The organism is Mesorhizobium sp. WSM4816 (assembly GCF_055811535.1).
The window spans coordinates 57,672-99,705 of the sequence record NZ_JBVVQR010000022.1 but is presented as its reverse complement, the minus strand read 5'-3'; the positions used below and the strand labels follow the sequence as shown (position 1 = coordinate 99,705).

The 42,034-nt window shown below is 61.6% G+C and carries 34 protein-coding genes and 2 pseudogenes (1 of these 36 running past the window's edge); 21 read left to right on the top strand and 15 right to left on the bottom strand.

Going from position 1 to position 42,034, the window contains the following annotated elements; genetic code table 11:
- Window positions 1–205 precede the first annotated feature (205 nt).
- Together AC0L3H_RS21795 and AC0L3H_RS21790 are read right to left on the bottom strand one after the other, a co-directional pair.
- On the bottom strand, window positions 206–406 hold the full coding sequence (locus AC0L3H_RS21795; RefSeq protein WP_473494502.1) for a CsbD family protein: 201 nt from the start codon (window positions 404–406) through the stop codon (window positions 206–208).
- Between the two features lie 197 nt (window positions 407–603).
- Window positions 604–888: a hypothetical protein gene (locus AC0L3H_RS21790; protein WP_236473004.1), complete on the bottom strand. Its 285-nt coding sequence runs from the start codon at window positions 886–888 to the stop codon at window positions 604–606.
- Between the two features lie 216 nt (window positions 889–1,104).
- On the opposite strand from AC0L3H_RS21790, the gene AC0L3H_RS21785 reads away from it, so the two are divergent.
- Window positions 1,105–1,383, top strand: a complete 279-nt coding sequence (locus AC0L3H_RS21785) for a DUF3606 domain-containing protein (RefSeq protein ID WP_091595140.1) — start codon at window positions 1,105–1,107, stop codon at window positions 1,381–1,383.
- Window positions 1,384–1,415: 32 nt separating this feature from the next.
- Here the strand turns inward: AC0L3H_RS21785 and AC0L3H_RS21780 are convergent, their stop codons facing one another.
- The 3 genes from AC0L3H_RS21780 to AC0L3H_RS21770 all read right to left on the bottom strand — a co-directional run bounded on the left by AC0L3H_RS21780 (window position 1,416) and on the right by AC0L3H_RS21770 (window position 4,221).
- The gene (locus AC0L3H_RS21780) at window positions 1,416–2,336 is read right to left on the bottom strand and encodes a YihY/virulence factor BrkB family protein (protein WP_473586851.1); all 921 of its coding nucleotides are present in this window, start codon (window positions 2,334–2,336) and stop codon (window positions 1,416–1,418) included.
- A 148-nt stretch (window positions 2,337–2,484) separates the two neighbouring features.
- The gene (locus AC0L3H_RS21775; protein WP_473586850.1) at window positions 2,485–3,231 is read right to left on the bottom strand and encodes a hypothetical protein; all 747 of its coding nucleotides are present in this window, start codon (window positions 3,229–3,231) and stop codon (window positions 2,485–2,487) included.
- 216 nt (window positions 3,232–3,447) lie between these two features.
- Window positions 3,448–4,221, bottom strand: coding sequence for an SDR family NAD(P)-dependent oxidoreductase (locus tag AC0L3H_RS21770; RefSeq protein WP_473586849.1), 774 nt, complete (start codon window positions 4,219–4,221; stop codon window positions 3,448–3,450).
- 195 nt (window positions 4,222–4,416) lie between these two features.
- On the opposite strand from AC0L3H_RS21770, the gene AC0L3H_RS21765 reads away from it, so the two are divergent.
- On the top strand, window positions 4,417–5,733 hold the full coding sequence (locus AC0L3H_RS21765; RefSeq protein ID WP_473586848.1) for an NAD(P)H-dependent oxidoreductase: 1,317 nt from the start codon (window positions 4,417–4,419) through the stop codon (window positions 5,731–5,733).
- A 234-nt stretch (window positions 5,734–5,967) separates the two neighbouring features.
- Here the strand turns inward: AC0L3H_RS21765 and proC are convergent, their stop codons facing one another.
- From proC to AC0L3H_RS21750, 3 genes are all read right to left on the bottom strand, one after another.
- Window positions 5,968–6,783, bottom strand: coding sequence for a pyrroline-5-carboxylate reductase (gene proC, locus AC0L3H_RS21760; protein WP_473586847.1), 816 nt, complete (start codon window positions 6,781–6,783; stop codon window positions 5,968–5,970).
- 127 nt (window positions 6,784–6,910) lie between these two features.
- Window positions 6,911–8,230 (bottom strand): O-antigen ligase family protein, encoded by a 1,320-nt coding sequence (locus AC0L3H_RS21755; RefSeq protein ID WP_473586846.1) that lies wholly within the window; start codon window positions 8,228–8,230, stop codon window positions 6,911–6,913.
- The gene (locus AC0L3H_RS21750; protein WP_473586845.1) at window positions 8,199–9,197 is read right to left on the bottom strand and encodes a glycosyltransferase family 2 protein; all 999 of its coding nucleotides are present in this window, start codon (window positions 9,195–9,197) and stop codon (window positions 8,199–8,201) included. Before AC0L3H_RS21750 ends, AC0L3H_RS21755 begins: the two co-directional genes overlap by 32 nt.
- A 175-nt stretch (window positions 9,198–9,372) precedes the next feature.
- Here AC0L3H_RS21750 and AC0L3H_RS21745 point away from each other — a divergent pair, with 175 nt between their 5' ends.
- The 7 genes from AC0L3H_RS21745 (at window position 9,373) to AC0L3H_RS21715 (ending at window position 18,381) form a co-directional block, all read left to right on the top strand.
- Entirely contained in the window at window positions 9,373–10,545 is a 1,173-nt protein-coding gene (locus AC0L3H_RS21745) for a glycosyltransferase (RefSeq protein WP_473586844.1), read from the top strand.
- Entirely contained in the window at window positions 10,542–11,360 is an 819-nt protein-coding gene (locus AC0L3H_RS21740) for a WecB/TagA/CpsF family glycosyltransferase (protein WP_473586843.1), read from the top strand. Before AC0L3H_RS21745 ends, AC0L3H_RS21740 begins: the two co-directional genes overlap by 4 nt.
- Window positions 11,357–12,280, top strand: a complete 924-nt coding sequence (locus tag AC0L3H_RS21735) for a DUF6492 family protein (protein WP_473586842.1) — start codon at window positions 11,357–11,359, stop codon at window positions 12,278–12,280. The genes AC0L3H_RS21740 and AC0L3H_RS21735 overlap by 4 nt, the downstream gene beginning before the upstream one ends.
- A gap of 364 nt (window positions 12,281–12,644) precedes the next feature.
- Window positions 12,645–14,195, top strand: a complete 1,551-nt coding sequence (locus AC0L3H_RS21730; RefSeq protein ID WP_473586841.1) for an AbgT family transporter — start codon at window positions 12,645–12,647, stop codon at window positions 14,193–14,195.
- 51 nt (window positions 14,196–14,246) lie between these two features.
- Window positions 14,247–15,449, top strand: coding sequence for a M20/M25/M40 family metallo-hydrolase (locus tag AC0L3H_RS21725; protein WP_473586840.1), 1,203 nt, complete (start codon window positions 14,247–14,249; stop codon window positions 15,447–15,449).
- 46 nt (window positions 15,450–15,495) lie between these two features.
- Complete coding sequence (locus tag AC0L3H_RS21720; RefSeq protein ID WP_473586839.1) at window positions 15,496–17,331, top strand: SLC13 family permease; 1,836 nt, start codon at window positions 15,496–15,498, stop codon at window positions 17,329–17,331.
- A 6-nt stretch (window positions 17,332–17,337) separates the two neighbouring features.
- On the top strand, window positions 17,338–18,381 hold the full coding sequence (locus AC0L3H_RS21715; protein ID WP_473586838.1) for an AI-2E family transporter: 1,044 nt from the start codon (window positions 17,338–17,340) through the stop codon (window positions 18,379–18,381).
- 387 nt (window positions 18,382–18,768) lie between these two features.
- Here AC0L3H_RS21715 and AC0L3H_RS21710 read toward each other — a convergent pair whose 3' ends face one another.
- Window positions 18,769–19,284, bottom strand: coding sequence for a DUF1269 domain-containing protein (locus AC0L3H_RS21710; RefSeq protein ID WP_091595172.1), 516 nt, complete (start codon window positions 19,282–19,284; stop codon window positions 18,769–18,771).
- A 464-nt stretch (window positions 19,285–19,748) separates the two neighbouring features.
- On the opposite strand from AC0L3H_RS21710, the gene AC0L3H_RS21705 reads away from it, so the two are divergent.
- The 4 genes from AC0L3H_RS21705 (at window position 19,749) to AC0L3H_RS21690 (ending at window position 24,097) form a co-directional block, all read left to right on the top strand.
- Window positions 19,749–20,954 carry a M14 family metallopeptidase gene (locus AC0L3H_RS21705; protein ID WP_473586837.1) on the top strand — a complete coding sequence of 402 codons (1,206 nt, stop codon included), beginning with the start codon at window positions 19,749–19,751 and terminating at the stop codon, window positions 20,952–20,954.
- 281 nt (window positions 20,955–21,235) lie between these two features.
- Window positions 21,236–21,541, top strand: a complete 306-nt coding sequence (locus AC0L3H_RS21700) for a hypothetical protein (RefSeq protein WP_473586836.1) — start codon at window positions 21,236–21,238, stop codon at window positions 21,539–21,541.
- A gap of 110 nt (window positions 21,542–21,651) precedes the next feature.
- The gene (locus tag AC0L3H_RS21695) at window positions 21,652–23,316 is read left to right on the top strand and encodes an alpha/beta hydrolase (RefSeq protein ID WP_473586835.1); all 1,665 of its coding nucleotides are present in this window, start codon (window positions 21,652–21,654) and stop codon (window positions 23,314–23,316) included.
- Window positions 23,317–23,353: 37 nt separating this feature from the next.
- Complete coding sequence (locus AC0L3H_RS21690) at window positions 23,354–24,097, top strand: META domain-containing protein (RefSeq protein WP_473586834.1); 744 nt, start codon at window positions 23,354–23,356, stop codon at window positions 24,095–24,097.
- A gap of 50 nt (window positions 24,098–24,147) precedes the next feature.
- Here the strand turns inward: AC0L3H_RS21690 and AC0L3H_RS21685 are convergent, their stop codons facing one another.
- On the bottom strand, window positions 24,148–25,215 hold the full coding sequence (locus tag AC0L3H_RS21685; protein WP_473586833.1) for a helix-turn-helix domain-containing protein: 1,068 nt from the start codon (window positions 25,213–25,215) through the stop codon (window positions 24,148–24,150).
- A 261-nt stretch (window positions 25,216–25,476) separates the two neighbouring features.
- On the opposite strand from AC0L3H_RS21685, the pseudogene AC0L3H_RS21680 reads away from it, so the two are divergent.
- A pseudogene (locus AC0L3H_RS21680) lies at window positions 25,477–25,875 on the top strand (DUF6492 family protein); the annotation flags it as partial.
- A 91-nt stretch (window positions 25,876–25,966) separates the two neighbouring features.
- Here AC0L3H_RS21680 and AC0L3H_RS21675 read toward each other — a convergent pair.
- On the bottom strand, window positions 25,967–27,115 hold the full coding sequence (locus AC0L3H_RS21675; protein ID WP_473519408.1) for an alpha-hydroxy acid oxidase: 1,149 nt from the start codon (window positions 27,113–27,115) through the stop codon (window positions 25,967–25,969).
- 465 nt (window positions 27,116–27,580) lie between these two features.
- A complete protein-coding gene (locus AC0L3H_RS21670) occupies window positions 27,581–28,876 on the bottom strand; it encodes a lipopolysaccharide biosynthesis protein (RefSeq protein ID WP_473586832.1) in 1,296 nt (431 codons plus the stop codon).
- 196 nt (window positions 28,877–29,072) lie between these two features.
- Here AC0L3H_RS21670 and AC0L3H_RS21665 point away from each other — a divergent pair, with 196 nt between their 5' ends.
- The 7 genes and pseudogenes from AC0L3H_RS21665 (at window position 29,073) to AC0L3H_RS21635 (ending at window position 36,691) form a co-directional block, all read left to right on the top strand.
- Window positions 29,073–31,265 carry a GumC family protein gene (locus AC0L3H_RS21665; RefSeq protein WP_473511466.1) on the top strand — a complete coding sequence of 731 codons (2,193 nt, stop codon included), beginning with the start codon at window positions 29,073–29,075 and terminating at the stop codon, window positions 31,263–31,265.
- 123 nt (window positions 31,266–31,388) lie between these two features.
- Window positions 31,389–32,288, top strand: coding sequence for a bifunctional methylenetetrahydrofolate dehydrogenase/methenyltetrahydrofolate cyclohydrolase (locus AC0L3H_RS21660; RefSeq protein WP_473511387.1), 900 nt, complete (start codon window positions 31,389–31,391; stop codon window positions 32,286–32,288).
- A 19-nt stretch (window positions 32,289–32,307) separates the two neighbouring features.
- A complete protein-coding gene (locus AC0L3H_RS21655) occupies window positions 32,308–33,306 on the top strand; it encodes a GlxA family transcriptional regulator (protein ID WP_287055993.1) in 999 nt (332 codons plus the stop codon).
- A gap of 165 nt (window positions 33,307–33,471) precedes the next feature.
- Window positions 33,472–35,133: a vWA domain-containing protein gene (locus AC0L3H_RS21650; protein ID WP_473511389.1), complete on the top strand. Its 1,662-nt coding sequence runs from the start codon at window positions 33,472–33,474 to the stop codon at window positions 35,131–35,133.
- 190 nt (window positions 35,134–35,323) lie between these two features.
- Window positions 35,324–35,647 (top strand): type II toxin-antitoxin system RelE/ParE family toxin, encoded by a 324-nt coding sequence (locus AC0L3H_RS21645; RefSeq protein WP_473511391.1) that lies wholly within the window; start codon window positions 35,324–35,326, stop codon window positions 35,645–35,647.
- Window positions 35,648–35,660: 13 nt separating this feature from the next.
- A complete protein-coding gene (locus tag AC0L3H_RS21640; protein WP_473511393.1) occupies window positions 35,661–35,972 on the top strand; it encodes a helix-turn-helix domain-containing transcriptional regulator in 312 nt (103 codons plus the stop codon).
- Window positions 35,973–36,162: 190 nt separating this feature from the next.
- Window positions 36,163–36,691 (top strand): annotated as a pseudogene (locus AC0L3H_RS21635) (dihydrofolate reductase family protein).
- 370 nt (window positions 36,692–37,061) lie between these two features.
- Here AC0L3H_RS21635 and AC0L3H_RS21630 read toward each other — a convergent pair.
- From AC0L3H_RS21630 to AC0L3H_RS21620, 3 genes are all read right to left on the bottom strand, one after another.
- On the bottom strand, window positions 37,062–38,951 hold the full coding sequence (locus AC0L3H_RS21630) for a CHASE2 domain-containing protein (protein WP_473586831.1): 1,890 nt from the start codon (window positions 38,949–38,951) through the stop codon (window positions 37,062–37,064).
- 5 nt (window positions 38,952–38,956) lie between these two features.
- Window positions 38,957–39,493 carry a FecR domain-containing protein gene (locus AC0L3H_RS21625; protein ID WP_473494474.1) on the bottom strand — a complete coding sequence of 179 codons (537 nt, stop codon included), beginning with the start codon at window positions 39,491–39,493 and terminating at the stop codon, window positions 38,957–38,959.
- A 446-nt stretch (window positions 39,494–39,939) separates the two neighbouring features.
- Window positions 39,940–42,034, bottom strand: partial view of an AAA family ATPase gene (locus AC0L3H_RS21620; RefSeq protein WP_473586830.1) — the 3' portion only. The gene runs 1,304 nt beyond the window's last position; only the last 2,095 of its 3,399 coding nucleotides appear in the window; its start codon lies off the right edge, out of view; its stop codon occupies window positions 39,940–39,942.

The window sequence follows — 42,034 nt, the reverse complement described above, 5'->3', positions numbered from 1 at the left end:
CCCAGCCAGCATGTTGAATCAAATCCCCGCTGATTTGGGAATCCCCCTTCGATTCAGCCTCTCTTCATCCCGCTCTAGCTCCGAAAACGGGAGCGACGGCTGGCGCAGATCAACTCACCACCGTAGCATGCACCACATTTGCGAGCGTGAATTTGGATGATGTCGAGGCTGCGCCGATCGACGGCGCAGCCTGGATATTGAAGACTCAGGTGAGGCTTCTGGACCAATCATCCACCTGGCGCTCTGCCTCTTCCTTGGCGATTCCATAGCGCTCCTGGATACGGCCTGCGAGTTGGTCACGATTGCCCTCGATGCGATCAAGGTCATCGTCGGTGAGGTCACCCCATTGCTCCTTGGCCCTACCCTTGAACTGCATCCATTTTCCGTTGATTTGATCCCAGTTCATGAATTCCTCCTTTGCTGCTCAAAGGGAAATGCAAACGGACACCACACGTTCCCGACGGCGGACCGCCAGGACGATTATTTATTGGAACGATTATTATTGGCGACGCAGCAAAAGCCGCCGGCCGAAGCCAGCGGGGCGAATTCGAGCAGACGATCCGCGTCTTGAAATCACACTCGACGGGAAGCTTCCCCTGCCGATCAGGTGGCGCGCGCCAAGGCTATCGAGATGACGTTGTCCGTATCCGCGCCCGGTAGATCGAACAGCATCGGGAGTTGGCGGGTCATGGCCATTTCAACGATCAACTCTTCGATGGACGCTGTCGGCAAGTCGGTCTCGACACTATTCGAGATCATTGAGGCAAGCTTGTGGACTGGCACTGGTGCCGACTTCGCACGGTCGTCGAGCAACCTGCTGATTTCGATGACAACGTCTGCGTCAATGCTCTTTGGCAATTCCCGCATGGCTTTTTCCTCCCTGCCCATATTTTCTCCCCGCCCATATCATGCGCGCGCCAGAGGACTGAGTCTCGAAAAATCGACGTCTGGATTAAACCAAAGGCGTGCTTCGGTCTGATTGCTTTGGCGATGCGTCCGGGCTGCGGCGAAAAGGCGCTTTGGTGTCACATGCGGCAACGAAATCGCCCCTTTCGCGTTGGCCAATCATACATTGTCAGCAAACGCGACAAAGGAGAGTAAAACATGGCAGCCGACGCGGCGAAGCTCTATCCTCGCCACCGGGATCGGATTTCTGGCAGCGAGGATTACGTGGTAAGGCATTTTGCCCGGCAAAACGGCATCACCCCGGCGCAAGTCCATCAGTTGATCAGGAGATATGGAAGCGACCGCGCCAAGCTGGTAGCTGCGGCGAAGGAACTTCGCGCGTCGCTGCGACCGGCCAAAGCCATGCTCGCCTCAGGGCGCCGCGGCGGGCGTTTTAGCGCCGGCGTTGATGGAGGAAGTGGCTTGGGGAGGCAGTGAGCAACCGGCTGAAAAAATTCCAGACTTCGTTTTCAGACTTTTCGATCATGGCCGCCGTGGCCGGCTTCTGCTCGCGATTTGCTTGCTTCAATGGTCGCCTCCAGATCGGATCGGCTGCCGTGTCGAACCGAGTAAGCTCGTGTAAATTCGGCGCCCAACAGAAAGATCTCGGATGAATAAAAGACCCACAGCAGCACGACGAGCAGTGCGCCGGCTGCCCCGTATGACGATGCGAGGGCGCTGGTGCCGATATACCAGCCGATCAGCGACTTGCCGATCGTGAAGAGAAACGCCGTTGCTACGGCGCCGACGCCGACGTCGCGCCATTGCAGCGCGCGGTCGGGCAGGACCTTGTAGATTGCCGCAAACAACAGCGCGATAAGCGCAAACGAAACGATGCCGTTGATCGCGCTGAGGATGAGGGTGCCAAAGGGCAGATATGCGTTGATGATATTTGCAAGCGCCGATATTGCCGCGCTTACGACCAGGGACACCAGCAGCAGAAAGCCAAGCGCCGCGACCAGACCCAGGCTGGCAGCTCGTGCCCGCACGAGACGTGAAATCGATGTGCCGCCCGGTTGGACTTTCCAGATCTCGTTCAGGGCAACCTGCATTTCGCCGAACACGCCGGATGCGGTAACCAGCAGCGTGACGAGCCCCAAAATGCTCGCCAGAGTTCCCGCCTCCTTGTGTGCTGCGTTCTCGATTGTCGCTTGCAGGAGCTCGGCGCTCTGCGGACCCATCAGGCCCGCCATCTGGGCCGAAAGCGCCAGCTGTGCCGCATCGTTTCCGAAGGCCATGCCTGCGATGGCGACGACGATGAGCAGGATCGGCGGAAGCGAGGTCGTGGCATAGAACGCCATCGCCGCCCCGTGGCTCAAGGCATTGTCATTGATGAAGCCGACGATGCTCTCCCTAAGGAGTGTCCAAGCCTCTTTCGCCACATCCCACATGTTTGCCTCGCCTGCTTCTCAAGCAAATAGAGGCAGCACCGCGGCGGACCAGAGCGTGGCAGGTCGCAAACCTAGGAGATTGGCTGAAACACCCCTCCACTTCGTCATCCTGGGGCGGAGTAAGGAGCGAAGCGACGCGGCGCAGACCCTAGGATGACGAAGGCGTGGCAGAGCAATCAGGTGACGAATCCTGGCTTGTTTGCGCGACCTGTCCGGCGGCTCTTTTTGTGAGACCGTCCTGCGTCGGGAAGGCCGCGAATGCCGCGATGGCCAGATAGATCGGAATCCCCAATTCGAGGATTTCCTCGAAAACTGCCGAGGTATCGTTCCGGGCAAGATGGATGCCGAGAAATGTGAGATTTGACGGCGCCCCGTCGATGACCTTCGAAAGGACGGCGCAACCGATAGCGGCGGCAATGGCAACGGCAGTCGCCTCGCCGTGGCGAAGCCCTTGCACAAAGCTGCGGAGGCCGTCTTTGAGGAGAAAATAGAAGGCAATGGCGAGGGCGATAACGACCGTCGCGCCGATCAGCTTTTCCAACAGCGAAACGTCAGGCGAAATGTAGAGGGTGGTCTTGGTGATGTTGTGGGTGGTGAAATGCGCATGGAAGTCCAACTCGCGCAGGCACATCGCGATCGCTATGGCGACGAGATACCAGCGCTTGAGCAACTCCCGATAGGGCATTTCCCGCACAAGCGTCGCCACGACGATCAGGTAACCGGCGGCCGAGAAGACTTCGATGGGACCGCCCTCGCTGAGGTAGAACTTCCTGATATCTTCGGGAAGAAAGGCGAGCGGCAGGGCGATGAGAAAGACGAGCACCAGCAGCGCAAGGCCCATTTGAATGAAATAGTGGCCCTTGCCGTAACCGATCTTTCTTTCGTCCCATGCCATATGTGTCTCGCCCATCTGTCTTGTGCCAGTTCTCTATTAATCGTGATTTCACTCAATTTGAAAGGCTGGACCGTTGTCAAGTTGCCGCTTCGTAATGCCCGTCCACCTGCCGGTGCCCTGACGGCGTAAGCGCGGCCAACCTGACGGGGCAAAGTGCGGCGTTGGCTGTACTGTCCAGACGTGTCTTTGCAGCCATCAGCGAGACGACCCATTCGCTCACGCCACTGACCAGCCGCCATCGACCAGTACATTCGCGCCAGTGATCATTGACGCGGCGGGCGAGGCCAGGAACACCACCGTGCCGGCGACATCGATCGGATCACCGATGCGGCCGAGCGGGATGTGCCCAAGCACATGTGCATGAACGTCCGGATCGGCGAGCGAGGGCCGTGTTCCGTCGGTCCAGATGAAGGTCGGCGCGACGCTGTTGACGGTGATCTTGTGCTGCGCCCATTCGGCCGCGAGGCAGCGGGTGAGGTGGTTTATCGCCGCCTTGGTCATGCAGTAGATCGCTTCGCCCTTCAGCGTCACTGTGCCGGCCTGCGAACTGATGTTGATGATGCGTCCGGATTTCTGCTTGATCATCAGCCGTCCGACCGCCTGGGTGGTGAAGAACGTGCCCTTGAGGTTGACGTTCACGGTGAGGTCGAAATCCGCTTCGGTCACGTTCTCCGCGAGGTTTTCAGGCCCGAGCCCGACATTGTTGACCAGAACGTCTATGCGGCCGAAGGCGGCGTGGGCGTCGGCGACCGCTTTTCGCACCGTCGCCAGATCGGTGAGGTCCATCTGTACCGCCAGCGCGCGCCGGCCGATGCGCTCGATCTCGGCGGTGATATCCGCGCCGTCGGCAGCGCTGCGAACGCCAACGGTCATGTCGGCGCCAGAGCCGGCGCAGGCGAGCGCGCAAGCGCGCCCGATGCCGCGCGAGGCGCCGGTGACCAGCGCCACCTTGTCAGCCAGATCGAATTTCGGCGTGAACTCGTTTGTCATCTCAACCTCCCTGAGAGCCCTGTCGGGGCGCCGCCCGACAGGGCGGTCTCCTCATCTCTGAACAGTAACTGGGAAGACTATCCGCTCGCGGCGCGAAAGCCAGCCGCAAGAAATTGACGACGGCGGCCGGTTTCGTTGGCAAAAGGCTGCCGTTCCCTGCTATTCCCCTTCAGATCAAAAGCAGTGGACTTGCGCATGACCAATGTCGCCTTGACCGGGCTTGCCCGCGATCTCGCCAAGCGTGCCGCGGAAGGCCGACCGGTGCGCATCGGCGTCATCGGCTCAGGCGAGATGGGCACCGACCTGGTGACGCAAGGCATGCTGATGCCGGGCATTTCGGTGTGCGCCGTCTCGACCCGCCGCCCGCACACGGCGCTGGATGCCATCCGCATCGCCTATGGCGATGAGGCGATGGCGCGCGAGGCCGATACGCCGTCGAAGCTCAGCGAGGCGATAGAGAGCGGAAAAATAGCCATCACCTCGAACGAGATGCTGGTCACCAATCCGCTGATCGAAATCGTCATCGACGCTACCGGCAAGCCCGGCGTCGCCGCCGATTTCGACCTGATGGCGATGCAGCACGGCAAGCATCTGGTGATGATGAATGTCGAGGCCGACGTAACCATCGGCTGTTATCTGAAGCAGCAGGCCGACCGCCTCGGCGTCGTCTATTCGGTCGGCGCCGGTGACGAGCCGTCGAGTTGCATGGAACTGATCGAGTTCGCCTCCGCGCTCGGCTACACCATCGTCTCAGCCGGCAAGGGCAAGAACAACCCGCTCAACCACGACGCCGTCCCTGACGACTATCGCGCGGAAGCGCTGCGCCGCAACATGAACCCGCGCATGCTGGTCGAGTTCGTCGACGGCTCGAAGACCATGGTCGAGATGTGCGCCATCGCCAACGCCACCGGGCTGGTGCCCGACATTGCCGGCATGCACGGTCCCAAGGCCGACCGCGATGAATTGGCCAAGGTGCTCATCCCGCGCGCCGACGGCGGCATCCTGTCGAGGAAGGGCGTCGTCGACTACACCATCGGCAAAGGCGTGGCGCCCGGCGTGTTCGTCATCGTCGAGGCCACGCATCCGCGCATCATCGAGCGCATGGACGATCTGCATATCGGCCATGGACCCTATTACAGCTTCTTCCGGCCCTATCATCTGACCTCGCTGGAAGTGCCGCTCACCGCCGCGCGCATCGCGCTCTATGGCAAACCGGACATGGTGCCGCTGCCGAGGCCAGTTGCCGAGGTCTGCGCCGTGGCCAAGCGCGATCTGGCGGCGGGAGAGAAATTCGACGCGATCGGCGAGACCTGCTACCGCTCCTGGACGATGACTGTCGAGGAGGCCCGCGCCAACCGCGCCGTGCCGGTCGGCCTGCTCGAAGGCGGCAAGGTGCTGAGGCCGGTCAGCAAGGGCGAGCTGCTGACATCAGCCAATGCCGCGCCCGACCCGACCACCAGGCTGTTCGCCTTGCGCCGGCTGCAGGACGAGATGCTGTACGGGGCGGGGTAGTGCGCAGAATTTTGATGCCGGCGGGACAGCGCCCCCCTCTGTCCTGCCGGACATCTCCCCACTTGGGGGGAGATCGGGCGTCACGCCGGCTTTCGCCTATCTCCAACATCGCAGTGGTGAGTGGACCGCCGAAGCTGCCAATCTCCCCCCTTGTGGGGGAGATGTCCGGCAGGACAGAGGGGGGCGCCGTAGAGCGCTGTATCCCGCACCTTGGGTGCGACGTCGGACAAGCCACTACTTTCCCAGCTCGATCGACCGCAGCCGTGCCGCCTCCACCGCTTCGGTGAGCAGGTGGATCAGCCGGTCCTCGCCCATCAGCACGGCAAGTGCGGCGGCCGTGGTGCCGTTGGGGCTGGTCACCTGCTGGCGCAGCACGCCCGCATCTTCGCCGCTTTCGGCGGCGAGCGAGGCGGCGCCATAGACCGTCTGCACGGCCAGCAGCCTGGCGGTTTTGGCTGGCAATCCGGCCGTCTCGGCAGCCACCGCCAGTGCTTCGATGAAATGGAAGACATAGGCCGGGCCAGACCCTGACACCGCCGTCACCGCGTCCATCAGGCCTTCGTCCTCGATATCAGTCACTTCGCCGCTCGCCGAGAGCAGATCTGAAACGAAACGTTTCGTATCGATGGTCACCAGCCGGTTGGAAAACACCACCATCATGCCCTTGCCGATCGCCGCCGGCGTGTTGGGCATGCAGCGCACGATCGGCGCGCGATCGCCCAGAATGGACTCGAAAGTGGCGACCGGCGTTCCGGCGGCGATGCTGAGGAAGGTGGTGCGGCCATCGTTGAAGCGCTTGTAGGCGGCGGTCACCTCGCGGATCACTTGCGGCTTCACCGCAATGACCGCGAGGGCCGGCACCGCGTCTGCCGGAATGCCGCCGGCATCCGAGGCAGCATTGCAACCCAGCGCTTCAGCGCGCTTGCGCAGATCGGCATTGGGCTCGACCACGAAGACCGCCGCCGGGGGGAGCTTGCCCGATTTCAGCCAGCCGGAGAGCATGGCGTAGCCCATATTGCCGCAGCCGGCGAGAACAAGCCTGATCGTCATGGAAAACCTCCGCAGAGCATTGGGCCCAAAGTGGGTACCGGTTTTGGCAAAATCCGATGCTCAAACCAAAAGATGTTCTCCCATAGACCCTCGCGACTGGGCGGGGAAGCCCTGTTGGGACGGAGGATCAGGACGGACCACGAACCGCCATCGGCCGCAGCGACACTTGCCTCAGGCCGAACATGCCGAACACGAAGAACAGCCAGACCGGGTCGGCGCGATGGAAGAAGAAGCTTTCGAGGAAGGCGTTCAGCGCGGTGAACAGCACCACCATCATGAAGAAGTCGCCGAGATAGACGTTCTCCTTGCGCAAGGGAATGCGCATGTAATCGCGCAACGGCGCAATCAGGAAGGTGTAGACCGCCACGCACAGCGCCGGGATGCCCATCAGCACCGCGATGTCGAGATAGCCGTTATGGCCGTGCACGATGGTCCGGATGTCCCAGGCGCGGTCGAAAGGCTGGTCCTGGTTCAACAGCAGCGGCGTGCCCCAGAAGCTCTCGAAGCCATAGCCGGTCCACGGCCGCTTCGCCAGCATCTCGCCGGCGAACTCCCACAGCGTCGTTCGCCCGGTATAGGTCAGGTCGGGAAAATGGAGTGCAGCCAGATGCTTCACCGGCGGCAGGAAGACGATGCCCAGCGTGCCGATCGCTGCGGCGATGATGGCCAGCGCGAACAGGATCGGCGTGCCAAGCCGCATGCCGATCAGGCTTGGCAGCACGACGATCAGGATCGAAAACGGCACCAGTCCAGCCGTCGTCTTGGAACCGGTGTGCAGCATGAAGATCATCGCTGCGCAAAAGATCGATGCGCCCCAGAGCTGCTGTCCGCGCCGGTAGAGGTACAGCCCGGCGAAGCTGAAGCAGGCCATGACGGGCCCGGCGATGTTCTTGTGGGTGAACACGCCGCGCCACAGGCCGGCATGTTCCGGCTCCAGCGACGCGGCGGTGTGCAGCGCCTCGTTTGGAAAGACGATGAGCCCGATATAGGACAGGCCCATGACAACGACGATGGTGAAGATGATGACTTTCGAGAAAGCTTCGGCGTCGCGTGGCAGCGCCAGGATCGTCGCCATCGTCAAAATGCCGATCAGCGTGAAGAAGGCGGCGCGCATGGCAGACGGCGGATCGGTTGCCATCACCACCGAGAACATCAGGAAAGCCAGCATCAGCAGCCAGGACGGGCTGAGCAGCGAACGCACCACGCGCGGCCCGGCGAAAGCCATGAGCGAGAAGGCCGAGATCGCGCCAAGCGAGCCGAAGCCGAGCTGGTTGACGATGTCGCCGCCATCACCGGTCGTTGCGGCGCCGGCCGGCTGGAACGGACGGAACGACACCAGGATGACGGTGAACAGCAGCGCGGCGATCGCGGTCGCGACACCGTCGCGTGTGAAGGCCGCGCAGAGCGGCGCGCGTTCAGTTCTTCTCAGGCTGCCGGTATTGCTCATTGGCATATCCGAATTCGGCAAGCACGCGGCCGACAGCGACATGGATTGGGTATAAGGCCGTCGCCAACGACCCCGTCCGCGCCAGCCTGGCCGCGCCGCGAAACGGCGAGACGGCAAGCAGCGCCAGGCTCTTCAAGAAAACCCTGGTGCCGGCGAACGGCGTGCCGGCCCGCTTCTTCTTCTCGACCAGTGTCGAGATGACGCCGTTGCGCAGGCTGCGGGCACGGATCCAGTCGGCCTCGATGCGCCGGGCCGGAACTGTTTCATGCACTTGCGCCTCGGCGCACCAGCCAAGCACAAAACCTGTTTGTGCCGCCCGGCTCAGGAAATCGGAATCGCCGCCGCCCATGAAGTTGAATTTCAAGTCGAGGAAGGGCGGCCCCATGGCGGTGAGCACGTTGCGGCCGACCAGCAAATTGCCGGAGGAATACAGCGCGGGTACCCGCCCGGTCTGCCGATAAGATGGCGCAAAGACCGGGTGCTCGGCCCAACTGGCATGGGCCGCGTCGGCAAACACAGGCATTTGCGGGCCACCGACAATGTCGGCACCGATCGTCTCGGCCGCCTGGCACATGCGCTCGAGCCACTGCGGATCGGCGATCTCGTCGTCGTCGATGACCAGCAGGTGGCTGAAGTCAGGAAAGTGCAGGATAGCCGTCTGCCAGCCGGCATTGTAGGCGCTGCAATTGCCGCGCTCATGCGCGACGATCACCATGCCCGGAATGTCGCCGCCCTCGAACAGCGGCAGCGCCGCCTTGGCGCCGGCGCGCGCCTCGGCTTCGTTCTCGATGACGATGATTGCGAAACGTCTGCCGGTTTCCTGGGCCTTGAGCGATGCCAGCGTCGCCAGCAGTTGCTCGGGCCGTTTGAAGGTCGGCAGCGTAACGACCGCCTCGACGGCAGCGGCGACAAGTCCCGGCGACCGCCCTGCGATCGATACCGAACCGTCCAATGGCAAAGGGATCATCCGTGTCCAGCCCGGGATTGGTGAGTTTGGCTCTCGATAGCATCCGTGATGATAACGTTTCGTTTATCACCTTCGTGGACAAGCCCGCAAATCGGCAACGCCGGGCCACCAAATATCTTCACTTAATCAAGGCTTCACCGCGCTTTGTTAGCTGTATCCGCTTAGGAAAGGTGAGATGCATCTGCTGTTCGCCACATCGATCGTGCCCGACGGGGCTCTTGCCTCGGGCTACGAGATCGCCAATGCCGCGATCATCGCCGCGTTGCGGCGCGCCGGCGCGCGGGTCACGGTGATCGGCTTCACCTGGCCGGGCAAGCCTGCGAGCGATCCGCAGAACACCATCGTGCTCGGCGCCGTCGATGTGCGCACCGAAACCGCCTCATCGCTGCAAAAGCTCGCCTGGGTTGCAAGGGCGATGCTCTCCGGCCTCACTTTCGCGTCGGTCAAGCTGCGCGTGGTCAACGACAGCGAGGTCCGCGCCGCCGTCGAACGCGCCGGCCCTTTCGACGGCTACGTCTTGAATTCCGTGCAGTTCGCCGGCGCCTTCGAAAGGCTTTTCGGCGACCGGCCGTCGATCTTCGTCGCCCACAATGTCGAGCATCGTTCGGCGCGTGAGAACGCCGCTGCCGCCGGCGGCCTTTTCCAGCGCCTGCTGTTTCGCCGTGAGGCAAGGCTGCTCAAGACTGTGGAAGAACGGCTCTGCCGTCGGGCACGCTTCGTCTTCGCGCTGGCCGAGGAAGATCGCTCAGCGCTCGGCGTCGCCTCCGACGGCCGCTCGGCGGTGCTGCCGCTGGTGACTTGCGCCGAGCCGCCGGTGCAAAAAACCCCGCGCCGCATCGACTGCGACGCGGCGCTGATCGGCACCTGGACCTGGCAGCCGAACCGCATCGGTCTCGACTGGTTCCTGGAAAAGGTGGTGCCGCATCTCAGGCCCGATTTCCGGGTCAGGATTGCCGGCGGCATGCCGTCGGGCCTCGCGTCCGCGTATCCCGGCGTCGAATTCGTCGGCCGCGTGCCGGACGCGCAGGCTTTCGTGCGCAGCGCCGCCGTCATCCCGCTGATCAGCACCTCCGGCAGCGGCGTGCAGCTCAAGACCATCGAAACCTTCGAGCTTGGCCTGCCTTCCGTCGCCACCAGCCATTCGCTGCGCGGCATCGACCATCGCCCGGTCAATTGCTTGGTGACCGATGATCCCGTCGCCTTCGCCGGCGCCCTTGAAGCAGCAGTGGCCGATGTCGGGGACGTCGACGGCAGCGCTTTCCACCGCCGGCAGCTGAAGGCGCTCGATGCCGCAATCAGGCTCGGCCTGGAAAAGCTCGGGCCTGTCGGCCAGGAGATGTTTGCATGAATGTGCACAACGCCCGTGCCGTTTTCGGGGCCGACAGCTTGAAATCGATCCTGGGCATCTCGGTCCTTGCCATCCGCTGGGACGATGCGGTCGCGCACCTGACCCGGTTGATTGCAGAGCGGCGCTTCACCAAGGTCACCTTTCTCAACGCTCACAACGCCAATGTCGCCTATACGGACCCGGTCGTTGCCGAGGCGCTCGACGATTTTCTCATCCTGCCGGACGGTGTCGGCGTCGATCTGGCGGCGAAACTGCTTTACGGAGCATCGTTTCCGGACAATCTCAACGGCACAGATTTCATCCCTGCCTTCCTGCAGGCGTCCGCCAGGCCGCTGACCGTGGGGCTGCTCGGCGCGACCCGGGTCAACGCCGAGGCGGCGTCGGAGAAGCTGGCAGCGCTCGCGTTGCAGCACCGGTTCGTGGTCATCCATGACGGTTATTTCTCTCCCGCCGAGGAGCCGGCAATCGTCGATCGCATCGCCAGATTGCGGCCGGACGTGCTGCTTGTCGCCATGGGCGTGCCACGCCAGGAATTATGGATCGCGCGCCACATTGACGCGCGCCACTGCACGCTGCCGATCGCCGTCGGCGCGCTTCTCGATTTCCTGAGCGGCACGGTGCCGCGGGCGCCGCTGTGGATGCGTCGGCTCAGGCTCGAATGGCTGTTTCGGTTGCGGATCGAACCGGGCCGTCTCTGGCGCCGCTATGTGGTCGGCAATCCTCTGTTCCTGTGGCGCGTCATCGGCCAGAAATTCTTGCGCAGGCCCGCTCCTACCAAAACTCGCCCCAGAGCAGACCCCGGAGCAGATCATTGAACAACCGGTTCGTGCCGAGCCCTGATCCCGAGGCTGATTTCCTTCCCCGGGCGCCGACGGCGGCGGTCGTGACGGCAAGCTATGCGCCGGATTTGGAGCGCTGCCGCCTGCTGTGCGACACAATCGACCGCTACGTTTCCGGCGTGGCGCACCACTATATTCTTGTCGAGCATCGTGACGTGGCGCTGTTTCGTCAGTTGGAGAACAATCGCCGCACCATCGTCGACGAGCGGGACCTGTTGCCGCGCTGGCTGCATGCCTTCGACGATCCGCTCAGCCTGTTCCGCAGGCGCATCTGGCTCAGCCTGAAGACCAAGCCGCTGCGCGGCTGGCATGTGCAGCAGCTTCGCCGCATCGCGATATCAGCCCATGCCGGCGAAGACGTGCTGGTCTTCTGCGATTCCGACGTGGCGTTCCTAAAACCTTTCGACTGCAGCGCATTCTGGCGCGACGGCAAGGTGCGGCTGTTCCGCCGCGACGGCGTGCTGTCTGGTGACGGTCATGAGGAGCATCGCATCTGGTCGCGCAATGCCGGTTCGGCGCTTGGCATCGAGCCATCGGAGGTTTCGACCCGCGACTACATTTCGACGCTGATTGCCTGGCGCCGCCAAACCGTGACGGCGCTGTGCGCGCGGATCGAGACGATCCATGGCCGCAACTGGGTCGAAATCGTCGGTGCGGCGCGCAAATTCTCCGAATGCATGATCTACGGCCGCTATGTCGACGACGTGCTCGATGGCGCCGGCCATTTCCATGACTCGGAGGCGTTCTGCCGCGTCCACTGGACGGGCGAGGCGCTGTCGGATGACGAGTTCCGCCGTTTCGTCGCCGCCATGGCGCCGCAACAGGTGGCCATCGGCATGCAGTCCTTCATCGGCACCGATGTCGGCCGCATCCGCCGCCTGATCGGGCTCGATTAGTGCTGGGGTAAAAGCGCGATTACCTCGACCCGGTTCTGCATGACAATGCCGGGACCGAACCCCAAAGTATTTAAGCATCACGGCTGCTCATGGCTCTTCGAGAACCTTGACCGAGACTAGCAATTGCCGCCGCCCTTACACATCCGCTTAAAGTCCAGAGTCTACGCTGATCGTTCCATTCCTTGTGTTTCATTGTCAGGGCGATCGGGCGTGAAAGACTTACGGGCGATTTCGGGACAGGCGGCCAAGGCTTTGGATTCTGCGCTCATGACTCCTCACAGTAGAGGACTAAGCTCAAAGCCCGTTTGATCTGAGTATTGCCGGGGGGACGCGCTGCGCGGGTCCTGCAGAGAGGAAGACCGAGATGCCCAACGCGAATGCGGTTCCAAAAACCGCAATGCAAAGATTTCTCGACGCAGTCGAAAGAGTGGGGAACATGGTTCCTCATCCGGTCGTCATTTTCCTGATCCTGATTGCAATCGTCATCGTCTTGTCGGCGCTCCTGAGCGCCTTCGGCGCCGCGGTGACGTTCGAACGCATCAATGCGGATACGCATGAGATTGAAACGGCGACCACCGAGATCCGTAGCCTGCTGAGCATTGAAGGCATACGCTTTCTGTATGCCTCGCTCATTCCCAACTTCATGAGCTTCACTGCGGTCGGGCTGATGATCGCAGCAATGGTCGGCGCCGGCGTGGCGGAGGAATCCGGCCTGGTCACCGCGCTGATCCGAAAGCTCGTAGTCGTGTCACCGGCCTGGGCCCTGACCTATATCCTCGCCTTCGTCGGCATCATCGCCAGCGTTGCCGCCGACGCGGGTTATCTGGTCCTGATTCCGCTGGCCGGTATCGCTTATCTCGCAGTCGGGCGTCACCCGCTTGCCGGTCTCGCCCTGGGTTTCGCCGCTGTGGCAGGTGCCTTTACAGTCAATATGCTCATCAAGCCGCTTGATGCAGTGCTGGTCGAATTCACGAACGATGCGGCGCATCTCGTCGACCCCAACAGATCGATCGGCTTGGCCTCGAATGTCTGGTTCTCCATAGCATCCGTGCTGTTTCTGACAGTGATCATCGCGTTCATCTCCGACCGCATGATCGAACCGCGGCTCGGGGTTTACAAGCCCGAGAAGTCCGGGGATGGAACGGTTCCCGATCAGAGTGCGGGACTGTCCGAAAGAGAATCCCGCGGATTGCGCTATGCCTTATACGGGCTGATCGGCCTGATCCTCGTCTTTTGTTTCCTGACACTGCCGTCTTGGGCGCCGCTGCGAAACCCCGAAACCGGCGAACTGATCGGCAACTCGCCCTTCATGAACGGCCTGATCGCGCTGATCATGCTGATCTTCCTGGTGACCGGCTGGTCGTACGGCATCGGAGCCGGCACGCTGCGCACCCTGACCGAGGTCATCGGCGCGATTGAAAAGTCGATCAAGAACCTGGGCGGGACGATCTTTCTGTTCTTCGTGCTCAGCCAGTTCGTCGCTTACTTTACCTACACCAACATCGGAACGGTTATGGCGCTGAGCCTGTCGGGTGCGCTGCAAGCTGCAAACATAGGCGCATTGCCCCTTCTGCTCGGCTTCATCCTCGTCGTCGCGATCATCGATCTGCTGTTGACTGGAGCAATCGCGAAATGGGCGATTTTCGCTCCGGTCTTCGTACCTTTGCTGATGAAACTAGGCGTCGAGCCGGAAGCTGTTTTGGCTGCTTATCGTGTCGGTGACTCGCCGATGAACGCGATAACCCCGCTCAATGCCTATTTTGCTCTCGTAGTTGGATTTGCCCAAAAATACGACAAATCCGCAGGCGTTGGCACGATCGTATCGCTGATGCTTCCCTACGTCCTGTGGATGTACGTCCTGTGGACGGCACTCTTCGCGGGTTGGCAGGCGTTGGGCCTCCCATGGGGCCTGTAAACTCTGATCCACCACGATGCGAAACAGCACTCAAACCGGGGACGAGGTAACATGAGCGAAGTTCCGATTCCCATCGATGTCGCTGCCGCCGAAGAGCACCTGATGCGGTTCCTTTCGATCGAAGGTGTGACTGGATACGAGGCCAATATCGCGGCGGCTGTCAGTGACGCACTGAAGGCCGTTGGCGTACCAGCTTCGGCAATCCGCTTCGATGACGCCAATACCCGCATTGCGTTGCCAACCGAAACTGGCAATCTGATTGTAGATCTGCCTGGGACGCGCAGCGCACCAAGGCCGCTGTTCTCCACCCATCTTGACACAGTGCCGCTGTGCGCCGGGGCGAAGCCCCGAAGGGAAGGCGATCGCATCGTCTCCGACGGCACGACAGCACTCGGAGGCGACGCCCGCACCGGTGTGGCGCTTCTGGTTGTGCTTGCCGAAACACTGATCAGGCACAAGCTGCCGCATCCGCCGATCACGCTGCTTTTCACGGTACGGGAAGAGAGCGGGCTTCACGGGGCGCGCGAGTTGAACCCCGCCGATCTTGGTGGCCCGGTCATGTGCATCAATGTCGATGGGCAACTCGCCTCCGATCTGATCATCGGCGCGGTCGGAAAGGAAAACTGGGAAGTCGAGATCAAGGGCCGCGCGTCCCACGCTGGCGTGGCGCCCGAAAAGGGCATATCGGCGACGCTGGTAGGAGCGATCGCCTTGACTGAGGCGCGGCAGGTAGGCTGGTTCGGCAAGGTTGTGAAACCCGACGGCCGGGGAACCAGCAATGTCGGCATTTTCGGCGGGAGGGGTGGAAAGCCGGCGGGCGATGCAACCAATGTCGTCACCGACTACGCATCCATCAAGGGAGAGGCTCGCAGCCCCGAGGCAGCTTTCGCAACGAAGATCGCCAAGGGTTACGCAGATGCCTTCGGCAAGGCGAAGGGGCAGGTCAGAGATCATGAGGGCCAGACGGCAGAAGTAACGTTCAGCCACCAGACCTCCTACCCTCCTTTCAAACTCGCAGAGGACAGCCCGGTCGTGACGCGGGCCACCAAGGCGTTGAAGATGCTGGGTATCGAGGCCAACTGTCTCTTCTCCAATGGCGGGCTGGATGCAAATTGGCTCGACAAACATGGCATCCCTACCATCACCATCGGTGCGGGCCAGGCCGAGATCCATACCATCAAGGAATATGTGAACCTTGCCGAATACGAGAAGGGCTGCCGCCTGGGCGTACTTATGGCGACACTGGAAGAGTAGCAGTCATGCCGCGGGTCGGCCGTAGGGCCGGCGAGGAACCAAGCGATTGAGCCCCATAGCGAACACTGCCACCATCATCGCAGCCGGCGTCGTCCTGTTCGTCTGGAACCGGCTGCCAGTCGTCGTTGTCGCGATGGCGACGGCCACCGCGTTGTGGGCAACCGGCGTCCTGACGATTGATCAGGCGCTCGGCGGCTTCGGTGATCCCGCGGTGATCTTCATAGCCTCCCTCTTCATCGTCAGCGCCGGCCTCGACGTGACGGGCGTCACCGCCTGGGCCGGGCAACTTCTGATCCGTGGCGCAGGCGAAGAGAGCCGCGCCCGCCTGCTGCTGCTGACGATGAGTATGGTCGCGCTCCTTACGGCGCTGATCAGTGTCAATGGCGCCGTGGCTGCACTCCTGCCAGTGGTGGTCGTCATCGCCGTCCGCCTGAAGCGAAATTCGGCCCAGTTGCTCCTGCCTCTCGTTTTTTCCGCGCATGCCGGCTCAAAGTTGGCTCTGACGGGATCGCCAGTGAACGTCTTGGTGTCGAACGCGGGCAGCGACGCCGGCGTGGGCAGCTTCGGCTTCTTCGAATTCGCGCTTGTAGGCTTGCCGCTGCTGGCAGGAACGATGGCCATCATCATAGTGTTCGGAAAACGGCTGTTGCCCGAACGCAACGGCGCGACCATGCCTGCCGACTTCAGCCGCCATGCGAAGACGCTCGTCGAGCAATACGGCCTTGCCAGCGGCGTCTACCAAATGCGCGTGCGCGCAAGTTCGCCGTTTATCGGCATGCCCGCGTCTGCGATCGAGTTGGGCACCTATCCCGACCTGCAAGTCGTCGCCGTTCAGGAGGGTGAAACGGCCAGCCCGCTTCGCAGACCTGTCATCGCCGAGGGGGATCACCTGCTGCTGCGGGGCGACGCCGAGTCGGCCGCTGCGTTCGCTGCCGACAAACACCTCGCATTTAGCGAGTCGGCGGCGCCAGGGCAGGGAGAGGAGATGCTGTTCAACCGCAGTTCGGGCCTCGCCGAGGTGGTGATTCCGCCACGCTCCGGCCTTATTGGCCAGAACGTTTTCCCGGGCATGGTCACCGAGAGCGGCGACCTGATCGTCCTTGCCGTGCAGCGCGCCGGCGCAGAGGTGGTCGCCACCAACGCAACACGAGATGCAGGAGGTATCGTGCTGCAGGCCGGGGACACGATGCTCTTGCAGGGAACGTGGAAAGCTCTCGACCACCGCCTCAAGGATCCGGATGTCCTGGTCGTCAATTCGCCCGAACTGGTGCGTCGTCAGGCGGTGCCGATGGGGCCGGGGGCCCGCCAGGCCGTTGCCACTCTGATCGCGATGGTCGTGCTCCTCGCCACGGGAATCACCCCGCCGGCGGTAGCCGGCCTGCTCGCCGCCGGAGCGATCGTCCTGTCGGGGATCATGAGTGTCGAGCAGTCCTACCGAGCCATCGATTGGACGACCGTGATCCTTGTCGGCGCGATGATGCCGCTGTCCACCGCCATGGTCGAGACGGGCGCCGCGAAACTGATGGCAGAGCATCTGGTGTCGCTGGTCGGCGACGCCGGTCCCATTGCCCTGCTCGCCGGCCTGTTCGTGCTGACTGCCATCATGGGGCAACTCATCAGCAACACCGCGACCGCTCTCATCGTCATCCCGATCGGCGTTGCAGCCGCGATAACCATGGGTATTTCGCCCCGTCCAGTGCTCATGAGCACCGCCGTGGCGGCGGCCGCAGCATTCCTGACGCCGATCGCAACCCCCACGAACCTGATGGTCATGGCCCCTGGCGGTTACGCTTTCGGTGACTACTGGAAGCTTGGTCTACCGCTGATGCTCTGGTTCTTTGTCGTGGCTGTGTTCATAGTGCCGATGATCTGGAGATTCTGAATTACCATGAATGCCCGCTGGGTTCCGGTACTGCTGGGCATCATCTGCGCAATTCTCCTGCTGGCCGCGCTCTATTTCGCCGAGGCGATCATTGCGCCGGTCGCCTGCGCGCTCTTTATCATCGCGATCGTCTGGCCGGTTCAGAAACGGCTGCAGGCACGCCTGCCGCAGCTTCTGGCGCTCGCCATTGTTGTAACGCTGGTCGTGCTGGTCTTCATCGTGTTCGCGTCCGTCGTGGCCTGGGGTTTCGGTCGGATCGGCAGAACCGTCATCGCCGAGACGCCGCGGCTTCAAGCGCTCTACGAACAGGCGACAGCCTGGCTGGAGACGCACGGGATCGCCGTTGCCGGCCTATGGGCGGAGCATTTCAATGTGCGCTGGGTTGTGGCGGCGATGCAGAGCCTGTCAGCACGGCTGAACACGACGATCTCGTTCTGGATCGTGGTACTGATCTACGTGCTGCTCGGCCTGCTCGAGGTCGGCCCGCTGGCGCGCAAAATCCCCAGCATCGTCAGCGGCGAGGCTGCGCGCATCCTGATCGTCGGCGGCGAACGCACAGCCGCCAAGCTGCGCCGGTACCTGGTGATCCGAACGATCATGAGCGTTGCAACGGGTGGCATGATCTACGTGTTTACCCTGGCGCTTGGCCTGCAGCTTGCCACGGAGTGGGGCGTCATCGCCTTCACTTTGAATTTCATCCCCTTCGTCGGCCCGTTCGTCGCAACGCTGCTGCCGACCGTCTACGCGCTGGCCCAGTTCGAATCCCTGTATTCCGCACTTTTCGTCTTTGGCTGCCTCAATCTCATCCAGTTCGCGATCGGCAGTTATGTAGAGCCGCGTTTGGCGGGCAAGGCGTTGGCGCTGTCGCCCTTTCTCGTGCTGTTTTCTGTCTTCCTTTGGATGTTCCTCTGGGGCCTGTTCGGCGCCTTCATCGGGGTCCCGATAGCAATTGCCGTGCTGACCTTCTGCGCCCAGTCTCCGTCAGCCAGATGGCTCGCCCAGTTGTTAGGCGCCCCCGCCGATGAGGTGGAACGCGCCCAGGGTGGATAGGGACAGTAAGAGCAGCCAGCGCGGGCTCGGATTAGACCGAGAACAGTCATCAGAACGACGCCACCGAGCAGACCCGATACGCCGACCCCGATCAGGACGGCAGGGGTAAGCCCGCCCAGCCCGCGCATGACGGAATCGGCGGCGTTTTCAGCGTGCCCAACCAAGTGGCCAATGCCGGGAATCTGCGCAGCTACGAAGGTCAACGCAAAACCTCCGGCCATGCCGGCCAGAACGGCTGCGATCTTGGTAAGTTCAACGCTGGGCCACCACCACCGCACAGCGAGTGCCCCCGCCGCGCCGCAGAGCATCTCGATGGCGATGGCTATGACAGTTTCGGTCGGGGACAACAGTCACTTTCTCCAGCACGAACGGGAGCGGCGATGCCGCCTACGCCGACGGCGCCGAACCGGCTTCTGCGGAATGGCGCTTGAGGGCGTCGCGCAGAACCTGCTCCTTGGTCTCGTCGAGCGAGGTCTTGAGGACGATTCCACCGAAGCCCTGGATCTGCTTCAGAACCTTGTCTTCGGTCATCTCCTGGATCAGCAGGAAGAGCGCGGCATTGCCTGGCACGATGCTTGCCGACAGATCTTTCATGAAGGCATCATTGATGCCGACATCGGTCAACGCGCCCCCAAGCGCACCCGAAGCCGTGCCAACCGCCACGCCTATAAGCGGATTGAGGAATAAAATCCCGATGAGCAATCCCCAGAAGCTGCCGGAAACGGCACCGGTAGCCGTGGTGTTCATAAGCTGGTTCAGCTTGACCTTTCCCGCCTCGGTCTTGGTGGCGATGACAGCGTCGCCAAGCTTGATCACATATTCCTTCTGTAGACCGAGCAGGGTTTGGCGGACTTCTTCAGCCTTCGCCTCGGTGGGATAAACAATGACGATGAGGGTTGACATGGAGGCTCCTGTCGACGGCAGCCATTAGGGCTGCGTAGGGGGTGCCATATTTTAGGGCGTCCAGCACCTGAAGAAATCGGCATGGAGTCCCGCTTATGTGCCCCATGTCTCTTTTTCGCAGCGCCGGGGAATCGATTGACTGATGTCAAATCCGTTTCCAGTCTTGCCACAGCCTGAGGCAACTAACTTGGCCTCACGCTTCATCATGCCGGCGTCGCTGGCGAAATCGGGCGATAGGCCGAGGGAATAGGAGCGCTTTGGAGAATATCGTCCGATGTAGGACGAGAGGCACAGTTTTGGAATTCTGGGCCAATGGCAAGGCGGCCAGAAGACGCTATCGTCAACAACGGAAGCGGAAGCATCCTAAGCTGTAGTCACGGTCCATCTGATGATCTCCGAGCGTTCCTTTCTCCATCAATGACCGCTCAAGCCGAAGCGACCTTGATACACACAAGGACTTGATCATGTCGGACCCATCCAAAAAAGGCCTCGACCGTGGCGATCGGATAATAGCATCCATCGCGACGGTTGGCGCGGCGGCCGCCCTCGCGGCCAACGCTGGCTCTGCAACCGCCCAGGACGTAGCGGCTCCCTCTGCCGACGCCGCATCCGGTGGGTCTCAGGGAACGGTCTATACCGGGGAAGTGATCCAGGGGAAAAAGGTCGTCAGTGCGCTCGACGTCAGCGACCTGGAAGCCAGGCAGAAGCACCTCTTGTTCTTTCAGGGCGTGCAGATGCCCACCGGACAGTATTGGTATGTGTCCGTGGCGGTCGCCAAGGGGGCAAAGCCGGGCAAGCGCGTCGTTCTGACCAGCGGTGTGCATGGCGACGAGATGAGTTCCGTGCATACGGTCCTGACCGTGATGAACCAGCTCGATCCGGCGGAAATGTCGGGCACGGTGATGGCGGTCACGGACATCGCCCGCCCGGCTATGGAAGGCATGCAGCGCAGATGGCCCAATTCTGGCAGGGGCGCCGGCCTGATCGACATGAACCGGGAATGGCCCGGGAACGAGAACGGCTTCACCGCGCCCAGCCGGCACGCCGGGCTGCTGTTCAACCGGCTGCTGCGGCCGAACGCCGACGCGGCGATCGACTTCCATACCGGGACAAGCGGATTCGAAGTCACCGCATTCAATATTGCAAGCATGGATGTGCCCGAGATCCGGTCGATGGTGGAACTCTACCCGGTCGGCCAGATCTTCGACAATCATACATATCCCGGTGTCCTGCATAACGCGTTTGTGGACGCGGGTATCCCGTCTTTTTGCCCGGAGGTCGGCGCTGCGCGCGTCCTCGATCTCGAGATGATCCCCCTGTTCGTGGAGGGCACGATGAATGTCCTCAAGCATCACGGCATCCTGGCCGGCCCAATGGGACGGACAGGCAAGGACGTGGGTGTTTTCTTAGGCAACAGCGCGGTTCCGGTCGTGGCAACCCAGGGCGGGTTTATCGAGCATCTGGTCAAGCTCAACGACAAGGTTGAAGCCGGACAAAAGGTGGCCATCCAGCGCAACAGCTTCGGCGAAGTGGTCGCGGAATATACAAGCAGCGTTAATGGAGAGATTGCGGGCCAGCGCAGCGAAGTACCGTCCGAGCCTGGCGACCCTTTGGCATTCATCCTTTTCAACAAGGCGGGGCCGGATGGCGGTGAAACTTACCCAGAGTGAGTACGCCACGACAGCGCCGAGAAAGGCGCCAGCTCCGACTCCGGCTCCTGCGTCCGGTTCCTGCCCCCTTTTCGGTGGCGCCAAGGACGGCAACACGCGGACAGGAGGCAAGTTTTGTTTTCTACCCATCTCGATCTTAGCTTCGATGGAGAGAGGTCATGAGCACAGAGTCCTGAGTTTGTCTGGTTGTCCCTAAATTAGGGACTGGCACCGTCTTTGCCTTGACAAGGCAGCCGACGACGAATTGTTCTCGAAGAGCCCGTCAATACGGAGGAAGTCTTATGCATCGTCATTTGTTCGCTTGCTTTGGTATAGCTCTCAGCTTCGTTGTCCCTGCAGCTTCGCCAACGCCCGCCCACGCAGTCACGGTAAACATCAATATCGGCACCAGCCTCAATAATGGCCGTGCCATCACTTGTCGTGATGGCGAGCGAATCTTGCGCAATCGCGGCTTCAGAGACATTCGACGTGTCGATTGCCGCGGGCGGTTCTTCGTCTATCGCGCCAGGCGCGGCGCATTCCGTTTCGAAATTGCAGTGAGCGCGAACAATGGCCGCGTCGTCGATCTGCGTCGACTTAGAAGATAATGGTCTGGGCCATCGTTCCAGGGTCTGGAGGCCGTTAGATTCAGCCTAAGGACTCGATCGTTGCGCCGTCTTACAAAGTTGCTGTCCGTTAAACGCTGAGGACCAATGAGTTGCGCGCGATCCTGACCAAGCTCGCACATTCATTCCTCGCGACAGGGATACTGGTAGCGACCCTTGCGTTCGCGGTCTCGCTTACGCCCAGCCTTATACCACGATCCTATCTGGTCCAGGGTGTGCTTTCGGGACTTTCAGCTGCACTCGGATACGGCATCGGCTTCGTCGCTTATTCGCTGTGGATCTATCTCGAATTGCCGCAGCTACGGGACCGAACCCTGAAGGCGATGAGAATTGCAGTCGCCGGCACGTGCGTTGTGATTGCCGCCGTGTTCCTTTGGAGAACTCTGGAATGGCAGAATTCGATCCGCGTTTTGATGGATCTCGCTCCGCTGGACACCGCGAGTCCGCTCAAGACAGGGATTGTCGCTGTCGTCGTATTTGCGACACTCATGTTGTTGGCACACCTCTTCAGGCACACCTTCCTGGTGTTCTCCGGCTGGCTGGGACGCTTCGTCCCGAGGCGGGTCTCTCACCTTGTCGGCGGCCTGCTGGCGGTCGCGCTGTTCTGGTCGGTCGTCGAGGGACTGGTCTTCAGCCTGACGCTTAGAATCCTGGATTCCTCGTTCAAGCAGATGGATGCTCTCATCGAAGATGACCGCAGCAGGCCCGCGCAATCGATCAAGACCGGAAGCGCGGCTTCTTTGCTGTCATGGGAAGAACTCGGCAGGCAGGGCCGCAGGTTTGTCAGTTCCGGTCCAACGGCGGCAGAGATAGCAACTTTCTTCGGGGAAGGGGCTGTGGACCCTATTCGGGTGTATGTCGGAATGAGTTCGGCCGACACTGCCGATGAACGCGCGAAGCTGGCCTTGCAGGAATTGAAACGTACCGGCGCGTTCGAAAGGTCCATACTGATCATCATCGTGCCGACTGGTACCGGCATGATTGATCCGGCTGCGCTGGACCCGGTTGAATATCTTCACAGGGGCAATGTCGCGAGCGTCGCAATGCAATACTCCTACCTCGCCAGTTGGCTATCCCTCCTGGTCGAGCCGGACTACGGCGCGGAGGCCGGCGACGCGCTGTTCCAAGAGGTCTACACCTACTGGTCTTCGCTTCCACGCGACGTCCGCCCGAAACTCTACTTGCACGGCCTAAGCCTCGGGGCGATGAACTCTGAACAGTCGGCGAACCTTTACGATGTCGTCGCAGATCCGTTTCAAGGCGCTTTGTGGAGCGGGCCACCCTTCGCAAGCCGCACCTGGCGATCCGTTACTGACGGCCGCAATTCCGGATCGCCCGAATGGCTCCCCCGATTTCGCAACAGCTCGATCTTCCGGTTCACCAATCAGAACGATGCCTTGGACATTCCAGACGCGGAGTGGGGACCGATCCGGATAGTCTACCTTCAATATGCCAGCGATCCGATAACCTTCTTCGACGTCGCCACGCTTTATCGAGAACCCGATTGGATGAAAGAGCCGCGCGGACCCGACGTATCGGAAGAGGTTCGCTGGTATCCGCTTATCACGATGCTGCAACTGACGGTCGATATGGCAATAGCGACGACGTCTCCAATGGGTTACGGCCATGTCTTTGCACCACAGCACTATATCGATGCGTGGCTGGCCGTAACCGATCCGCCGAGCATTACACCTGAAGATATTGCTCGGCTGAAGGTCCTTTTCATCACGCGCGGGGCGACGCCTGTCAGCGGATAAATCTCAGTTTGTCATTTTTATAGGTAGGAGAAACGCCGTGAAGCTGCTGTCAGCCCTTGTTGCCGCAGCCATATGCTGCCTAGCGTCGCATGGCGCGTATGCTGCGGATGTGAAACTGTCCGGCAGCGCCTTCTACCGGGAGCGGATTGCGCTACCCTCAGATGCCACTCTCCTTGTGGAATTCATAGATTTGGCCAAGCCAGAAACCGCCCTGGCCGCAACTGCGGTGGCGCCGGCCGGACAAGTTCCCATTGCCTTTGGCCTGGTTCTCGATTCAAGCAAACTGTCGAACGGAGAGGCCTATGCGATACAGGCCCGCATTGAGGTCGGCGGCTCCGCCTGGTTCGCCAGTGCCGAGCCGACCCCGGTCGATCTGGCGAGAGCGGGAGAATTGTTTTCAATCCTCCTCGTTCAGGCGGGCAGTAAGAACGCAGAGGAGGCTTCCGGCGTCTCGCTGGCAGGTACCGAATGGAGGGTTTTAGAGCTGGACGGCAAGAGCGCCGATACGAACGTGACGTCGACGCTTATTTTTGATGCTGATGGCGCGGTGAGCGGCAATGGTGGCTGCAACGCTTTTCGCGGCAACGTCGACATGGAAGGTACGACAATGAAATTTGGCCAGCTGGCATCGACAATGATGGCCTGCGAAGATGCCAAATCCGTTCAAGAGGCGGTCTTCCACGCAGCGCTTTCGCAAACTGCGGCGTATTTTGTACAGGATGGAAATCTGATGCTCGTCGATGCTGCAGGTAAGACCGTCGCTCGCCTGGGAGCGCCGTGAGGCGGCTAAGCTGACGTTAGCGCGGACTTGTCCCGCCGTGCTCGGTCCGGTCAGGTTCCATCGACAGTGCGGAGTAGCTGGTAAAGCGTTTGCGGCCCTTCGTGTCGTGCCTGGCATTGCTGCGCCACGACTAAGCCATCGCTCGCCCAACCTATATCCCGTGCTTCCTTCGGTGAAATGCCGAATTCGTGCCTGAACGTTCGACTGTAGCTGGAAGCATCGACGAAGCCCCATTGCTCGGCGATCCGGGATATGGACCGCGTATCGCCAATGTCGGAGAGCGCGTCCCGCGTTCGCAGTAGCCGCTGCCTCCGAATGTAAGAAGCTACTCCCCCGAGCGGCTCGAAAATTCTGTATAGCCGGGAGCGGGACACGCCAAGTTCCGCGCACAGCGTTTGGGATGTCAGTTGGTGATCCACAAGTCTGCCGTCAATCATCCGTCGCGCTCGGCCTAGAAATGTCGCGTCGATTGGGGTTTGTGCTTCTCTCAAGCGATCTTGGGAGGGCGCGAGACATACGGCCACAAGGCTTCGTGTTGCCTCGACGACGTATGGTATCTCCGGCGACTGCAAATCCGCCAGCGACCGGTTGAGAAGAAGCAGGTAGTCTGCCAGCAGCTTACCGAGCCCTCCTTCGAACTTGGCATCCAACATTCGATGGAGCCCGGCAGTCGAGATAAACAGATCGTTTGGGATGAAGAGCGTAAGGACCCCGTCGTGATTGATTTGTCTATCGAACGGGCTGGCCAGGCAGTGCAGCTCAGGCACAGCTTTCTCGCCTTTATGCCACTCACCCGGCAAGCAAAACGGCAGGGTGACATACCAATGGTCAAGAACGGCATTTTTCAGATGCTTCTGGCGATGAGCATGATTTTCGCCTGGAAGCTCAGTTCGCATAAAAGCGAGTCTATCCAGGTTCCACACCGTTTGGCGGGCCGGAAAGGATTGAGGACAATCCCGCACGGCTGACAAGTCCATCACGCCTCGATTGGCGAAACGGAAAGCCGGAAATTGCTCGTGAGGTTGAAAGCTAAAGGTTGAAAAATCAAGAGAATGCGTAAATTTCGCATTCTTACTTTCGTGCTCTTCGAGCGATTGGAGCGCGGAGTCTTGATACATTAGATGACTCTAAATTACCGTTGCTCCGCGTAATGTCCAAACAAACATCACCTTCTTTGTACCATATCGTACCACGCACAAGCCTCAAAGACAAAATTGACAGAGCGTGTGAGCAATTGTCCTTGAATTGGGCCTGATGGCTCGATGCTTGCGAAACGGCCAATCTTCTGAAAAAAACGAATCTAGCAGTTTCGGCGTCGGAAAATGCTGCAGGGATTCATGCGAAAGCTTTTCATGCGTGATCTGCACGGAGCGCGGAGGTCGCGCAATGCCGGTTCGGCGCTTGGCATCGAGCCATCGGAGGTTTCGACCCACGACTACATTTCGACGCTGATTGCCTGGCGCCGCCAAACCGTGACGGCGCTGTGCGCGCGGATCGAGAAGATCCATGGCCGCAACTGGGTCGAAGTCGTCGGTGCGGCGCGCAAATTCTCCGAATGCATGATCTACGGCCGCTATGTCGACGACGTGCTCGCCGGCGCCGGCCATTTCCATGGCTCGGAGGAGTTCTGCCGCGTCCACTGGACGGGCGAGGCGCTGTCGGATGACGAGTTCCGCCGTTTCGTCGCCGCCATGGCGCCGCAACAGGTGGCCATCGGCATGCAGTCCTTTATCGGCACCGATGTCGGCCGCATCCGCCGCCTGATCGGGCTCGATTAGTCCGAGGATAAAAACTCATCGCCCTTTAATGACCGGGCTTAGGCCCCCGACCTTCCTGGCAGGAGGTCATGAAAGGGTGGGAAGTCGCCTGTTACTGCCGGAAGCGCAGGTTCCGTCGCGTGAGTTCGTTGACCGAGGTGCAGCCCATCAGCTTCATGCCCCGCTCAATCTCGATGTGCATCAATTCCAGTGCGCGTTCGACGCCGGCCTGTCCGGCGGCCGCCAGTGGGAAAAGGTAGTAGCGGCCCAATCCGACGGCCTTTGCGCCCAGCGACAGGGCCTTGAGCACGTGGGTGCCGCGCTGCACGCCACCATCCATCATCACATCGATTCTGTCTCCCACCGCATCGACGATCTCGGCAAGCTGGTCGAACGCGGTACGCGAGCCGTCGAGTTGGCGACCGCCGTGATTGGAGAGGACAATTCCGGTGCAACCAATCTCGACCGCACGCCTGGCATCCTCGACCGACATGATGCCTTTCAGGCAGAACTGTCCGCCCCAGTGCTGCACCATCTCGGCAACGTCGCCCCACGACATGGAGGGGTCCAACATCTCCGTGAAGTAGCGGCTGATCGACATCGCGCCGCCGCCCATGTCGACATGGCCTTCGAGCTGTGGCAGCCGGAACCGCTCATGCATATAGTAGTTGATCGCCCATGACGGTTTGACCGCGAACTGCGCGATGCCAGCGAGATTGAGCTTGAAGGGGATGGCGAACCCCGTTCTCTTGTCACGCTCGCGGTTGCCGCCGGTGATGCTGTCCACCGTCAGCATCATCACCTCTACTCCCGCCTGCTTGGCCCGGGCCATCATCTCGCGGTTCAATCCGCGGTCCTTGTGGAAGTAGAATTGGTAGACTTGCGGCCCATTGCTGATCTGGCGCGCCTCTTCGAGGCTGACGGTGCCGAGCGAGGAGACGCCGAACATCGTGCCATATTTCGCCGCCGCTGCCGCCACCGCACGTTCGCCCTGATGGTGGAACAGGCGCTGGAGCGCTGTTGGCGAGCAGTAGGCCGGCATCGCTAGCTTCTGGCCCATGACGGTCACCGACATGTCCACATTGGTCACGCCGCGCAGAACATTCGGCACCAGGTCGCAGTCATCGAAGGCAGCCCTGTTGCGCCGATAAGTGACTTCGTCATCGGCCGCACCGTCAATGTAGTTGAAGATCGGTCGGGGAAGGCGCTGTTTGGCCATGCTGCGGAAGTCATGGAAGTTGTGGCAATTCCTCAGACGCATCTCATCACTCCGTTGGCCCGGCTCATCTGCCCGATAGCACACTGCTGCGCGATGCCTAACTGACGCGGGCTGAACGATAAACGGCCGCAACGAACTGGTAGCAGTCGTGGCGCGAACGTTGCTCTGGAGAAGCGGCGGCAAGGCTCGCCGCTACCCGACACCCGGCATTTTTCGAGTGAACGACCAGTCTCGGGCGACAACCTCGAGGGTCTCATCTCGAAAATAGAACAAGAAATGCCGTGATGTCGGACTGTCCGACGACAGAACCCCCCAATCGGGCTCGTCGACTGCCCCGCCGTCGCCGATCACTTCGTAGAACTCCCCCCATTTTAGAGCTTGATTGCTATAACGGCCTTCGCCTGTAAACCACGCGTGATCATTTGTGGCGTCCCATCGCCAGCGACTACTGCCAACGAATCGAAGTGTCCATCCCATCTCGGCATCGACGGCCGCCAGCTGGTCGACCTAGACCGGCTTCGCCGGCCTGCGCATCACCGAGTAGGTGAGCAGCGCCGAGGCGAGATAGAGCAGCAGGAAGACGACGTTGAGCGACAGCACCAGATCGGGTGTGTCCAGGATATGGGTCAGCACATAGGTCAGCAGCACCGCCTTCAGCCCGGCAAGCAGCGCCAGGTTGATCGCCCGCACCAGCGTCTGGCCGCGCGCGAACAGAAGCTCGGCCTGGTATTCGACGAGATTGCGCAGGCCCGGCACGCAGATCGCCAGCGCCACCAAAGGGGCGGCCTCCGCAACATTCCTGCCGAGCGCGTTGGGGAAAAAATGCAGCACGATGGCGAGTGTCGCCAGCGCCAGCGTCGAGACCGCGAACACGCCGCCTTCGATACCGCTCTTGACCGAAAGGCGCGACAAAAGTTCCGGCGCCCGCATCATACGCTGAACCAGCATCATCGAGAAGGTGCGGATCGGGATCGCCGTCAGGTCGACCAGCCGCATGATGATGGCATAGATGCCGGCGAGGTGCGGACCGCCGATCGCCAGCACCAGCAGCTTGTCGAATTCCATCTGCAGGTAGAACAGCACCTCTGCGCCGGCCACGTAGATGGAATCGGCGAGCCGCCGCAGATAGAGCGCCAGCCGCAGCCGCAGCCGCTGTCGCGGATAGAAAAATCCGAAGGCGATGAGCAGCGAGGCGGCGTTGGCGCCGATGTAATACCAGGACCAGGCTCCTATGGTCGGCTGCGCCGCGAACATGAACAGCACGGCGCCGAGCGCCCGCAAGGCCGTCGCCAGGATCGTCAGCAGGGCGGCGCGGCCGAATTTGCCGAGGCCGTTGTTGACGATCAGCGCCACCTCGACCGGCCGCCACAGCAACGCCTCGGCAAACACGATCGCCGCAAAGACCGACAGCGGCACGGTGCCGGCAAAGAAGACCAGGTAGACGCCGTAGGAGGCGGCAGCCAGCAATGGCAGCGATATCGCGCCAAACAGCAGGAAGCCGGCCGTGAAGGTGCCGATCAGATTGGGGCGGATGGTGGCGGTTCGGTAAAGCGCCGAGATGAAGCCGAAGGCCAGGATGCGCGACAGCATCACGCCGGCCGCCGAAGCGGTGGCGAACATGCCGAACTCGGCGATCGACAGCGTGTTGGCCAGCGCGATGAAATAGGCGAGCGAAAACACCAGCCGCCCGCCCGCGCCGCTGATCGCCGAAAGATAGTCGCAAACCAGTCGCCGTCGCTCGGCGACGAAAGCGCCGATCCGGGCGAGAGGCCGTTTTTGCGGGATGTTGCCAGCCTGGGTCATGTGTCGAGACAGCATAGGCCGGAAAGTTTAACGCGCGGTTCTGGGCGCTTTCGATGCTTTCAAGAAGGGCACAACCCTAGAGGGAAACCGTGTCTTCAAGGCTGGGAAATTAACCTTTTGTTTCCTATACTTGTTTAGCGTGGTTTAACGAATGGCTGACCGCGCGTCCAAGCCGCAAAGGGCAAGCTCCACGACAATGGTCGACAGGCAAAACCGTGAAGATTGGAAGCGCGAGCGCTCCTTGCTGGCGCTCGGCCAGGCGTTGCGCGGCGAAGAAGAACCATCGCTGGTTGCGATCGGGGACCGGGCAGACCCGTCATGGCGCGAGGATGCTGCAGCGCGCCATCGTGTCGCGCGCTTACGCCGCGAGCGGCGGGCGCATCCGGAATTCTCGGCAAACCTGGAGCCCTCGGCGACCCCGGAACGCTGGGTGACTCCGGAGCTATCGGCGAACGATGAAACAAGCCGGTTTCAAGCCGAGGATGCATCGGCCTCGGCCGCCCGGATGCCGCCTGAGACCGACGAGCCCATTGAAGCGGACCATGCGGAAGCCATGCCACGGGAGAAGCCGGTTGCTGCCGCTGTTTCCGAGGACCGCCGCTCCGATGCCGACTCCCGTTACGCCGCGTTCGAGCCTCGATACGCCGCGTTCGAGCCTCGATACGCCGCACCCGAACCTCGATATGCCGCACCCGAACCCGGATATGCAGATGACGAGCGGCGGTCTTCCCGTCAGGATGACGACAGACAAGAATGGAAGCCGTTGATCGATCCGATGCAGGTCGTCCGCGGCATTGCCCGCTCGAAGCTGCTGATCGTCGCCATGACGATACTGGGCGCCACGCTTGGCGTCGCCATCGCGCTGTCGACGCCGAAGAAATATGAAGCCACCGCAGAGCTGATCGTCGACCCGCGCGACCTGAAGCTCACCGACCGCGACCTCACGCAATCGGTGGTTGCGTCCGACGCCACGCTGGCCATCGTCGAGAACCAGGTTCGCGTGCTCACCTCCGGCACCGTTCTCAACAAGGTCGTCGACAAGCTCAATCTCGTCAATGATCCGGAGTTCAACGGGCAAGGTTCCGATGGGCTGGGGATGATGACGGTCATCCGGTCGATCCTGTCGCGCAATGACGGGCCGGCTGCCGGTGAAGGTCGCCGCCGTGCGCTGGCCGTCGCCAATCTGGCGGAGAGCCTTTCGGTCGAGCGCGGCGGCAAGACCTTTGTCATCTCCGTCAGCGCCACCACGCAAAATGGCGAGAAGTCGGCGCTCATCGCCAACACGATGACGGATGTTTTTCTGCAGACCTTCGGTCAGATCCAGTCCGACACCGCTGGCCGCGCGACCAACGAGCTGACGGGCAGGCTCGACGAGCTGCGCAAGGGCGTCGAAGTGGCCGAGCGCAAGGTCGAGGATTTCAGGGCCGCGCACGACCTCGTCGACGCGCAAGGCCATTTGATTAGCGACGACGAGATGCTCAAGCTCAACCAGCAGCTGGCCATCGCCCGCGCGCGCACGCTGGAACTTAACGCCCGCGCGGCGTCGGCGCGCTCGATCGACGTGAATTCGGTTCTGAGCGGCACCTTGCCGGAGGAGATCAACTCCAACACCATGAGCGAGCTGCGCTCGCAATATGCGACGCTCAAGCAGGAGGCCGACCGCGCCGCGATCCGGCTCGGCCCGCGCCATCCCGAGCTCCAGGCGCTCAATGCCCAGCTTGCCGGATCGCGCGAGCGTATCGCCGGGGAACTGCGCCGCATCGCCTCGTCGCTGCAGGTCGACTTGAGGCGCGCCGTGCAGCTCGAACAGGATCTGGCCTCCCGGCTGGCACAGTTGAAGGTCCGCAGCGGCGACGTCAACAGCGACTTGGTCACGCTGCGCGAACTGGAGCGCGAGGCCGCCGCCAAACGCTCCGTCTATGAGCAATATCTTCTCCGCGCCAGGGAGACCGGCGAGCAGAAGGACATCAACACCGCCAACATCAACGTGATCTCCAAGGCCTTCGCCCCGCTCGAGCCAAACGGACCGTCGCGCGCCATGACGGTGCTTGCCGGCCTGCTGGCGGGGCTTGCTTCCGGTGTCGGCCTCGGCGCCATGCGCGGCGCCTATGCGAGCCTGCGCGAAACCGCCGATTCGCGGCCGCGCCGCCGGACAGAGGAGCGCCGGACACCCATTGAAGACAAAGCATACCAGCCGCCCGTTCCGCCCCATGCCGGACCAGTGCCTCATCCGCAGCAGCAGTATCCGCGAGCCTCGTCGGACGAGGCAGATCAGGCTTCGAAAGCCGCTGAACAGCAAGCCTCCATCGAGGAAATCCGAGCCAGCTTGCGCGAATTCCGCGAAGCGGTTCGCGAACTCACCGAAAGCCGATCGCGGCGCTATTTCTGAGCGCCGAATAGAATAAAAGCCATCGGTTTCGAGTTAGCGGCATAAGACGGCGCTTTGACGGGATTGCCCGGTCGGATTTTCGTGAGAATGCCGCCCGAAGCAGAGCGATGTCGAGGATGGTTGATGGCCGAGTTGATTGACGGAAAAAGCGTTGCCGAAGGCGTGGTGCGGCGCGTCAAGGCCCTGACGATCGAACTGATGGAAAAGGGCGCGCACAAACCCGGTCTCGCCGTGGTCATCGTCGGCGAGGATCCGGCGAGCCAGGTTTACGTCGCCTCCAAATCCCGCACCGCCAAGGAATGCGGCTTTCATTCGGTCCAGCACACGCTGCCGGCCGAGATGTCCGAACTGGAACTGCTTGCTATCATCGGCGAACTCAACGCCGATCCCGGCATCAACGGCATCCTGGTGCAGCTGCCGCTGCCTGGCCATATCGATGCGGGCAAGGTCATCCAGGCAATAGCGCCGCAAAAGGATGTCGACGGCTTCCACTTCATCAATGTCGGCAAGCTCGGCACCGGCGAACTGGAGACGGCGTTCGTGCCTTGCACGCCGGCCGGCTCGATGCTGCTCATCGAGCGTGTGCGCGGCAAGGATCTTTCCGGGCTCAATGCGGTGGTCGTCGGCCGCTCCAATATTGTCGGCAAGCCGATGGCCAATCTTCTGCTTGCCGCCAACTGCACCGTCACCATCGCGCACAGCCGCACGAAGGACCTGGCTGCACTGGCGCGCACCGCCGACATTCTCGTTGCCGCTGTCGGCAGAGCTGAAATGGTCAGGGGTGACTGGGTCAAACCGGGCGCCACCATCATCGACGTCGGCATCAACCGCATCGCGGCGCCAGAAAAGGGCGAAGGCAAGACCCGTCTCGTCGGTGACGTCGCCTATGCGGAAGCGGCCAGGACGGCCGGCGCCATCACGCCAGTGCCCGGCGGCGTCGGCCCGATGACCATTGCCATGCTGATGGCCAACACGCTAGCTTCCGCCTATCTCGCGGCCGGATTGAAACGGCCGTCTTTCTGAACCTGGAAAGCCCAAAGCTTTGCCGAACCTCACTGTTCCCCCAGAGCGGCCGGTCGCCAATGATCCCATTCACGGCGGCCGGCAGTTCGGCTTCCTGCTGGTCGACAAGTTTTCCATGTTCTCGCTGGCCGCCGCAATCGACACGTTCCGGTCGGCGAACCGGCTGCTCGGCCACGACTTCTATGGCTGGACGACGGTGTCGGCCGACGGCGATGCCGTCATGGCCTCCAACGGCCTGCCGCTCAAGATCGACTACGCTGTCGCCGATCTGCCGCCGGTCGATATTCTTTTCGTCTCGGTCGGGCTGACCACCGAGTTTCCCGGCAAGAGCAAGGTGCTGGCGGCGCTGCGCAGCTGGGGCCGGCGCGGCAACGCGCTCGGCGCACTGTCGGTCGGCTCCTATCTGCTCGCCGAGGCAGGCCAGCTCGAAGGCTATCGCTGCACCATCCACTGGGAAAACCGCGCCGGCTTCGTCGAACGGTTTCCCGACATCAACTGCACCGGCAACGTCTTCGAGATCGATCGCAAGCGTTACACATGCGCCGGCGGCACCACCTCCATCGACCTGATGCTGGAGATCGTGCGCGGCGATTTCGGCTCGAGCCTCGCCAACGGCGTCGCCAACCAGTTCCAGCACGAGCGCATCCGCTCCGCCGGCGACCGCCAGCGCGTCGGCCCCGAGCGAGACCTGACCGGCAAATCGGAGAAGCTGCGGCGCATCGTCGAGCTGATGGCCGACCATCTCGACGAGCCGCTGTCGGCGGTGCAGCTCGCCAAGTCGGCGGGCCTGTCGGTGCGCCAGGTCGAGCGGCTGTTCCTGCGTCACCTCAGTGTGACGCCCGGCCGCTATTACATGCGGCTCAGGCTTGAGCGGGCGCGCGAATTGCTGCGCCAGACCAACATGCCGATCCTCGACGTGGCGATCGCCACCGGCTTCACCTCGCACTCCTATTTTGCCCAGAGCTACCGGCTGCAGTTTGGCCGGCCGCCTTCCGAAGAGCGGCGCACGACATATTGAGGGGTTTGGCGCAGTCAGGCCCGCCACGTGCCCCGGCGCCCGGGCTTGTATCCTGACGCGGCGTCAAATAGCTTCCCCCGGCTGGGACGGACTGGCGGGCATGGACTGCTGGCAGAAGCTGACTGGCTGCGACGAACTGGCGGCCACTGACTGGGGGGAGATTTCATGGCGGGACTTGCACGGAGCATCGTTGCGGCGGCGCTCCTGTTGTGGATGACGACGCTCGGCCTTGCCGCCGACCGTGTCGTCATCGTTCTCGACGCCTCCGGTTCGATGTGGGCGCAGATCGACGGCAAGCCGAAGCTCGAAATCGCCCGCGAATCGCTGCGAACGGTGCTGCAATCGGTCCCCGCCGACAAGGAAATCGGCTTCATGGCCTATGGCCATCGCGAGAAGGGCAGTTGCGAGGACATCGAGCTCATCGTGCCGCCGCAGGCCGGCTCGGCAGGTGCTGTTTCCACTGCCGCCGACAGCCTGAAATTCATCGGCAAGACGCCGCTGACATCAGCCGTCAGGCAGGCGGCCGAGGCGCTGAAATACACCGAGGACAAGGCCACCGTCATCCTGATCACCGACGGGCTCGAGACCTGCAAAGGCGACCCCTGCGCGCTCGGCAGGGAACTGAGGGCTGCCGGCGTCGACTTCACCGTAAACGTCGTCGGCTTCGGCCTGACCGCGGACGAGGGCAGGCAGGTTGCTTGCCTCGCCGACAACACCGGCGGCAAATACATCCAGGCGTCGGATGAGAAGGCGCTGCAGGACGCGCTGGTCGAGACCATCGCCGCCGCACCTGCACCGGCGCCCGAACCAGCGCCAGCGCCGCAGCCGGTCGCCGCGTCGGAAAAACCGGAGTTCAACTTCATGCCCGCCGTGGTGCTCGCCGATGGCGGCGATCCCGTCACCGACGGCAATTCCTGGGAGATATTCAAGGCAAAGTCCGACGGCACGCGCGGCGAGTACGTCGCCACCGAATACGGAGCTTATAAAGGCAATTTGGAGCCGGGTGACTACACAGTCGTGGCGCGCCATGGCGAGGCCAGGACCGAACAGAAGATCACGGTCGAGGCGGTCGAGGTCTACAAACCCCTGTTCGTGCTCGATGCCGGCACGCTCATCATTCATCCGCGGCCAAGCGAGGGAGCGGATGTGGCCGATGGTGCGGCTGTCGTGATCGCCTTTCCGGGCGTTGAAATGCCTGCGACCTATTATGGCGACACCAAGGTGGTGTTGCCGGCCGGCGATCAGAAAGTCACGGTCAGGATCGGGCAGGGCGAGGTTACCGAAACCATCCCGCTCACTGCCGGCAACGTCGTCGACAAGGATATCGTCGTCGGCGTCGGCCGTGTCGTTGCCAACGCCTACTACATTGCCGGTGGCGACAAGGCCGACGGCTCGGGCATTGGCTTCAAGGTGTTCAAGGCAAAAAAGAAGATCGACGGAACGAGGCAAGAGGTGGCTTATGCCTATGGCCCCGACAGCAAGTTCGATCTGCCGCCCGACGACTATGTGCTGACGGCGACGGTCGACCTTGCCGTCGTCGAGCAGCCGTTCAGCGTCAAGGCCGGTGAGCATCAGGATCTGAAGATCGCCATCAATGCCGGCGTGCTGGCGATCACCGCGCCAGGAGCTTCGAAGATCGAGATTTTCGATGCGAAGAAGGACATCAACGGCAACCGCAAATCGCTTGGCTACGCCTATGACGAGAAATATCAGGCGGCGCTGCCGGCCGGCGACTACGCCGTCGTCTCCGAAAAGTTGGACAACAGCTCGAAGGAAAGCACGGTGACCATCACAGCCGGCGAGCGAGCCGAGTTGACGGTGCAGTAGGGACATTCGACGTCTGAAAAAGGGTGGCCGCGAGCCCAGCCCCTACCCAAATGTGGACATGCCGTCTGGCGCCAGACTCGCGATTTGTCGCGTAATTCCTGATATCCGCGAGGTACAGCTCCCACATTGTGATGGTCAGCGGGCAAAAAAGGGCTTGCGAAAAATTCGTTTTTAAACGAATATCGCCTAAATGTTCGATGTACGACACTACATCACGCGTGACGGCGAAGACCTGATTGCCGGCTGGCTGCGCAAGCTTCGCGACGTACAAGCCAAAGCGGCGATCATCCGACGATTGAACCGGCTTGAGCAAGGCAACTTCGGTGATTTCAAGCCGCTTCGCGAGGGCGTCCACGAACTGCGCATCGATGTCGGCCCTGGCTACCGGGTTTACTACGTCCGATCGGGCAAGACGGTGATCCTGCTCTTGTGCGGCGGCACCAAACGAACACAGGACGCCGACATTGACCGGGCGTGTGACTATTGGCGCGACTGGCAAAACCGTACTGTTTGAAGGAGCAATGACGATGAAAGACCGCAGTCATGACGACGCAATGGCCGATCTGTTCCGGGACGATCCGGCGACGGCCGCTGCCACGCTCGACGCGATCCTTGCGGATGGCGACCAGGGCGAACTGCTGGTGACGCTCCGGCAAATGACCAAGGCGTTCGGCGGCATGCCCGCCGTCGCCAAGTCGGCCGAGCTGAACCCCACGCAACTCTACCGTACCCTTTCGGAGAAGGGGAACCCAGAGCTGCGCAGCCTGAATGCCGTCCTTCGCACGATGGGCCTGCGCTTGGCGGTGCAGCCACTCGGCAAATCCGTGCCCCACGTGTGACGTTAGAAAGGGCGTCGCAGAACATCCGGTTTTGCGACGTCAATATCAGTCGCGAAACCGATTCAAGACTCGGGAATTTTGCGACATGAACCGGCTAACGACCCCCACAAGAAAAAATTTCGAGCATGTGTCGGGGGCGCTTGGCTGTCGTTCGTCTTGTATACCTGACGCGACGGGGGGATTTTGCAGCATGGCGAAAATCGTATTCGGAATGAACCAGTCCCTCGACGGCTATGTCGACCACGAGGAATTACCTGCGCCAAGACCCGCGCTCTTTCGTCACTGGATAGAGCATGTGCGCGACCTGACCGGCAGTGTGTACGGTCGCCGCATGTACGAGGCCATGCGCTATTGGGACGAAGATCGTCCTGAGTGGAGTACGGAGCAACACGAGTTCGCGGCGGCGTGGCGGCGCCAGCCGAAATGTATCGCGCTCGTTGAAGTCGGTCGGTCCCAATGCCACGCTTATCGCGGATGACGTCGAGGTAGTGATACGCAGGCTAAAGGCCAAGCTAACAGGAGAGATTTCCGCTTCCGGACCAGAGTTGGCGCAAAGCCTGACCGAAATGGGTCTGATCGACGAATACCGCCTCTACCGTCACCCCGTGGTGCTTGGTCGCGGCAAGCCCTTCTTCGCCGGCTCTCGGCCACCGCTCCGCCTTGTGGCCAGCGAGCGAATCGGCGGGGAAGTCATCAGGTTGACCTACGTTCCTGCCTGATTACAGACCACGCCGATGAGAAGGCGATGCATCGAAATCCCCCTTTCGGTTCAGCATACGTTGCGGAAAGGATTCGGAAGAACGACGGCTGCGGGTGGGGAGATCGCCATTCGGCGGGGATCGGCCGAACGGCTTAGGAGCGCCATTTGCCGATCCTTATTGCGTTTCTCCAAACCTGCCGTTCGCGCTACAGCCTGATACGACCTTAAGCGGAAGCTCGTTGGCCCCCGGCCGAATTCACGCCCATGACCCGAAGCTGCCTTCCATCATTGCGGATTTATTCAGAATCTCCCGTTCGGGTTGGCCGAGGCCTCAGGCAGGATTCGAAATGTCGCGGCCAAACGGTCGCCATTCAGACATTCCGGTACCATCATTGTTCACGGGGCCTGGTATCCTGCAGCGTCTGCGAACTCTGCCACAGCCAGATTGCGAGCGAGCCTGAACGCCCGCGGACCTGTGCTTCCACAGGTCCTCTTAGAGCACCAGATTTGAACAACTCGCAGTCGCGGCCGGCGACTTGCAGGATTTCGTCGCTCACTGCGACTTCGGCATTTTGGCCGGCCGCGATCTCCATCAAGCGACTGGCGACGTTAACCGTATCACCCGTAGTCGCGATGTGCTGACGGCCTTTGCCACCGAGTCTCGACGCAACGATTGTTCCGTAATGCGCTCCGATCTTGAAGCCGAGCCTGGATGCAGTTGATGCGGGCAACGAGACGAGCCAGTTGTTGGTACGGCTGGCGAGCGCTGCGCAGCAGCGGGCAGCATTGAAGGCATCATCTGTCGCTGCTTCCGGTAGCCCGAACAGGATCATGGCTCCGTCACCCATGAAATTCGTGACAACGCCACCGCAGCTTGTCACCTCTTCGTCCACCAACGCATGGAACGTGTTCAAAAGTTCGCGTGTGGCGTTCGGCCCCAATGTTTCGCTCAGTCCGGTGAAACCGGACAGGTCAATGAATATGATGGCGGCGTCCCTCCGGAGAGGTTCCAGGAGAAAGTCGCCATGCTTCGCGAGCCACGCCTCAAAGCCCGGGGCCTGAACTCGTTGAAGCAATTCGCTCTGCGTGGCGAAATACTGGGCCTGGTTCCGGCCCAACCAAAGCTGCGCGGCCCCGAACAAAATAGCCGGTGGAACGGCGGCGGCCATCGGCAACGCCGCGCTCAGCCAGATATGGTGTGAGAATGCGGTCATATTGACCACGAACCAGATCACAACCACGCCGACGATCGCTGCAAGGCCGATGGCATTGCGACGCCATGCCAACAGCCCCACAAGAACCACCGGCAGCACCACCGCAAAGCCGGCATCTGCAAGGCGAACGTACTGATCTCGCACTATGCCGTCGCCGGTCATCAGATGGGCAATGGCCGTCGACATGACCTCGACGCCTGGGAGCACGGGATCAAACGGTGTCGGGAAAACATCGCCGGCGCCGGTTGCAGTTGCTCCGATCACAACAATTCGATCCCGAATAATGCCGCCATCGACTTGGCCGCCCAGCACCGTCGTGGCGCTGATCGTGCGGATCGTGCCGCGGGGGCCATAGAATGTCAGAGGGAGTATGTGACCAATGTCCGTCCGAATCCGCTGTCGGCCCAGAGATAGATAGTCGGGCGCTATTCCCGGATCCTCTCCCACCGCCATGGCGGCAACGCGCAGGGAGAAAGACGCTTCCGTCCGATCTCCGGCCCGAAACAGCAGCGGGATGAACCGAGGCGTTCCCGTCCAGTCGGTAACCACGTTCACGACGCCGACAGCGGCGATATCCGAGAACGCTTTGAGGGGCCACAAAAACTGCTTGGCATTCGGCACTCGGGCGAGAGGGCCATCGCCCTCGACTGCAATCGATTGTTTACCTCCCGAGTAGACCGCTGCAGCAGCGATTACGCTTGAAGTTCCGCGCAGCGAACGCGCGAGCGCCTCATCATCATCTTTTGTCCCGGGATCGACCAGCAGCAGGTCGACCGCAATGGCTTTCGGTCCAAAGCGAGCTATCGTGTCGACAATCCGGGCAAGCGTGGCGCGGCTGAGGGGATAGCGGCCCTCGTTTCGGACCGCTTCGTCGTCTATTGCGACAATGGTAATCAGCTCCGGCGGCTTTGCCGTTCCCCGAACAAGCGTTCGAAGATCCGTCATCGTTGCTTCGACGCGATCGAGGCCCCACATGTTGCCGCGCCAGTGCGCAAAGCCAAGCCCGGCCCCCCAAAGACCCGCCAGGACGAGCGCGATCAGCGTCTGAAGCGCTCGCCCGCTCATTTAGCTTACTGACCGAAACGCGCCATCAATGCCGAAACACGTGCGGCGGGCCAGCGCTTGACCGTCAGTGTGCCTGTTCCGGCTTCCACATCGACGCCTTCGCCCGGCCCGAGGACTACGCCAGCATTGGACGCCGGCCTTTGCACGGCGACGCGACCTTTGACGACGAAGACAGAAGTCTTGCCTCGGGCAACGTCGACTGCCCATTTTGTACCTCGCACCGCGGCGATCGCCTGCGGGGTGACGACAGCGAAGCCACCCCGGACCCTGCCGGCTGGGGCATCGAGCAACAGCGCCTTGCGCCGTAATCTGACCGCATCGGCACTACCATTTCGATCACGGTCCACCAGTGCAAAACGAGCGCCATCTTCCGCAATGATGGTAAGGCCTTGCCGGCATCTCAGAATTTGTCGGGACGTACCTGCTACCAGTCTGAACGTACAGCCGGCGTTATTCGACTGCGCTGAAGCGGTATCCACCCAGAAGACACAGGCAAGCATGCATGCCATCAGGCTCCGGAGATATCGGCCACTTGCGCTCATGAACGTCTCCTTGCTTTTGCGAAAATCTGCGGCAAGAAAATCTTTGCATTGTTTTTTGCGGTCAGCCTGGCAGTATACTCATGCGTACGAACCGGCACTTGCAGCCGCGTTGCCTTAGAGGTAGCACGGTGCCGACCAGCGATCTTAACACGATAGCTTGCTCCAACACCAAATAAGGCGACATCAAGCCGTTTGAGGCGGCCGCGATGCGAATGTCAAGAACGTCACGCGACGACGCTGCTGTTCGGCTCATCTGCCAGAACGAGCAGGTCGCGCCACATCCGGACATTCGGCGGGCTTCTCCATTGCCGACCTTCGCTCAACCGCAGAATTCGACCCGTTCCTGTCTTTCAGCGTCTGACGCTCAACGCCGCAAGTTGACCTAGAGCGGACACTTCGACGGTATCCGGTTCGACCCGGTAGCTAACACACCGCAGCCTTTGGCCCTAAGCGGATGGATTTTCGCCCGCAACTGTCGCGAGTAACAACCGCGCTTCATTGAGATCCGAAGTGCCCAAGCCCTCGCTGAACCAGCCATAAACCGGTGCAAGAAGCTCATAGGCTTCCGCGCACTTGCCGTGGTCCCGCCAGAGGCGGGCGAGGCTTGCCGCAGCCCGCAGCTCGAGCATCTTCGCGCCTTGGGCTTGGGCGACCGCGATCGCCGAACGGTAACATGCCTCAGCCTTGGATGCGTTGGGGGTAGTGAGCGATAGCAGCATCTCACCGGTTAGCCGATGCAGTTCCGCCTCACACCAGCGTTCCTCGGTCTCCGCCACCAACATAACGGCCTCGGCGAGCGCACGTAGCGCTTCATCCGTTTTGCCCGAGCGGTGTAGGGTCTCAGCAAAAAGACTCAGGTGATATGGCGCGCGCATTCGATGTCGCGCCGCTCGGCACTCCGCCATGCCCTCAAGGATTTGTGGAACGCTCTCCGATGGCGATCCCTGTGCACCCGATGCCCAACCCCGGAAGATCTTTCCGTGGGCCAGCCACAAACGTAGCCCGTGCTCCTCGGATAGGGATATCACCGCGTCCGCGTGCAGTCGAACGGCCGCAGCATCTCGACTGAGATGAGCCAGTGTCGCAGCCCCCCAGGCAAGCACGTAGCCTCGGCTGTTAAAGTGATTGAGCTCTTCAAGCGCCTTAGTCGCGCGGTCCATCGTTTCCGATGCTCTTTCTGGAAAGCCGCTCAGCCACAAGATCATGGACAAGATGGCGAGACCAGCTGCCCTCTGATCCTGCCCGAAGCGGAAGGCGAGAGATCGGTGCTGTCCCGGATCGTAAAGCGCAAGTGCCTGCTCGATTTGCTCTCGACCAGCCAGCAAATCTCCAATATGCGCAAGCGAAAATCCGAGAATCCTGTGTCCGACGAGCTTCATGGCCCGGTCGGCGTGGAGTTCGGCGCGACCCAGAAAGTCCTCTGCGAGTTGGCGCCCCTTCGACCACTCGCCGCCGGCTGCGCGATAGGCCCATTGACCGTAGAGGATCGGAAAATGCTGCTGCTGGCTACGGCCCAGCCGCTCGCAAAGCTCCTGCGCTCTCGCGTGGGCGGCGCCGGTCTCCGGAGCTCCGTAACCCTTTGTGGCCATGAGCGGCATGCCGAGAGCAGTCTGAAGGTCCAGCTCAAGTTCATCACGCCGACGCGTTTCGGGAATTGATTTCAGAGCTTCCAGACCGTTCATCAGATGGCCGATTGCCTCCGCATTGGCGGAGAGTTCCGCCGCCTGCTGCCCGGCTTTCAACCAGTAGCCGACTGCCTTCTCTGCGAGGCCAGCCTCACTGTAGTGGTGGGCGAGCACCTCCGGCTGGGCGGTGCCCTTCTCAGCGAAGTGCTCCTCTATGGCTTGCGCGAGGGCTGCGTGTATTTGTTGCCGTTTACTGCGGAGCAGACTTTCATATGCGGCCTCCTGAACCAGGGCATGCTTGAACGCAAAAATGGCTTGCGGTGGCGTGCCGCGCCGATAAACCAGTTGCGATTCCTCAAGCCGCGCCAGTGCTCCATGGAGCTCGCTCTCGCGAAGTGGAGTGACCAGGGCGAGCAGCTCGTAGGAAAACTCCCGCCCAATGGCCGCGCCGATCTGCGCCACCTCCTTGACCGGCATCAAGCGATCGAGACGTGCGGTCAGCGAGTCTTGAAGGGTTGCTGGGATTGCCAAGGGCGGCAGGGGGCCAGCCAACACATAGCTTCCACTCTCTTCGCGCAGCAGCCCGGATTCGAGGACATTTTTGGTTAGCTCCTCGATGAACAGAGGCACCCCATCCGTCTTTGCCACGACCTGCTGCAGCACCTCCGTCGGCAATGTCTTGCCGGCAGTCAGCCGATCGATCATCCCGCAACCCGATTTGCGGCTGAGGCGGTTCAGCGTGAGAGACGTGACATGCGGGTGACCGCTCCAGGAGTGTTTGAATTCGGGCCGGAACGTGATCACCAGTAGAACCGGTAGACTACGCACACGCTCGATGAGCCGCTCCAGTAGCTCAAACGATGTCGGGTCGATCCAGTGCACGTCCTCAAATAGCTCCAGCACCGGTCGCCGCCGC

Coding starts and splice junctions, on each gene's coding strand:
- AC0L3H_RS21775 (WP_473586850.1), bottom strand. CDS start 3,231: ATGGCATGGGACGAAAGAAAGATCGGTTACGGCAAGGGCCACTATTTC.
- AC0L3H_RS21705 (WP_473586837.1), top strand. CDS start 19,749: ATGTCGGACCCATCCAAAAAAGGCCTCGACCGTGGCGATCGGATAATA.
- AC0L3H_RS21745 (WP_473586844.1), top strand. CDS start 9,373: ATGCATCTGCTGTTCGCCACATCGATCGTGCCCGACGGGGCTCTTGCC.
- AC0L3H_RS21785 (WP_091595140.1), top strand. CDS start 1,105: ATGGCAGCCGACGCGGCGAAGCTCTATCCTCGCCACCGGGATCGGATT.
- AC0L3H_RS21755 (WP_473586846.1), bottom strand. CDS start 8,230: ATGAGCAATACCGGCAGCCTGAGAAGAACTGAACGCGCGCCGCTCTGC.
- AC0L3H_RS21675 (WP_473519408.1), bottom strand. CDS start 27,115: ATGCGTCTGAGGAATTGCCACAACTTCCATGACTTCCGCAGCATGGCC.
- AC0L3H_RS21665 (WP_473511466.1), top strand. CDS start 29,073: ATGGTCGACAGGCAAAACCGTGAAGATTGGAAGCGCGAGCGCTCCTTG.
- AC0L3H_RS21625 (WP_473494474.1), bottom strand. CDS start 39,493: ATGAGCGCAAGTGGCCGATATCTCCGGAGCCTGATGGCATGCATGCTT.
- AC0L3H_RS21740 (WP_473586843.1), top strand. CDS start 10,542: ATGAATGTGCACAACGCCCGTGCCGTTTTCGGGGCCGACAGCTTGAAA.
- AC0L3H_RS21730 (WP_473586841.1), top strand. CDS start 12,645: ATGCCCAACGCGAATGCGGTTCCAAAAACCGCAATGCAAAGATTTCTC.
- AC0L3H_RS21725 (WP_473586840.1), top strand. CDS start 14,247: ATGAGCGAAGTTCCGATTCCCATCGATGTCGCTGCCGCCGAAGAGCAC.
- AC0L3H_RS21645 (WP_473511391.1), top strand. CDS start 35,324: ATGTTCGATGTACGACACTACATCACGCGTGACGGCGAAGACCTGATT.
- AC0L3H_RS21765 (WP_473586848.1), top strand. CDS start 4,417: ATGACCAATGTCGCCTTGACCGGGCTTGCCCGCGATCTCGCCAAGCGT.
- AC0L3H_RS21790 (WP_236473004.1), bottom strand. CDS start 888: ATGGGCAGGGAGGAAAAAGCCATGCGGGAATTGCCAAAGAGCATTGAC.
- AC0L3H_RS21685 (WP_473586833.1), bottom strand. CDS start 25,215: ATGTATCAAGACTCCGCGCTCCAATCGCTCGAAGAGCACGAAAGTAAG.
- AC0L3H_RS21660 (WP_473511387.1), top strand. CDS start 31,389: ATGGCCGAGTTGATTGACGGAAAAAGCGTTGCCGAAGGCGTGGTGCGG.
- AC0L3H_RS21715 (WP_473586838.1), top strand. CDS start 17,338: ATGAATGCCCGCTGGGTTCCGGTACTGCTGGGCATCATCTGCGCAATT.
- AC0L3H_RS21700 (WP_473586836.1), top strand. CDS start 21,236: ATGCATCGTCATTTGTTCGCTTGCTTTGGTATAGCTCTCAGCTTCGTT.
- AC0L3H_RS21640 (WP_473511393.1), top strand. CDS start 35,661: ATGAAAGACCGCAGTCATGACGACGCAATGGCCGATCTGTTCCGGGAC.
- AC0L3H_RS21795 (WP_473494502.1), bottom strand. CDS start 406: ATGAACTGGGATCAAATCAACGGAAAATGGATGCAGTTCAAGGGTAGG.
- proC (WP_473586847.1), bottom strand. CDS start 6,783: ATGACGATCAGGCTTGTTCTCGCCGGCTGCGGCAATATGGGCTACGCC.
- AC0L3H_RS21650 (WP_473511389.1), top strand. CDS start 33,472: ATGGCGGGACTTGCACGGAGCATCGTTGCGGCGGCGCTCCTGTTGTGG.
- AC0L3H_RS21750 (WP_473586845.1), bottom strand. CDS start 9,197: ATGATCCCTTTGCCATTGGACGGTTCGGTATCGATCGCAGGGCGGTCG.
- AC0L3H_RS21710 (WP_091595172.1), bottom strand. CDS start 19,284: ATGTCAACCCTCATCGTCATTGTTTATCCCACCGAGGCGAAGGCTGAA.
- AC0L3H_RS21630 (WP_473586831.1), bottom strand. CDS start 38,951: ATGAGCGGGCGAGCGCTTCAGACGCTGATCGCGCTCGTCCTGGCGGGT.
- AC0L3H_RS21670 (WP_473586832.1), bottom strand. CDS start 28,876: ATGACCCAGGCTGGCAACATCCCGCAAAAACGGCCTCTCGCCCGGATC.
- AC0L3H_RS21770 (WP_473586849.1), bottom strand. CDS start 4,221: ATGACAAACGAGTTCACGCCGAAATTCGATCTGGCTGACAAGGTGGCG.
- AC0L3H_RS21780 (WP_473586851.1), bottom strand. CDS start 2,336: ATGTGGGATGTGGCGAAAGAGGCTTGGACACTCCTTAGGGAGAGCATC.